The sequence below is a fragment of the Microbacterium sp. APC 3901 genome (assembly GCF_030407765.1).
Classification (GTDB): domain Bacteria; phylum Actinomycetota; class Actinomycetes; order Actinomycetales; family Microbacteriaceae; genus Microbacterium.
The window spans coordinates 1-56,567 of the sequence record NZ_JASDCU010000020.1 but is presented as its reverse complement, the minus strand read 5'-3'; the positions used below and the strand labels follow the sequence as shown (position 1 = coordinate 56,567).

At 65.4% G+C, this 56,567-nt stretch carries 53 protein-coding genes, 1 tRNA gene and 1 pseudogene; 21 read left to right on the top strand and 34 right to left on the bottom strand.

Annotated elements, in window-relative coordinates; genetic code table 11:
• The first annotated feature begins 229 nt into the window (after window positions 1-229).
• Window positions 230-490 carry a 30S ribosomal protein S20 gene (gene rpsT, locus QMA07_RS15880; protein WP_042537672.1) on the top strand — a complete coding sequence of 87 codons (261 nt, stop codon included), beginning with the start codon at window positions 230-232 and terminating at the stop codon, window positions 488-490.
• A 167-nt stretch (window positions 491-657) separates the two neighbouring features.
• Here rpsT and holA read toward each other — a convergent pair whose 3' ends face one another.
• Both holA and QMA07_RS15870 read right to left on the bottom strand, forming a co-directional pair.
• On the bottom strand, window positions 658-1,695 hold the full coding sequence (holA, locus tag QMA07_RS15875; protein WP_290163642.1) for a DNA polymerase III subunit delta: 1,038 nt from the start codon (window positions 1,693-1,695) through the stop codon (window positions 658-660).
• Between the two features lie 40 nt (window positions 1,696-1,735).
• Window positions 1,736-3,325, bottom strand: a complete 1,590-nt coding sequence (locus QMA07_RS15870; RefSeq protein ID WP_290163650.1) for a ComEC/Rec2 family competence protein — start codon at window positions 3,323-3,325, stop codon at window positions 1,736-1,738.
• Window positions 3,326-3,499: 174 nt separating this feature from the next.
• Here QMA07_RS15870 and QMA07_RS15865 point away from each other — a divergent pair.
• The 3 genes and pseudogenes from QMA07_RS15865 (at window position 3,500) to QMA07_RS15855 (ending at window position 7,951) form a co-directional block, all read left to right on the top strand.
• Window positions 3,500-5,314 (top strand): annotated as a pseudogene (locus QMA07_RS15865) (DUF6119 family protein).
• Window positions 5,315-5,656: 342 nt separating this feature from the next.
• On the top strand, window positions 5,657-6,847 hold the full coding sequence (locus QMA07_RS15860; protein WP_290163639.1) for a hypothetical protein: 1,191 nt from the start codon (window positions 5,657-5,659) through the stop codon (window positions 6,845-6,847).
• Between the two features lie 357 nt (window positions 6,848-7,204).
• On the top strand, window positions 7,205-7,951 hold the full coding sequence (locus tag QMA07_RS15855; RefSeq protein WP_290163637.1) for an HNH endonuclease: 747 nt from the start codon (window positions 7,205-7,207) through the stop codon (window positions 7,949-7,951).
• Here the strand turns inward: QMA07_RS15855 and dcm are convergent.
• From dcm to QMA07_RS15825, 6 genes are all read right to left on the bottom strand, one after another.
• Complete coding sequence (gene dcm / locus QMA07_RS15850) at window positions 7,948-9,261, bottom strand: DNA (cytosine-5-)-methyltransferase (protein WP_290163635.1); 1,314 nt, start codon at window positions 9,259-9,261, stop codon at window positions 7,948-7,950. The two genes, QMA07_RS15855 and dcm, sit on opposite strands and share 4 nt — an antisense overlap.
• Window positions 9,262-9,411: 150 nt before the next feature.
• On the bottom strand, window positions 9,412-10,353 hold the full coding sequence (locus QMA07_RS15845; protein WP_290163632.1) for a NaeI family type II restriction endonuclease: 942 nt from the start codon (window positions 10,351-10,353) through the stop codon (window positions 9,412-9,414).
• A 125-nt stretch (window positions 10,354-10,478) separates the two neighbouring features.
• A complete protein-coding gene (locus QMA07_RS15840; protein WP_290163629.1) occupies window positions 10,479-10,697 on the bottom strand; it encodes a helix-turn-helix transcriptional regulator in 219 nt (72 codons plus the stop codon).
• Window positions 10,698-11,053: 356 nt separating this feature from the next.
• Entirely contained in the window at window positions 11,054-11,818 is a 765-nt protein-coding gene (locus QMA07_RS15835) for a HEPN domain-containing protein (RefSeq protein WP_290163626.1), read from the bottom strand.
• A 24-nt stretch (window positions 11,819-11,842) separates the two neighbouring features.
• Entirely contained in the window at window positions 11,843-13,036 is a 1,194-nt protein-coding gene (locus QMA07_RS15830) for a DUF262 domain-containing protein (protein ID WP_290163623.1), read from the bottom strand.
• A 94-nt stretch (window positions 13,037-13,130) separates the two neighbouring features.
• The gene (locus tag QMA07_RS15825; RefSeq protein WP_290163621.1) at window positions 13,131-13,442 is read right to left on the bottom strand and encodes a hypothetical protein; all 312 of its coding nucleotides are present in this window, start codon (window positions 13,440-13,442) and stop codon (window positions 13,131-13,133) included.
• 68 nt (window positions 13,443-13,510) lie between these two features.
• Here QMA07_RS15825 and QMA07_RS15820 point away from each other — a divergent pair, with 68 nt between their 5' ends.
• The 5 genes from QMA07_RS15820 (at window position 13,511) to QMA07_RS15800 (ending at window position 18,932) form a co-directional block, all read left to right on the top strand.
• On the top strand, window positions 13,511-13,774 hold the full coding sequence (locus QMA07_RS15820; protein ID WP_290163618.1) for a hypothetical protein: 264 nt from the start codon (window positions 13,511-13,513) through the stop codon (window positions 13,772-13,774).
• 26 nt (window positions 13,775-13,800) lie between these two features.
• Window positions 13,801-14,004: a hypothetical protein gene (locus tag QMA07_RS15815; RefSeq protein ID WP_290163615.1), complete on the top strand. Its 204-nt coding sequence runs from the start codon at window positions 13,801-13,803 to the stop codon at window positions 14,002-14,004.
• A complete protein-coding gene (locus tag QMA07_RS15810; RefSeq protein WP_290163613.1) occupies window positions 14,001-14,297 on the top strand; it encodes a hypothetical protein in 297 nt (98 codons plus the stop codon). Before QMA07_RS15815 ends, QMA07_RS15810 begins: the two co-directional genes overlap by 4 nt.
• A gap of 317 nt (window positions 14,298-14,614) precedes the next feature.
• Window positions 14,615-17,725, top strand: coding sequence for a hypothetical protein (locus QMA07_RS15805; protein WP_290163610.1), 3,111 nt, complete (start codon window positions 14,615-14,617; stop codon window positions 17,723-17,725).
• 523 nt (window positions 17,726-18,248) lie between these two features.
• A complete protein-coding gene (locus tag QMA07_RS15800) occupies window positions 18,249-18,932 on the top strand; it encodes a zinc ribbon domain-containing protein (protein WP_290163608.1) in 684 nt (227 codons plus the stop codon).
• Window positions 18,933-19,172: 240 nt separating this feature from the next.
• On the opposite strand, the gene QMA07_RS15795 is transcribed toward QMA07_RS15800, so the two are convergent.
• Window positions 19,173-19,922 carry a ComEC/Rec2 family competence protein gene (locus QMA07_RS15795; RefSeq protein WP_290163606.1) on the bottom strand — a complete coding sequence of 250 codons (750 nt, stop codon included), beginning with the start codon at window positions 19,920-19,922 and terminating at the stop codon, window positions 19,173-19,175.
• 222 nt (window positions 19,923-20,144) lie between these two features.
• On the opposite strand from QMA07_RS15795, the gene QMA07_RS15790 reads away from it, so the two are divergent.
• The 3 genes from QMA07_RS15790 (at window position 20,145) to QMA07_RS15780 (ending at window position 23,493) form a co-directional block, all read left to right on the top strand.
• Entirely contained in the window at window positions 20,145-20,600 is a 456-nt protein-coding gene (locus QMA07_RS15790; RefSeq protein ID WP_290163604.1) for a DUF805 domain-containing protein, read from the top strand.
• A 66-nt stretch (window positions 20,601-20,666) separates the two neighbouring features.
• Entirely contained in the window at window positions 20,667-22,223 is a 1,557-nt protein-coding gene (locus QMA07_RS15785) for a cryptochrome/photolyase family protein (RefSeq protein WP_290163602.1), read from the top strand.
• Entirely contained in the window at window positions 22,216-23,493 is a 1,278-nt protein-coding gene (locus QMA07_RS15780; RefSeq protein WP_290163600.1) for an FAD-dependent oxidoreductase, read from the top strand. Before QMA07_RS15785 ends, QMA07_RS15780 begins: the two co-directional genes overlap by 8 nt.
• Window positions 23,494-23,624: 131 nt before the next feature.
• On the opposite strand, the gene QMA07_RS15775 is transcribed toward QMA07_RS15780, so the two are convergent.
• Entirely contained in the window at window positions 23,625-24,266 is a 642-nt protein-coding gene (locus QMA07_RS15775; protein WP_290163598.1) for a hypothetical protein, read from the bottom strand.
• 93 nt (window positions 24,267-24,359) lie between these two features.
• Between QMA07_RS15775 and QMA07_RS15770 the strand changes: the two genes are divergently transcribed.
• Entirely contained in the window at window positions 24,360-24,971 is a 612-nt protein-coding gene (locus QMA07_RS15770; protein WP_290163595.1) for a helix-turn-helix domain-containing protein, read from the top strand.
• Between the two features lie 230 nt (window positions 24,972-25,201).
• Here QMA07_RS15770 and QMA07_RS15765 read toward each other — a convergent pair whose 3' ends face one another.
• The 3 genes from QMA07_RS15765 to QMA07_RS15755 all read right to left on the bottom strand — a co-directional run bounded on the left by QMA07_RS15765 (window position 25,202) and on the right by QMA07_RS15755 (window position 29,864).
• On the bottom strand, window positions 25,202-25,801 hold the full coding sequence (locus QMA07_RS15765) for a ComEA family DNA-binding protein (RefSeq protein WP_290163593.1): 600 nt from the start codon (window positions 25,799-25,801) through the stop codon (window positions 25,202-25,204).
• 115 nt (window positions 25,802-25,916) lie between these two features.
• Entirely contained in the window at window positions 25,917-28,493 is a 2,577-nt protein-coding gene (gene leuS, locus QMA07_RS15760; RefSeq protein ID WP_290163648.1) for a leucine--tRNA ligase, read from the bottom strand.
• A gap of 33 nt (window positions 28,494-28,526) precedes the next feature.
• Entirely contained in the window at window positions 28,527-29,864 is a 1,338-nt protein-coding gene (locus tag QMA07_RS15755) for an anthranilate synthase component I family protein (protein WP_290163591.1), read from the bottom strand.
• A gap of 41 nt (window positions 29,865-29,905) precedes the next feature.
• Between QMA07_RS15755 and QMA07_RS15750 the strand changes: the two genes are divergently transcribed.
• The 3 genes from QMA07_RS15750 to QMA07_RS15740 are packed head-to-tail and all read left to right on the top strand — an operon-like array spanning window position 29,906 to window position 32,484.
• Entirely contained in the window at window positions 29,906-30,577 is a 672-nt protein-coding gene (locus QMA07_RS15750) for a DedA family protein (protein WP_140037349.1), read from the top strand.
• Window positions 30,578-30,581: 4 nt separating this feature from the next.
• Window positions 30,582-31,607: a phosphatase domain-containing protein gene (locus tag QMA07_RS15745; protein WP_290163588.1), complete on the top strand. Its 1,026-nt coding sequence runs from the start codon at window positions 30,582-30,584 to the stop codon at window positions 31,605-31,607.
• 1 nt (window position 31,608) lies between these two features.
• Window positions 31,609-32,484 (top strand): 3-methyladenine DNA glycosylase, encoded by an 876-nt coding sequence (locus tag QMA07_RS15740; RefSeq protein ID WP_290163585.1) that lies wholly within the window; start codon window positions 31,609-31,611, stop codon window positions 32,482-32,484.
• Between the two features lie 4 nt (window positions 32,485-32,488).
• On the opposite strand, the gene QMA07_RS15735 is transcribed toward QMA07_RS15740, so the two are convergent.
• From QMA07_RS15735 to QMA07_RS15720, 4 genes are all read right to left on the bottom strand, one after another.
• Complete coding sequence (locus QMA07_RS15735; protein ID WP_290163582.1) at window positions 32,489-33,688, bottom strand: glycoside hydrolase family 3 N-terminal domain-containing protein; 1,200 nt, start codon at window positions 33,686-33,688, stop codon at window positions 32,489-32,491.
• Between the two features lie 4 nt (window positions 33,689-33,692).
• Complete coding sequence (locus tag QMA07_RS15730; RefSeq protein ID WP_290163579.1) at window positions 33,693-34,349, bottom strand: SDR family oxidoreductase; 657 nt, start codon at window positions 34,347-34,349, stop codon at window positions 33,693-33,695.
• Between the two features lie 73 nt (window positions 34,350-34,422).
• Entirely contained in the window at window positions 34,423-35,487 is a 1,065-nt protein-coding gene (locus tag QMA07_RS15725; RefSeq protein WP_290163576.1) for an NAD(P)-binding domain-containing protein, read from the bottom strand.
• Between the two features lie 42 nt (window positions 35,488-35,529).
• Window positions 35,530-35,970 (bottom strand): GNAT family N-acetyltransferase, encoded by a 441-nt coding sequence (locus QMA07_RS15720; RefSeq protein WP_356763367.1) that lies wholly within the window; start codon window positions 35,968-35,970, stop codon window positions 35,530-35,532.
• Window positions 35,971-36,078: 108 nt separating this feature from the next.
• Here QMA07_RS15720 and QMA07_RS15715 point away from each other — a divergent pair.
• The 3 genes from QMA07_RS15715 (at window position 36,079) to QMA07_RS15705 (ending at window position 37,785) form a co-directional block, all read left to right on the top strand.
• Window positions 36,079-36,151, top strand: a tRNA-Ala gene (locus tag QMA07_RS15715).
• Window positions 36,152-36,364: 213 nt separating this feature from the next.
• Window positions 36,365-37,480: an AI-2E family transporter gene (locus QMA07_RS15710; protein WP_290163644.1), complete on the top strand. Its 1,116-nt coding sequence runs from the start codon at window positions 36,365-36,367 to the stop codon at window positions 37,478-37,480.
• Between the two features lie 122 nt (window positions 37,481-37,602).
• On the top strand, window positions 37,603-37,785 hold the full coding sequence (locus QMA07_RS15705) for a hypothetical protein (protein WP_290163574.1): 183 nt from the start codon (window positions 37,603-37,605) through the stop codon (window positions 37,783-37,785).
• Window positions 37,786-37,847: 62 nt separating this feature from the next.
• On the opposite strand, the gene QMA07_RS15700 is transcribed toward QMA07_RS15705, so the two are convergent.
• From QMA07_RS15700 to rplU, 11 genes are all read right to left on the bottom strand, one after another.
• Complete coding sequence (locus QMA07_RS15700) at window positions 37,848-38,132, bottom strand: hypothetical protein (RefSeq protein WP_290163573.1); 285 nt, start codon at window positions 38,130-38,132, stop codon at window positions 37,848-37,850.
• A gap of 100 nt (window positions 38,133-38,232) precedes the next feature.
• On the bottom strand, window positions 38,233-38,922 hold the full coding sequence (locus QMA07_RS15695) for an SDR family oxidoreductase (RefSeq protein WP_290163571.1): 690 nt from the start codon (window positions 38,920-38,922) through the stop codon (window positions 38,233-38,235).
• Window position 38,923: 1 nt separating this feature from the next.
• Window positions 38,924-39,307, bottom strand: a complete 384-nt coding sequence (gene rsfS, locus QMA07_RS15690; RefSeq protein WP_290163569.1) for a ribosome silencing factor — start codon at window positions 39,305-39,307, stop codon at window positions 38,924-38,926.
• Window positions 39,307-40,446, bottom strand: a complete 1,140-nt coding sequence (locus tag QMA07_RS15685; RefSeq protein ID WP_290163566.1) for a hypothetical protein — start codon at window positions 40,444-40,446, stop codon at window positions 39,307-39,309. The genes rsfS and QMA07_RS15685 overlap by 1 nt, the downstream gene beginning before the upstream one ends.
• Window positions 40,443-41,045: a nicotinate-nucleotide adenylyltransferase gene (gene nadD, locus QMA07_RS15680; protein ID WP_053096575.1), complete on the bottom strand. Its 603-nt coding sequence runs from the start codon at window positions 41,043-41,045 to the stop codon at window positions 40,443-40,445. Before nadD ends, QMA07_RS15685 begins: the two co-directional genes overlap by 4 nt.
• A 6-nt stretch (window positions 41,046-41,051) precedes the next feature.
• Window positions 41,052-41,276, bottom strand: a complete 225-nt coding sequence (locus QMA07_RS15675) for a hypothetical protein (protein WP_290163561.1) — start codon at window positions 41,274-41,276, stop codon at window positions 41,052-41,054.
• 66 nt (window positions 41,277-41,342) lie between these two features.
• Window positions 41,343-42,596: a glutamate-5-semialdehyde dehydrogenase gene (locus QMA07_RS15670; RefSeq protein WP_290163558.1), complete on the bottom strand. Its 1,254-nt coding sequence runs from the start codon at window positions 42,594-42,596 to the stop codon at window positions 41,343-41,345.
• 9 nt (window positions 42,597-42,605) lie between these two features.
• Window positions 42,606-43,391 carry a glutamate 5-kinase gene (gene proB / locus QMA07_RS15665; RefSeq protein ID WP_290163555.1) on the bottom strand — a complete coding sequence of 262 codons (786 nt, stop codon included), beginning with the start codon at window positions 43,389-43,391 and terminating at the stop codon, window positions 42,606-42,608.
• The gene (gene obgE / locus QMA07_RS15660) at window positions 43,388-44,890 is read right to left on the bottom strand and encodes a GTPase ObgE (protein ID WP_290163552.1); all 1,503 of its coding nucleotides are present in this window, start codon (window positions 44,888-44,890) and stop codon (window positions 43,388-43,390) included. The genes proB and obgE overlap by 4 nt, the downstream gene beginning before the upstream one ends.
• 140 nt (window positions 44,891-45,030) lie before the next feature.
• Entirely contained in the window at window positions 45,031-45,288 is a 258-nt protein-coding gene (gene rpmA / locus QMA07_RS15655) for a 50S ribosomal protein L27 (RefSeq protein ID WP_028501603.1), read from the bottom strand.
• Window positions 45,289-45,306: 18 nt separating this feature from the next.
• Window positions 45,307-45,615, bottom strand: coding sequence for a 50S ribosomal protein L21 (rplU, locus tag QMA07_RS15650; RefSeq protein ID WP_072591411.1), 309 nt, complete (start codon window positions 45,613-45,615; stop codon window positions 45,307-45,309).
• Between the two features lie 211 nt (window positions 45,616-45,826).
• On the opposite strand from rplU, the gene QMA07_RS15645 reads away from it, so the two are divergent.
• Window positions 45,827-46,093 carry a DUF4031 domain-containing protein gene (locus QMA07_RS15645; protein WP_290163544.1) on the top strand — a complete coding sequence of 89 codons (267 nt, stop codon included), beginning with the start codon at window positions 45,827-45,829 and terminating at the stop codon, window positions 46,091-46,093.
• Here the strand turns inward: QMA07_RS15645 and QMA07_RS15640 are convergent.
• Window positions 46,058-48,595, bottom strand: coding sequence for an Rne/Rng family ribonuclease (locus QMA07_RS15640; protein ID WP_290163543.1), 2,538 nt, complete (start codon window positions 48,593-48,595; stop codon window positions 46,058-46,060). The two genes, QMA07_RS15645 and QMA07_RS15640, sit on opposite strands and share 36 nt — an antisense overlap.
• A 281-nt stretch (window positions 48,596-48,876) precedes the next feature.
• On the opposite strand from QMA07_RS15640, the gene QMA07_RS15635 reads away from it, so the two are divergent.
• Window positions 48,877-49,494 carry a vitamin K epoxide reductase family protein gene (locus tag QMA07_RS15635; RefSeq protein ID WP_290163542.1) on the top strand — a complete coding sequence of 206 codons (618 nt, stop codon included), beginning with the start codon at window positions 48,877-48,879 and terminating at the stop codon, window positions 49,492-49,494.
• Between the two features lie 75 nt (window positions 49,495-49,569).
• Here the strand turns inward: QMA07_RS15635 and ndk are convergent, their stop codons facing one another.
• The 5 genes from ndk to QMA07_RS15610 all read right to left on the bottom strand — a co-directional run bounded on the left by ndk (window position 49,570) and on the right by QMA07_RS15610 (window position 56,313).
• On the bottom strand, window positions 49,570-49,986 hold the full coding sequence (gene ndk, locus QMA07_RS15630; RefSeq protein ID WP_290163541.1) for a nucleoside-diphosphate kinase: 417 nt from the start codon (window positions 49,984-49,986) through the stop codon (window positions 49,570-49,572).
• 1 nt (window position 49,987) lies between these two features.
• Window positions 49,988-50,401 (bottom strand): DUF4233 domain-containing protein, encoded by a 414-nt coding sequence (locus QMA07_RS15625; RefSeq protein WP_290163540.1) that lies wholly within the window; start codon window positions 50,399-50,401, stop codon window positions 49,988-49,990.
• Window positions 50,398-51,750, bottom strand: a complete 1,353-nt coding sequence (locus tag QMA07_RS15620; protein WP_290163539.1) for a folylpolyglutamate synthase/dihydrofolate synthase family protein — start codon at window positions 51,748-51,750, stop codon at window positions 50,398-50,400. The genes QMA07_RS15625 and QMA07_RS15620 overlap by 4 nt, the downstream gene beginning before the upstream one ends.
• Window positions 51,747-55,112, bottom strand: a complete 3,366-nt coding sequence (ileS, locus tag QMA07_RS15615; RefSeq protein WP_290163538.1) for an isoleucine--tRNA ligase — start codon at window positions 55,110-55,112, stop codon at window positions 51,747-51,749. Before ileS ends, QMA07_RS15620 begins: the two co-directional genes overlap by 4 nt.
• Before the next feature lie 361 nt (window positions 55,113-55,473).
• Window positions 55,474-56,313, bottom strand: coding sequence for a DUF559 domain-containing protein (locus QMA07_RS15610; protein WP_290163537.1), 840 nt, complete (start codon window positions 56,311-56,313; stop codon window positions 55,474-55,476).
• Between the last annotated feature and the right edge of the window lie 254 nt (window positions 56,314-56,567).

Genomic DNA, 56,567 nt, shown 5'->3' with positions numbered 1-56,567 from the left:
TTGACGTCGATGTCTCGACGCGGGTGTCGGGATACTGATGATTGTGCACCCGCATGCACCGATGCCGCATCCGGAAGGGGGCGCATCGCCGACGTTTAGGGTGAACCGGTCTGATGCTGGTAGAGTTGGTTCTTGGCTTGCGTGTGGGTTCTTCCCTCACGACCGCCGAGTGGAAGCCCTCTTCTTCTGCCGGCATCTCCTAACAACTCCGTACAGAAAGCGTCCACACGTGGCAAACATCAAGTCGCAGATCAAGCGCAACAAGACCAACGACAAGGCTCACGAGCGCAACAAGGCCGTGAAGAGCGAGCTGAAGACGCACATCCGCGCGACGCGCGCTGCTGTCATCTCCGGCGACAAGGCTGCAGCCGAGAAGGCTCTGAAGGCCGCCTCCCGCAAGCTCGACAAGGCCGTCAGCAAGGGTGTCATCCACCAGAACCAGGCTGCGAACCGCAAGTCCTCCATCGCCAAGCAGGTCTCCGCTCTCTGAGCCGATTCCACGCCTGACGGTGTGACAAGAGCCCGTCCCGTTCGCGGGGCGGGCTCTTTCGCGTGAGCTCGATGCGTACGGCGGCACGGGGGCACGCATGACGGCACTCGTGCGACGTCCCGAGGAGCGTGGGTGTCAGTGACGGTGCCGCGCGAACGCGGTGACGCTCACTCGCCGAACGGCTGACGGGTGGCGATGACCGTGAGCATGCGCTCGAGCGCGAAGATCGGGTCGCGCGCCGCACCTTTGACCTCGGCATCAGCCCGGGCCGTCGCCTGGATGGCCATGCCGAGTGACCGCTCGTTCCACCCGGCGAGGTCGCGCCGCGCGCGGTCGACCTGCCAGTCCTTCATGCCGAGCCGCTGGGCGAGCTGACGGCTGGGTTCTCGGTTGCCGGCGACACGCGCCATCGTGCGCAGCTTCATCGCGAAGGCGGCGACCATCGGCACCGGATCGGCCCCGGAGGCGAGCGCATGCCGCAGCGCGACCAGGGCCTCGCCGTAGCGGCCGGCGATCGCCGTGTCGGCGACGACGAAGGCCGACACCTCGACGCGCCCACCGTAGTACTTCGTGACGACGTCTTCGGTGATGTCGCCCTCGACGTCGACGATCAGCTGCTGACATGCCGCCGCGAGCTCGGTGAGATCATCGGCGAACGCCGAGACCAGGGCGCGCAGCGCAGGAGGTGCGATCCGCTTCTTGGCGGCCTTGAACTCCCCTGCGGCGAAGTCGACACGATCGCCGTCGCGCTTGATCGCCGGGCACGGGATCTCGATGCCGTCGCCGGTGCCCGCGCGCACGGCGTCGAGCAGCTTCTTGCCTCGCACGCTGGCTCCGGTGTGCCGGAGGATGACCGTCGCTCCTTCCTGGGGATGATCCAGGTATGAGACAGCCTCCTGCAGGAAGGCGTCTGAGCACTTCTCGACACCCGACACACGCACGAGACGGGGCTCGCCGAACAGCGACGGCGACGTCAGCGAGAGCAGGGTGCCGGGCGCGTAATCGTCAGCGCGGACATCGGTCACCTCGAGCGCCGGGTCTTCGGTGCGGAGGTAATCACGGACTCCGGCGATCGCTCGCTCTGCGCAGACCTCTTCGGGGCCGAACACGAGCACGACGGGAGCCGGTCGTGGCTCACGCCAGGAGACCTGTGCGACCTTGGCTGCCTTCGCTCCGCCGCGGGAGGGGGTACGAGAAGCAGCCATGCTTCCAGACTACCGGGGGCCGCAGACGTCGCCCTCGTCGTCAGGGCGGCTGTCTCTCCGTCCAGAGCTGCAGCTCATCCCCATCCAGACCGACGAGGAGTCTGCCCTGCTGATCGGTCCGCAGCACCCGAGCACCGGTCGCCTCGAGCGACGAGAGGGTCTCCACTCGAGGATGCCCGTAGTCGTTGTCGACGCCGGCGCTGAACAGGGCGATCACGGGGCGCAGATCCTGATACAGCGGGAAGTCCTGATCACCGCTGCCGTGATGCGCCACCTTGACCACGGCGTAGTCGCCTCTGAGAGGTGCGGTGCGCACCAGCATCCGCTGCGCCTCGGCCGACAGGTCGCCGAGGAAGAGCGCCCGCGGCACCCCACCGCCGTGGACCTCGACAACCACGCTCTGGTCGTTGCCCGGCGGGAACACCTCTGAACCACGCTGAGGCCAGAGCACCTGCCACGACGCAGCGCCCAGTTCGCCCTGCATCCCCGCCCCGGCGAGCGTGATCGTCGCACCTCCGTCGGCGAAGCGCCGCAGCATCCGCTCGTCGCCACTCTCTCCCGGCGGACCGTGTAGCACCTCGCCGACTCGGCCCTGCACGGCCTCGACGCCGCCCACATGATCGAGGTCGAAGTGGGTGAGAACGAGCAGGTCGATGTGCTCGACGCCGAGACTGCGCAGACAGGCGGCCAAGGGCTCGGGCTCCGGGCCTGTGTCGATCAGCGCGATCCGGTTGTCGGCCCTGACGAGCAGCGCATCTCCTTGGCCGACATCGCAGGCGGCGATCGACCAGCCATCCGGGCTGGTCGCGCTCGCGAGCGGCCCGGTGAGAGCCACATGGGCGCCGCCCAGGGCGAGAACAACTGCGAGAACGGATGCGGACGCAGCTCTGACGATCGGAAGTGTGCGGAATCCGTCAGCCAGGATCACCCCGGCCGCCGCACTCACGACGCCGACGAGCGCCGCGCTTGCGACTCCGGGAACCACCGCGACCTGAGCGAACGGAAGTCGGGCGGTGATGCCTGCCGTGTGAGCGATCCAGGCGGCCGGCAACCAGGCGGAGGCCGCCAAGAGGTCGGCGAGCAGTGGCACCGGTGCGGCGAGGCATGCGAGGAGACCGATGACCGTGGCGAGGGGTGCTGCGGGCGCGGCCAGCAGGTTGGCCGCCAGGCCGACGAGCGACTGCTGCTCGGCGAACAGAGCGATGACAGGACCGCACACCAGCTGCGCCGCCGTCGGCACCGCGATCGCCAGAGCGAGAGGCTGCGGCATCCACCGTGCGATCCCACGGGTCAGCGACGGCGAGAGCATGATCAACGCTCCCGAGGCTGCGACCGACAGCGCGAACCCCGCGGTGGAGGCGAGCCACGGGTCGGCTATGAGGATGCCGCTCGCGCTGAGCGCCAGCATTCCGGCCCCGGCGCTCGGCCGACCGAGCAGCAGTGACAGCATCGCGACGCCGGCCATGACTGCAGCTCTGATCACACTGGGTTCCGGCGTCACGAGGACGACGAATCCCGCGAGGGCGACGGCGGCCGCCACGACCCTGGTCACACGGCCGGCCCCGCACAGCGCGGCCAGCCAGAAGACGGCGCCGACGACGATGGCGCAGTTCGCCCCGGAGAAAGTTATTTCTCGGGGTGGGTAGTGGATCTCCTGCGTTTGCGCTGGTCAGGAGCTAAATGTTGCGCCCAGGCCTGCGTGCGGGAGCGTCACGCATGCTCGGCAACCCGTCGAGTGATCAGCTTACCAACTCTTATCGCGGTTCTTTCTGACGACTTATCCAGTGATCTATCCGAGTACCTTATGAATAGTTGCCGGATGCCAAAGTTGGTTTATGAGGTGGGTATCCGGTGCTTCTCGACTGATGGGTCTCAGGCCAATCGCACTCTGAGCGACCTCCTACTGGCCGCCTTGGCAACGAGTCACGTAAGGGTCTCGAATAGCGCGCCGTCGGCCTTGCCGACACCACCCGTGCTACCCATAGGTATGGTGCAGAATGTTGCGACGAAGCGCACGACGCTCTACAGGATGCTCGATGGATGCACGCTGGAGACTGCGTTGACCGAGTCTCGGCGAGAATCCGACGACAACTTCGATGTCGCGGATCTTGAGCTTGAGGGTCGGCCAGCGCGGCTGGTTTCAGGATCGATCACGACAAGTGCCAAGTGGTCTTCAGATTTGAAGCTCCTTACTGGGCAGACGGTGCGGCTCACGAACCGCTCCCCCGGGGCTGCCCTCCTCATCCAAGACGCCGGCGATGTGATCTGGGCGTTCACTTGGGGCACCGGGTTCCACTTCCTGGACTCGGAGCAGATCGACTTCGGTTTCGGCTCCGGAATCGTCGCGCGGTCTGCACTCCCCTCCGAAGTGAAGTCTCTGACGAAGACGATCTTGGACCACCGTGCCCGCGTCGATCGCAGCTCCATGCCCAACGGCAGCACGATTCGGGATCTGGGAGTTGATGGCTACGGAGAGGTCGTGAGCAGGATCGAAGCGAAGGCAAGGATCAGCGACCTCAGCGTCGGCGACAAAGTGATCCAACTGAGCGCGGCCGACTCCCTCAAGGCCCCTCTTGCGAAGTCAGTAGAGCATCTGCTCGCAGACCTCGAAGTCCTCGATGAGTTGTCCCGCCAGTCCGTTCTCCCAGGGTTGGAGAGTCTTGAGCAGCTCGTCGCGCTCAAGTCAAAAGACAGCCGCGTGCCTGCGCTTGATGAAAAGCTCGTCGATGCACTCCACTCGGCCTCGACCAACCGACTGGGTGTGTCATGGCCCCATGAGCGCCTTGATGCTTATGGACCGGTGATGAGCGTTAAGGTCAACGGCTTGGGCGATCGGAAACGCCGGATCTTCGAGCAAGCGCCCGACATCAGTGATGTCATTGAGTGGCTCGCGGACGTGCCGCGCGAAGCGGTTCTTGACCGCCTGAAGGCTGTGAAAATCGAGCTTCACAGCGAAGCGGATCCGCAAGGGCACACGCTCGTGTCGGCTTCGGTGCCGTTGCGCCGGTAGCTGGCCTTCGAAGTGGAGGAAGAGGGCCAGCGATTCTGCTTGCACGACGGCAACTGGTACCGGATGGACGACAGGTACCTCGCCCGAATAGACGAGCGTGTCCGTGACATCTTGGCTGAGCCGGCATCGTTGACACTGCCACCATGGGGCGACGAGTACGAAGACGCTTACAACAAGCACGCCGCTAAAGCCTTGTCTGGCTACTGCCTCGATCGGAAGCTCATTACGACGCCTCTTCATTCGCGAGGCGGGATCGAACCATGCGACGTGTTCGTCGCGCCAGGCACCTTGATCCATGTGAAGCGAGGTCGCCAGTCTGCCGATCTCAGTCATCTTCTAGCACAGGGCCTCGTCTCGACTGATGCACTGGCGCGCGACGAGAACGCCCGCACTGCGTGGAAGAAGAGGATCTCGGAAGAGAGCGACGGGATAATTCAGGACGCTGAGCTGAAGGAAGTGATCCTGGCGATCGGCAGTGCTCGCCCCATCACCGCAGACACCCTGTTCACGTTCACCAAGGTGAACCTCGTGAAGCAGTTCGACGCGCTCCGTTACCTTGGCGTTCAAGCACACGTGGCGACGATCAGTCCGCCGTCACAGGAGCTTTGATCAAGGCGGTTGCTAGGCTGTAGCGACTGCGGAATCAACGGTAGTTTGGGCCGCTTCTCGGTAGAGAGCCCCGAGCGCTACGGTTCTGGCCAGATGGGTAGCTGGCCACGGCATTATTGAAGCTATGCCAGACGGAGCCATTACTGCGCGTCGTGACCACGCCGCGGTACGGTTGAGTCGACGTACCAAGCCCGCCCACGGAGCGCCTATCTCCTATAGTCGTCGCATGGACAACAACGAGCGGGATGGGCGTGCCGGCACTCGAGTCGCGGGCGGGCGCAAGCGGGTCATCCGATGAGCCTCCGAAACGCTGGACTTTCTACATCGACGTTGAATCAACATTTGCTTGAAGCCGAGATGACCCAATGGGGCGTCGGACACGGCGGCTTTCACACGGTGGAAATTCGTCAGAACCTCGTGGACGCGAGATCCTACCGTTACATATACGATTGCGGCAGTAAAGCCCTGGTGAAATCTCTCAATCCTCGAATCGAATCTTACGTTCAATCACTGAAGGATGCCGGTGCATACCAGGTCGACACGCTGTACTTATCGCACTTCGACTTTGACCATGTCAACGGGCTAAAGAAGCTCTCGAGTGAGCTCAATTCCAACATACAGATCGTCAAGATAGTGGTACCGTTCCTCACGATCGAGCAGCAGTTTGCTATCCTCGCCTCTCAGGATTCTAGGTACTCAGCCTTATATGTCAACTTAGTGCTGAATCCCGAAGGCACACTGACGAGGCTTTTCCCTGGAGCCGAAGTTGAGTTCCTATTCCCTAGCGAAGAGGTCGGCTTTCCCGATGAAGGCCACCTCTCGCCGAACACGCCGGGGAGCGAGGGAGTGCCCACGGGTCCTTATCCGTCAGGCATCGTCGAACCATTATGGGAGGTTATTGCGTACGCTCAGCCAGGCGTGCCAGCCACTGCCAGAGAGTTTTGGCGACAGGTTCAATCCGAACTTGAAAAACAAATGACTCTGAATGTCGACACGGTTAAGGAATTGATCGAAAATCACAGAAAGAAGCTTCGCGAGATAGCCGTTAGAGTTTTGGGCGCAGACGGTAGTAACGCGTCTTCAATTGTTCTCTACAGCGCCCCCTCACGCGGCCGCAACGTAAGTTGTTTCATCAAGTTCCGACACCGAAGGATCGGCTGGGAAGAGCTTCCTTTGAATGCGGCCGAGTGGTGGGGACGCAATTCTAAAAAGTTTGGAGGGTGGCTTTCTACCGGGGACGCTCGACTCAAGGGAAGCGGCAACGTCCGTGCTCTAGAACGAGGACTCGGAAAGCAACGCTGCAAGCGAGTGACAGTCATCGCGGCACCACACCATGGCTCTGAGAATAATTCAGACAGCTACCTATGGAAATCGTTCGCTAACGCCACAGTGGTTACCGTTCACGCAGCGGATAACACCTCCCACCACCCACACAAGAAGGTGCTTGATGAACTCAAGCTTCAAGACCGGAAACCGTTCGTTCTAAACGATAAGTATCGAGACATTGTGATGTGCTGCCGTGTCTACTCGTAAGCACGGATTCCGACTACGGCGGACGACGAGTTCAACGAGCCAGGTGGCGGTATGATCAGGCGAACATCAGCCCGGAAGGCATGGACATGACGAGCGGCAGAGAGAGGCGTCGAGGCCATCTATCGCTGGTCCGTAGTTCGAGTGAACCTGACCCAGAAACCTCGATCGCAGTCTTTGCGCCGGTCAGGACCCGGGATGCCCGCGCACTCGAGCGCGCGGGCGATGAGGTGTTCGAGATCCGTCAGATACACGGAGAGGTTGTCGAGGCCCGGTTCTCTGATGATGAGTGGCTGCTCTGCGATTCAGACGAGCTGATCCCATCGGCTGACCGAGGACCAAGCAGTGGAGAGTGATCGTGTGACTGATGGCCCGCCTGCTAAACGACGTAGTCCAGCATGGTCCCGTGAAGAGATCATCCTGGTCACCGATGTCGTAGCTGCCAATGACTGGCGGGAGCTTCGGACAGAGGACGCAGAGGTGGCGGAGCTCTCCACGCAGCTGCGTGAACTCCCCATTCACCCTGAATCATCGCGCACAGCTGACTTCCGGAGCCCAGGAAGCGTCTCCCGCAAGACCGGCGACATCATGACCGCGCATTCGTCGTACAAGGGCAAGCCGACCAAGGGTGGAAAGTTAACCCGCGAAGTAGTGCGCGAGTTCGAGAATGATACTGGGAGGTTAGCCGCTCAGGCGGCGACAGTCCGCGGCCAGACCACCAGACGCAAGGTCGCGTCCCCGAGCAGCATCGTTGATCCCGACCTTGGCGTGCCTGTGGCCGAGGGTCGAGTTCTTGAAAGAGTCCATCTCGCCCGTGAGCGAGACAGCAGCATCCGGGACGCGAAGATCCGCTCGGTCGCAGCGGCCGGTGAGGCTATTGCATGCGAAGCATGTGGCTTTGACTTCGAAGCCACCTACGGCCAGCGCGGCCTCGGGTACATAGAGGTCCACCACCGCGTACCGCTGCACGTCTCAGGACCGACGGAGACTTTGCTGGACGATCTGGCATTGCTCTGCTCGAACTGTCACCGGATGATCCATCGTGCGACGCCGTGGCTCACTGTCGAGGAACTCACGACGATGGTGGCCGACCGCAGCAGGACCTAGCTGATCCGAGCCCTGCGCTTGTCTTCGGCGTAAGCGGCATGGCGATGGTGGTCGTCTTGCCCGCGGAAGGCGCGCCAGTCACCCAGGCGATACGAAGGCCTGCCCCCGCGGGTCTTGATTTCGATCTCGAAGTCGCGTCCGATGAAGTCAATCCTTCGCTCGATCTCAAGATCAGGCAGTGCACCGCCAAGCGCCTTACGCAGTCCAGCGACGGAGACAAAGTCCCCATGCTCCCGCATGGCTCGATACACCTCGTCATGAAAACGGCCACCCATGCCATGGTCGCTAGCTGGCTCCCCCTCCTTGCGGAGTGCGGCCGCGATCGACTCCCCAATGGCGTGGGCCACGGGCGGCGGGAATGCATTTCCAATCTGGCGGTAAATTGCAGTCTTCCGGCCCTTGCTGGTGCCAAAGTCCCACTCGTAGCCCGGCTTCCCCCAGCCTTGGATTCGGGCCACCATCTCGTTCGTCAGTTTCGGAACGAATTCGCACGGTGTCTCTGCGCTCGGCGCGTCATTAGCGACACCAAGGCCGTCGACACCGAGCTTCGCCCACTCGCGCTTCGCGCGCGTAGGTCCAAGATCCGGCCCCCCGTGCTTCTTGGAGCCGCCGACCACCGTGGGGGCAACGCGGTTCGCGCGCTTCGCCCATCCAGCTGCTCCAGCCCAGCCATTCGCGGCCATGAGCGTCTCTAGTGCGTCCCCCACAGTCTCCACAACAGGGCTCGGTTCGGGCCACCTGAAGTACGGAGCAAACTCCTCGCGCAGGGCTACAAGAATGAAGCGAGGCCTGAGCTGGGGAACGCCGAAGTCCTTGGCTTCCAGCAGCCGCCAGTCTGCCCGGTACCCAAGTTCTGCGAACCGGTCGAGGACTGCCTGCCTGTAGCCAGCGAATCGAGGCATGGACAGACCTCGAACGTTCTCGAGCAGCACTGCGTCGGGCCTCATCTTGCCCGCGGCCTCAACTGCCCAAGCGAACAAGTCGCGCTCATCAGAGGACCCCAGCTGCTTGCCAGCTATCGAGAACGGCGGGCACGGGACGCCACCGGCCAGAAGTGAAACGCCTTGGTGGTCCGCGGGCCTCCAGACCGCCTCGTCCGCAACGTCGCCCACGACTACTACCGGCTCCGGCTGGTTTTCCGCTGTCGCGAGCCGGGTGAGGTTGCGCTTCAGAGTGGCTGCTGCATCGAGGTCGAGCTCGACCGCCAGGGTGTGCCGGAAGCCGGCGCGGTGCAGCCCAAGGCTCTGGCCACCTGCGCCGGCACAGATCTCGACCATGGTCAGCGCGGAAGGGTTCAAGTTCTCATCCATGTTGACCCCATTCTCGCAGGGGCCGCAGACAAGTGAGGCATGAAGGACCTCAACGCGCTGCCAAGAGCGGCGAACACCACCAGGAAGTGCACACACCCACGGTTCTCCGCCGCACGCCGGTCCTGCGCGATCATCAGGATCGCGCACGAACTACTCAGTAGCCCTGCCCTTCTTGTCCTTGACGACTGGGGCTGGCGTCGCGATCAAGTCTTCGGGAAGAGCACGTCGCCAGCGCCGGTCGCCGATGACAGCCCCAGCCTCGCCATCAGCCGGCACCACCTTGACCGAAACGTACTCGTCACGCTGCGGCACGGGGACGCCAAGTTCCCTAGCGATGTCATTGTGGTAGACCCCGGACAGAATTACGTACCCCTCTGGGGCAAGCATCGTCCGTGCACCCCCGCTTCCACCGCGCACTCGGCGTTGGGCATCGAGCTGCTTGCTGACTGTGGCCACGCTGTTGCGGTGGACGATCATCCCTTCTGCCGCGCGGAAGAGTCGTGCAGTCTTCTCCGTGCCGTAAGGGCTGTCAAAGATGTGGTCAACGATCGGCGGGGCGAGTTGGAGCAAGATGTTCGGAGGTAGCTCGGCATCCCGCCACAACCAGTGGATGGATGAACGACCGAACTCGTTGAGGGAGCTCTTCTTGTCTCTGTTCTCTGACTCGCGCCTGGCATCTGAGGTCACTCGTATAAGACCGAGCGACCAGACTGAGCGCTCGTCGTTTCCAGTCGCCACAAGGGCAAGCTCATCGAAGACCTCTGGAGGCAGCATCCAGCCGCCGAGCTTTTGGCTCCACTTCGCGTCTACTTGGTGGCCGGCGATTCGATAATCCGTCTCGTCTCCACCCTCGAACTCGAACTCGCGCTGGGCGTTGATCTCGAACAAGGTGCCGAAGTGTGTCTTCTCGGTCTTCATGAGCTGGTCCCAGCGATACCGACCAGTCTGCTGACCGTTGTAAAGCATGTCGTACGTCTGCCGGATGACTCTGCCCCACATGGTCCCATCAGGATCAAGACGTTTAATCTCGGCCGCCACGTCCTCAAGTGCAGGATCCGGTTTGCTACTGAAAATCTCAAGTAGTTGACTCATATATCCCAAATTTCCTTGACTCGAGGCCCGAGACCACCGGTCTGGGAATGAATGGACGCAATGCTTCGCCTGAAACAATTACGGAGTGCGGCGAAGCGACTGCTTACCAATACCCCATCCCAGACCTACTTGCAAATCCCCAGCAGCGACCGAGCATCCACGCCCAGCTGCTCCGCAAGCGCATCCACCGAGTCCAGCGTCAAGTTCCGCTCGCCGCGCTCGACGCCGGCGAGGTAGCGGGGTGTCACCCCAAGCTGCTCGGCCAGCGCCTCCTGTGTCAACCCGCGGGCGCGACGTATCTCGCGCACCCGCGCACCGAGGATTGACTTGAGGGAATTCGCCACACATCAAGGCTTCCGACAGGAAGCCATCAGTTCCAGGTACTTATCGCTTCCTATTGTCGTTCGGCACCGAACAGCCACGTCCCGAAGCTCTGCTCGCAAACCAGGGAAAGTCCATCGATGTGAGCACGAGATGACCACCGCGATCGCCGCCCACTGAGTCGACCGCGCCTGGTCACTCTCGTGCAGTGGGTTGGCGACCAGCGGAAGAACTAGTTCAAGAGCTCGATAACACCCTCGGCCCATGCGCCACGACCATTAGTTTGCGCAGCATTGCGTTGGCTTCGCCATCGGAAGCCTGGCTATCCGCATGTCTACGCTATCGGTGCCCTCATCGCTAGTCGCCGACACACGGCTACTTATCGTGGGATACGAGCGAGTTCAACGAGAGTGCTCGACAAAGCTCGCAAGAACGCAGTCGAGGTAAGGACCTGGTCTGGATCGGGAAAAGTTGTATTACTCGTTGGGTGAGCAATCCCGTTACGATCTTGCATCATCTTCTCGAGACGTTGCTGCGCTTGCTTCGTGCAGTCACCATCCGATGCTGTCCCAATAATCAACTTCATGCTTGCTTGTTTCCCAATTTCGGGCCAGATTGAATTTATATTCACCCGCTTGAATATGTCAGAGAGCACCTTCTGGCCCATATTGGCATCGGTAATGGTGAGAACAGAAGACTCAATAATCACCGTTGACGCTTCCTCAGGTGCTCGCAAGGAGTCACTAAGTGCAATCAGTAATTGAGCTGCAGTAGCCGGAGTGTGGTTGAACTTATGGGGAGTCTTGACTATCTCGATCGTGCGGGCCAGAAGCTCTGTGCGCATGCCATCCGGTAAGGACTCATACTTGTCTGCTGACGACGCGAGCTCATCCCCGATGGCAGCGACAAGCTCGCGTACGAAAAATTCGAATCTCCCGCAAATATATAGCAGGATCGACCCCGCAAGAACCGGGAGATCAGTACGAACGTCGGCCGCAGATTCGTGAAGGCTCTTAGCCGCCTTCCACGACGGACGTTCTTCCTCTATTTCCGCTGGGATCCGCTCGGCTGCAAACTCTCGAAAATCCTTGATCAGCTGTAAAAGGTGCTCCGCACGATCAAGATCCGAATGAAAGCTGTACACCATAGAAGTATCTATGACCACGTTCTAACCTTCAGCCGAGAGGATTCGTGAGGCTAATTCGACTCGTTCATGAACTGCACCGATCGTATTCCCCCGCCCAACCAGGATCTCGTAAGATTTCGGGTCAGCTAGGGCGTCCGACAAAGCCGCTTTTATGGCGTTTCTGTTCCAAATTGAGTCTTGAAATGACTTTCGACTACCGGCAATCATCAGAGCATCATAAAGTGGCCGACTGAGACGACCATCATTCTTCAGCCTGAAGACAGCGGGACCGAAGATGTCTCGGAGACTATCAAGCGTGGTTGTGAACAACTGTTCCAATTGGGTGATCTTTTCGTCACTCAATGAAGCATTTTTTTTCATGAAATGGTCGAGAATAAGCCGGAGCGATCCCTTTCTGTCGTGATCAACAGCATCCCGCAGGGCAAAGAAACGCAACACTAGTTCGGCATCGGCAAGAGTGGAGAATAGCGCATTTTTAAGCAATGCTTCAGACGGATCCTCTTCCTCCCCCTGAACGTACGGCGGAATACCCCAAGTATCAGTGAACGAATCAGACCTTGCTAGTCGAATCAGCATCGCATTGATGGTGCCTGGATACAGAGCGTTGCGCAATTCCTGTGGATTCAAACGTATTCCGCCGGTATTAAGACGATCAAACAAGACACGACGAACATCGAGGTCGTCACTTCCGGAGTTTTGACTCTCGGCGAGAAGCACTACCGCGGGAAGGCTGCGCCGGAGCAGACCTTTTTGGATCACTGGCGGAAGATCAAGGAATCGACATCGATTCAGTTCTGGCCAGTACTCAAGTCCGGAGAGTGCGTAATCATTGGATAGAAAAGAGCTAATCGCGTCGAGCCGCTGCCTACCATCTATGACCTCGTACTCGTTATAGTCCTTCTCAAACAAGAAAATCGGCGGTACTGGGATGTTTAGAAGGAGAGATTCAATGAGAAGAGACTTCTTTTTTCTTGGCCAACGAAGTCTTCTCTGGTACGTCGGAGATATGTCAATAAGTTCCCGACCAGGCCGAAGTGCATGCTGGAGGTAGTCAAGTTGGTAGTCCTTCGCCTCCCGGACTACCCGAAGCTGACTCTGGGCGTACTTCAACGCGGGGTCCGTTACAACCTCGGCCGACTCCTCAGGAGCGTCATCCTCCTGCTCGAACCATTCGTCAACCTCTGTGCCGTCAACAGTGCTCCCAGAATCAGTCATGTCATGAATCTACTGTCATCTTTCAGCATTCGGCCAGCGGATGCTCGACACAGAGCCAACGTTGCCGCTGACTTTCACCTCTGTTGAGCATCACTCACCCCACCAGCTCCACCGCGTTACCCCAGACCCAGCAGCGGTAGGTCTTCTCGGCGATGACGAACTCGATACCGACGGCGGTTTCGGTGCTTCGTACCAGCAGGGCGTTGACCCGCGCATGCTGAGGTCCGAACCTGACCCAGGCTCTGACACGCTGCGGCCTCGGGTAGACAGTCAGCGGTTGCTTGTCCAGGTCGAGCTCCCGGTCGCTCAGAGTTTGCAATGGGCCGGCAGTCTTGGCGTAGCGCTCGAGCTGGCGCTCTTCAGCACGCAGGTCGTAGTGCTCTGCCAATCTCTTGCTTGTCCCCATGCCGGCTCCTCTCTCCGGCCTACATAGAGGGTAGCAAGACTCGAACAAGTGTTCTATTCTCTTAACCCATGGACACTATCTCTGTCGAACACCAGATGACCCTGTGGATGGTCAACGACGTGCCCGCGCGGATGGTCTACGCAGACAAGCGCTGGCTGATCACTGACACACCGACGCGCCTAAGGCATTCGGTATGGACGGCTCCAGCGGAGTCGAGTCTCGGGCTATACGGCTGGCGGTTCCAGGGCACCGATGACAATGGCCTGTCGCTGATCTTCGACGTCTACAAGGCCGAGGACGGCTGGCATGTGCACAAGGCGTACGACTACTGAGGCCAGATAGCTCGTAGAGTCGGTGCATGGAGTACGACGAGCTCGACGGCCCGGAGGGCGTCCCCGTCCGCGTGCCCACCAGCGATGACTACCGCACATGCTCCGAGTGTGGCGGCGACTGCTATCCGGACCCCAGCATCACCGTCGAGGGGCAGGGTGCTCGCATTGCGTTCGTCTGCTCCGAGCACGGCGTGCAGAGCGTCGTTGATCCATTTGAGGAGCAGCGATGATCGGTGAGCTGTTCACGATCAACAGAGACAACATCGTTCGTGCAGCGATTGCAGAAGTCACGAAAGACCTGGCGTCGGATGCGCCCGTGGAGGCCACCGCACGTCCACATGAGAACGGGATCGATGCATCGATCCTGGTCACCAGCAGCGACGGCGACGCATACGAGATCGTCGTTAGGGAAAGCACGATAGCTGACTGCCTTCAAGACGAAGACAGCCGGGCCGTTGCCCAGGACCTGGTGGACCAGCTGGCCGCTGAGATCAGGCATTTCGTTGATGAGGTGCTGGAGTAGCTATATCAGCCGGCCATGGAACAACAAGTGGGCCCGGCTTGACTACTCGTTAAGAACACATCCCGTGACCACGGTTTGTCGCGGAGATGGGAGTGATTTCTCATGTCCGAAACGACATCGGCAATATTTCGGCAGATAGCTCGTCGAATCACCGAGGCCCATGACAGCTCGGTTCATCTCCTCGCTTCGTCTGAGAGGATCAAGCCGTGAGCCTTACGAGCGAGTTAAAAGATGCGGGATCACCGATACGGGCGTATCTTGACGGGGTCTCCCCCAGCTTGGCCCTCACTCGTGGCAACACTCAAGCTTCGCGCTCGATGGCTGCCACGTTGGGAATGGTCGAGCTCACTACGAGCGAACTGATTACGCCGCTGCCGTTGGGCGTCGATGCCACGCGGTCCGGGACGGCATTCGACATCCGTACCCGCATCGCACTGGGCGGCTTCGACGTGGGGACGTCAGCATCAGCAGCCGGGGTTGCCGAGCTACCGCACTACATAGACAAGATGGACAACGGGGTGCACCGGGCCAGGATCCTGACCGAAGCATTCCAGGTCGCTGAAGAGTTGCTCGCTTCGCCGTCGGATGAAGCCGACCTTGACCGAGCCTCGATTCTGTTGGCACACTGCGAGCAGATTTATCGTGCCGGCCCGATGGCATTAGACGGGGATTTCGGCATCGCGTGCGACGACGCAGACGACGGCCTCTCGTTCGCTGCCGCACTTGACCCACGGGCACTCACGGATATTCGCTCGTTGCTCGTGGCAAACACAAGACAGATCAACTCGTGGCGCGATCAGATTGCCGAAGGAGAGCGTTTCGAGCCGAACCCCTGGTTTAGCGGCGGAATGCTGCTCGGCGGCGCTGACGGAGACTGGCTCATCGGCGATACCTTGATCGACTGCAAGGTGTACGCGGAGCTGAGCACCCCTACACTGCGCGGTTTTCTGCGCCAGCTGCTCGGCTACGTCATGCTCGATCTCGACGACGCACTGTCCGTCCGCAGCGTTGGCGTGTGGCTCCCCCGGCAGGGGTTGATGCCGACCTGGAGCCTCGAGCACCTGCTCGGCGGAGACCCGGATGAGTTGCTGCCGACGTTGCGCGAAGGCTTTGTGAACGCGACCAGGCGGAACCAGGTGGCGGTGCACGTGCCGGTCTCAGAACACCGGAAGCTGCAGCTTCTCGCGGACAATCGCAACACCCCTCATGCGATGCTGCTGGCTTTAGCACTCGGCGATGATGCCGGCCTCCGGTTCTTCGTCGGACGCAACGTCTCAACGCCAGAGAACACTCTTCACACGCTGGCAGCTGACCGCTACGCGCGGGTGCGTAGTGGTGTCGCGATGAACCCTATGACGCCGGTCGAGATGCTGGAGGCCTTCGCTCAGGACACGAGCTTGATGGTGCGCCGTGCCGCTGCAGCGAATCTTGGTACGCCACGGCACCGGAATCAAACGTCGATTGCCAGCATTGAAGGGGGGCAGCCAGTGGAGGCCGCAGCAATCGGCACCTCTGCAGCCACGCAGGATCTGGTGCTCCTTGACTCACCGCTTTCAGCTGTGCCGGCCGCGCGTGCTGTGGAGATTCGGCAGGATCGCGATCCGGACGCTGAGGATTACGGACTGCTGGATCAGTTGATCCATCTTCTTCTCGGTGGATCTCTTGGATGGGATGACGGTCTCCCCATTCCACGGGCAAGCCGCGATTGGGCATACATGACAGAACGAAGGAGAGATCTTCCCGAGCGGTTGAAAGCCGGATTGCCAGATGAATTGAAGAGCACGCTGATGCAGGAAGACCAGCCATCGCACATCCGGCGAATCATCGCGCACAGCCTGCCCATTGCAAATCCGGACGTCCGCGAGAAACTCTTCGCCGACGGCGACGCTGAGATCCGCTGGTCTGCTCTCCAACGATCCGCATCCTTCCCCGACGATTCCATGGGCGATTTCCTGAGCGAACTGGCCAGCTCGAGAACTGCTCGTTTGGCATTTCGCACGCAAGGTATTCCGAACCATAATCGTTGGCGCACGCCTAACGAGTACAACGTGCAGATGTTGAGGACCATCGCGACGCATCCGTCGACGCCCCCGGCTGAACTCAAGTTACTGATCCAGGAGAAGTCCCCGGAAGTAATGACAGCTCTGGCAGAGAATCCGCAGCTCGACGAAGAAGCGGCGCATCTCTTAGCGGAGAAGATCCTGTTGATGAGATCCGCCGAATCGCGGGAATGGTTTGCCGCATCAGAGCTCGTATCCGACGCCGTGCTGGATCGTCTCGCCCAGGACCGTTCGGTTGACGTTCGTCTTGCAGTGGCTGAGAACAACACTGCCCCGACCACGGCGCTTCAGCTGCTCGCCGAAGACAAGGCTTTCGAGGTTCGTGTGGCGGTGCTCGCCAACGAGAGCACACCCGGGGACCTCGCGACCGCCGTTGCGACGTCGTTGCTAACCACGGCCGCGGACATTGAGCTTCATGAAGTACTACGAGCAGGCACGAGACGAGGAGGCCTTGGGCTTCCCCCGGCTCTCTTCGAAGATGCATTGGATCGACTGTCCAAGAGCCGTGTGCAGGACCCAAATCTCCGCCTGGTCGCCGCCGGGAACTGGCGGACCAGTAGCAAGACACTGGCCCGCCTGGCCAAGAGCGGGGACAACGAGGTTCGCCGAACTGTAGCGGAAAACTCGCACACATCAGCGGGAGTCCTGGAGCTGCTGGCACAGGATGATGAGGCCGAGGTCCGCAAGAGCGCTGCGCGTAACCCAAACCTTCCGGAAGACGCGCTCAACGCACTGTTCCTCGACCCGGACCTTGATGTCCGCATCGCTGCCTTCCGCAATCCGGTCGCCGATACCGCTGAGGACACGGAGCCGGCACAAGCCGCGGCCGAGGTGGAGCTCGCTCCGGAATCGACTCCTCTCACGGTGGCCGATCTGCACGAGATGGCGGCCAACAAGCGCGCCGAGGTTCGTGTGCAAGTCGCATACAGCCCAAAGGCGACGCCCGACATTCTTGCGTTCCTGGGAGGTGAGCGCCGAAGTAAGCAGGTCAGGCGGGCCGTAGCCGCGAACCCCAATACACCGCCATCCGTCTTGCGATCACTAGCCAATGAGAACGACGCCGAGACACGGCAAGCGGTTGCGTTCAACGGCGCGACATCGATCGAGGTTCTGGCGGACCTCGCAGGTCGCAGTCGCGATATGGCGCTTCTGGTGGCGTTGAACCCTGATGTCCCGAGTCAGATTCTTGATGCTCTGGTTGAGGACCGCGACCCGTTGATCAAGTTCGTCGCTGAAGCGATGCTGCTTGAGAAAGCATCAATCGATCAGGGGGTGAGAGCGGTATCGACAACCGTCAACGACGATGAGGAGATTCATCCGACCTCCCGCCTGTTGGGCGGAGGCGATTCACCACAGAATCTCGAATAGCCACTCATCACTTCCAGGAACTTATCACTTCCACTAAGGTGAACGTGAATAGTTCGAGGCGAGAGGCAGCGACCTGATGCAGATGCCCCGCCCCGTTGAGCACCCTCAAGGTGCGTCCACCGCGACCGAGCAAATCACTGTCCAGTTAGATCGGCTAAGCGGAGCGGCGCTCAACGTTCTGCGATCAGGCGGCACCAGCGAAACAGACGCGGTGCGCGCGGCGATCACTGATGCAGCCGAGAGGCTTCCGACTCCAGCTCTACACAAGCGCCCCACCCTCATCGCAGACGCCGAGTACGCCGAGCGGCTCGCAGCCCTTGCAGCCAGCGCTCCCCCGCTGACCGAGTACCAGCGATATGTGCTCACGGCGGCGCTTGTCGATGGTGATTCTGCGTGGCTCAGCGAGGAGCAATGGCTGGCGATGCGAAGCGCTGGTCATACAGACTTCCGCGACGCTCGAGACTCGGAGAATTGTGCTTCGGTTTCGCAAGACGTCGAGCCACCCATAAGCCAGACTTGATGCGTGAGCAATGATGTGGGCGCTGCTACAGGCAAGCGGGGGCGACCGCCCCGCTACCTACTCAGCTCGATCGCGGTGTGCGGCGTCTGTGGCGCTCGCACCAGGGTCGGCTCCCAAAACGCTAGCTCGCAGTCCGCCCAGGGCAAAGAGCTGCCCCATCGATACCGTGTCTACGAGTGCGCTGGCTCCCCCGGCGCGACTGGGTTCCACGTATCGATACGCCAGGAGTATCTCGACGAGATCGTGACGGACGCAGTGCTGGCCCGGGTCGCCGACATGGACTTCCAGACACCCCGCGCGCTGGCTGAGGACGAAGACGGTACGGAGCGTCGAGCACTGCGCCTTGAGATCAAGGCGGACTACATCTGGCTTGAGAAAGTGCATGAAGCGGCCGAACAACGCGCTCAACCCGAGCTTCTCGAGGCTCAGGAGAAGATCGTGTTCCCGAAGATCGAAGCAGCTTTGGACCGGATCGACATCCTGGAGAATCTCGACCCCCTCGTGCGCCGGCTCAGAAGAGCACAGTCTGCACTGAGCATCTGGACGAGCATGTCAGTCGGCCAGCAGAGGCATGTTGTCAGCACGCTGGTGATCCCTCGGATCGATCCCGTCGGCGCTGACGCACGCGGCCAGCGTGGCCCAAATGCCGATCGAGTCAAGCTCATCTGGCGAACCCACGCGGAGTAAATACGCAGGTCAGTGTGACAATCGGCGGCAGGCTGCTCAGGCTCCCATCTGGCAACGTTGCTGCGACCCATATGGCGACATTTGCACGAGGGCACCCATGTCGGATTCCAACGTTGGTTCAAAACCCTCTATTTTGGGACGAAAACGCGCTCTGAACTTTTAAAGGTGGGTGAAATCGGCTATTGTAAGGTGGGTCGCGAAATCAGGTTTGACCTGGGATTATGCGTCATGTGACGATAATCAGGGACTTGGCGATCGGTGCCGAAAGTCCAGACCGGAGACGGCCGTCAAATGACTCAGCCCGCTGGTGCGCATGTCGTCGTTCAGCTCGGTCGACACTGCGCGGGTGTCGCCGACCGCGAGGCCAGGGAGCAGGCCGGCTCCCGGTTCGGGAAGGCGTGTGGACCGCTCGATGAAGGCGCTCCGGGCATCGGCCGCCACCGCGAACGCGCCCGACGCCGCAACCTCGACCGACGCGGTGCTCGCGAACACCATGAGCGCCGCCCTCTCCCCCGGATCCGTCGCCGCTGCCTCGCCCGTCACCCTGATCGTCGCACCGAGATCGAACCCGTTAGCCGGGTCGATCCCGACCCGCACCGGCGCCGATGCCGACCGCACCGACCCCGGAGAGCCGATGCCCGTGAGCTGCACCTCCATCCACAGCCGCCCGTCCCGACCCACCGATGCCGACGACGCGACCTCCCCCGTCGCCTCGACCACGCGCCCGTCCCACGACGCCGCACTATCGCGACCGGGCATCGCGACCATGACAGTGATCGACACCGCCGCCACAGCTGCGAGCACGACGAGCACCACGCCCGCCGCCGATGCTTGGACGACAGAGCGCCGCAGCATCGCCGCCAGCACCACGGCCGCCCCGACGACCCCGGCGAGCACGCACCACCCCGCCGTGTTGGGCGCGAACACGCCGAGCAGCGCGACCACCCATACCGCCCCGGCGATGGGAAGAAGACGCAGATCGCGCCTCACCCGCACACGCCGTCACGGATGATGACGGAGGGCCGGGATCGAACGCCGATGCCGTACACGAGTGCATGCATCAGACGAACCTAAGGGTGACCGCAGCCACCTCTCGGACTCAGACCCACCGCCGGTGGACATGCATCAGCGGTCTCGTGATGTGCAGAGACAGAGAGCGCCGTCGTGACCCCGCACCGTGCGCCGACATACGTTCATGGATAGGTTCCTGGTATGACGACGACACAGATCGCCCTCAGTGATCCTCTCTACGGGGCCTCGTTCCCGCAAGCCGTCTCGCGTTTCTTCCGCAAGTACGCGACGTTCAGCGGTCGGGCCAGCCGGAGCGAGTACTGGTGGTGGGTGCTGGCGAACGTACTCGCCGCCGTGGCCTTCAATCTCGTCGGATCACTGACCGACCCACAGTGGACGACTCGCCCCATCGACGTGTTCTCGCCGTTCGCGTCCGGCGGTGCGTTCCCGCTGGCGAGCCCGGTCGGCGCGGCGTTCCTCATCTACGCAACCGCAATCCTCATCCCCGCACTTGCCCTGACATGGCGGAGACTCCATGACACTGATCGCAGCGGCGCGTGGTTCTTCATCGTCTTCGTCCCGATTGTCGGCGCCATCGCGCTCCTCGTATTCACCCTGCTGAGCGCACGCCCCGCCGGTGCTCGCTTCGACGAGTAGGACGACGTCAGCGACGAAGCGGCATCACCAGCGCCCGTCCACGGGATCCCGTCGTACGCTGGTGCCATGGAGCGGACGCTGCGCACTCTCGTGATCGTGCTCGGCGACCAGCTCGACCTCGAGGCCAGCGCGTTCGACGGATTCGATCCGCTTCGCGATGCGGTGTGGATGGCCGAGGTCGCCGAAGAATCCACTCATGTCTGGAGCAGCAAACCGAGGACCGCCCTGTTCCTGTCGGCCATGCGCCATTGTGCCACCGAGATGCGCGCCGCCGGACGCACGGTCCACTACACGTCGCTCGATGACGCGGACAACCGCGGCACGCTCGCCGATCAGCTCACCGCCGACCTCGCGAGGCTCGCCCCGACATCGCTTCTGATGACCGCCCCTGGCGACTGGCGGGTGCTCGAGTCCTTGCGACAAGTGGCAGCACATGCCGACATCCCTCTCGAGATCCGCGAGGACCGCCACTTCTTCTGCACAGTGCGGGAGTTCGCCGCTCACATGAACGAGCGCAGCACACTGCGGATGGAGTACTTCTACCGAGAGCAACGTCAGCGATTCGGGATCCTCATGACGGCGGATGGGAAGCCCGAAGGTGGTGCGTGGAACTTCGACGCCGACAACCGCAAGGCTTTTCCCGCACAGGGGCCCGGGCTGGTGCCACCGAGAGCCATGTTCGAACCGGATGAGGTGACTCGAGACGTTCTCGCGCTCGTCGCCGAACGCTTCGCCGACCACCCCGGTCGCCTCGATACGTTCGCGTGGCCCGTCACCCGCTCGCAGGCGCTCGAAGCACTTGCGCTGTTCATCGAGGAGCGCCTGCCTCAGTTCGGAGACTCGCAAGACGCCATGTGGCCGGGTGAGCCCTGGCTGTGGCACGCGCATCTGTCTGCCGCCATGAACCTGAAGCTCCTCGACCCGCGTGAGGTGGTCGCCGCGGCAGAGGCCGCCTACCGCGACGGGCATGCACCGCTGACATCCACCGAGGGTTTCGTCCGCCAGATTCTCGGGTGGCGAGAGTACGTCCGCGGAATCTATTGGACCCAGATGCCGGGATATGCCGATCGCAACGCATTGGACGCGCACGAGCCGCTCCCGGACTGGTACTGGACGGGCGACACGTCGATGGCGTGCATGGCCGACGCGATCGGTGCCACGCTGGAGAACGGTTATGCCCACCACATCCAGCGGCTGATGGTGACGGGCCTGTACGCCCTGCTTCTCGGTATCGAGCCGGCGCAAGTGCACGCCTGGTACCTGGCGGTCTATGTCGACGCCGTCGAGTGGGTCGAGCTGCCCAACACCCTGGGCATGAGCCAGTTCGCCGACGGTGGCCTGATGGGGAGCAAGCCCTATGCGGCATCCGGTGCGTACATCGCACGCATGAGCCCGCACTGTCGCACCTGCCGATTCGACCCGAAGAAACGAGTCGGAGCAGATGCCTGCCCGATCACCACTCTCTATTGGGACTTTCTGATGCGCCACGAAAAGACTCTCGCCGCGAACCCGCGCATGGCCCTGCAAGTGCGCAATGTCGATCGGATCGACGACGAGGAACGCGCGGCGATCGGCCGACGCGCGGCGGCGATCCGCCGCGGAGAGGTTGTTGCGAATGCATGACGTGATCGTGATCGGCGCCGGACTCGCGGGTCTCCGCTGCGCCGGGTTACTCGCCGCACATGGGCTCGACGTCGTCGTCCTCGAGGCCGCGGATGCCGTCGGAGGACGTCAGCGCACCGACATCGTCGACGGCTTCCGGCTGGATCGCGGCTTCCAGGTGCTCAACCCGGCCTACCCGGCACTCCGCCGCAGCGTCGATCTCGACGCGCTCGCGCTGGGGAGCTTCCCGGTCGGTGTGCGTGTGCGCACGCGGGATGGGATGGCCGAACTGCGGCATCCCCTGCGGCACCCGCTGTCGATCGGCGCGTCGCTGAGCAGCGGTCTGGTGAGCGGTCGGGATGCCGTAGCGCTCGCGCGCTGGGCCGCGCCGGCTCTGGTGCGTCCGCTCTCGCGTCTCGCCCGGAACGATGTCAGCATGCGCGAAGGCTGGGATGCCGCGGGGCTCCGCGGCCCGCTCCGCACCGCCGTCCTCGAGCCGTTCCTCGCCGGGGTCCTGGCGGAGAGGCGCGGCGAGACGTCGAACGCCTTCGCCCGGCTGCTCGTGCGGTACTTCGCTCTCGGCCGCCCCGGCCTGCCCGCGCAAGGGATCGCTGCGGTCCCGGAGCAGCTCGCCGCGCACGCACGCGCGGCGGGCGCTGACATCCGTCTCGGTGCCGGCGCGGAACGGATTTCGGCGCACGGAGACGGCATCCGGGTGGACCTGACCGACGGCGACTCCGTCCGCGCAGCTCGCGTGGTCGTCGCGGTCGGCCCCGGCGATGTCGCCGGTCTCACCGGGCTGCCCCTGCCGGTGACGAACGGCCTGCAGACATGGTGGTTCGCCGCCGCGGAACCACCGACCAGGTCCGCGTTGCTCACCGTCGACGGACGCGACAGCCGCGGCCCCGTCGTGAACACCGTCGTGATGACGCACACCGTGCCCTCGTATGCCCCGGCCGGCCGGCATCTCATCGCCGCGACATGTCTGCTGCCGCGCGACGGTGAACCCGCCGAAGAGAACGAAGTCCGACGCCACCTGGGCGAGATCTGGGATGCAGACATCAGCGCGTGGGAGGTGCTACGGCGCGACGACATCGAAGACGCACTCCCGGCCCAACCGGCGCCCCTCGGTGCACCACGATCGCCGCGCTACGCCGAGCGGATGTACGTCGTCGGCGACCATCGAGACACCGCGTCCATTCAAGGAGCCATCGCATCCGGCGAACGTGCCGCGCGCGCGATCCTCGCTGATTCGGGATCTTCGAGGATCGACGCACCGATCAGCCTCTGAAGTCGTTCGCGCCCGCAGAGCGCAGCGTGCTCCTTCGTCGGGCAGTTCGCCTCCGTCGCTGTCGTACGTTGTCTTTCTCTCGGCGGCGCATCGGAGAGCGGGTCATCACGGTGCTTCCTTTCGCGGGTGTGTCAGCTGGCGAGTTCATCGATCCAGCTCGATCGCATCCGCAGGGCCCGCTCCGTGCTGCCGACGACAGCCACGAGCCCGATGAGCAGATTCACGTGGAGTGGGAGCCGGATGGGCGACGTGAAGGTGCCGATCGAATCCGCGATCGGGGGAATCTGCGAGAGTGCCTCGATGATCTGGGGCACCTCGACGGAGAGGCCGACGACGACGAACAGAACGGAGAAGAGGCCGATCACTCGGCTCACGCCGGGATGCCGCTGGTGCAGGCGGGCGCGACGCCCTTCGGCCGATCGCGGATCTGGTGACAGCTGCTGTTCCTTACCGTCTGCTCGCACGTAGTGGCATCGCTTGAGCCCGAAGCCGGTGATCGCCACCTCGATGTGGCCGCCTGGCACCGCGAAGCGGGTGGGCATCTTCGCGTAGGACCGCAGCGCTCCGTCGACGTAGAGGCGGGCGCGAACCTCGCCGTCAGTCGCATCGCCCGCGTGGCGGACGTCGACGGAATAGATCGACGTCCTGCCGTCTTCCGATGTCAACGTGATCGAGCGCAACGACCGACTGAACATCTGCCACCAGCGATAGCGTCGCAGCGGCTCGCCGGATCCTGCATGGACGCGACGGTTGCGCCAGTTCGCGATTCCCATTCTTAGATCCGCCCTTCCGATTAGTACAGCGTGATAGTGACGAGGGGCTAAGCTAGCACACTGTGATAGACAGGTGTCACACGGAGGGCGAACATGGACGTCGAATCGAAGGAACCGGGAACCCGCTCGAAGATTCTCATCGCCGCGGCGACGATGCTCGGAGAGAACCCCACCGCGCGGTTGAGCGTGAGGGCTGTGGCCGCCCGCGCCCAGGTGAGCACCGGCTCCCTGCGCCACTTCTTCCCCACCCAGCAGGAGCTCATAGAGACGGTGATCGCGTCGATGTACGACCTGGAGATTCCCGACGATCCGATCAATGATCACTCCCTGACCCCGGAACAGCGCCTCATCGCGTGCCTGCAGCTGCTCCTCTTCCACGTGGGGGTGGGCGACCGCGCCCGCCAGCAATGGGCCGCCCTCTACGAGGCGTATGTGGCCACGGTCCCCTCCGAGGATGAGGCCGCTACCTATCTCGCCCTCGATCGCATGGGTCGCCACCGCATCGAGCAGTGGCTGAGCGCTCTGGTCGAGGAAGGCGCGATCCCTGCGGGAGGGATCGAGGCGCGAGCCCGGTTTCTCTCGACAGTGACGACCGGGATCATGACAGAACGCGCACTGCCTTCCGAGACGGTGCGCATCGACTCCGAGAATGAGACTCTGCGTCTCGCAGTCCGCGCGGTCACAGGCGGATGGACCGCCGCATGAGTTCCCTGCTCCACGCAGGCTGCGGTGCAGGTCGCTCCGCCGCCCTTCATCGCCCTTGTCATCGACCGGCGGATCGCGAACGATGAGATGACCGCCCGGGCACGACGGCGGCGCTGGTCCGCTCGACATGCACTCGCCTCGGTGACCTGCTGGAGGATGCCGATAGCCCGCGGGGGACAGCTCATCCCCCTGCCCGAGCGCAGGTGTCATCGGACAGAGACGGTCTTGCCTCACACCCTCACACCGTGACGGATGCCGGCGAGCAGCTTTTCCCCGATGCCCGGCACGGCGAGAAGGTCGTCGACCGAGGCGAATCGCCCGTTCTCCTCCCGCCAGGTGATGATGCGCTGCGCGAGCGCAGGCCCGATCCGCGGGAGGCTCTCGAGAGCTGCCTGATCCGCCGTATTGAGATCGAGTCGGTCATCGCCCGGAGTCGTCGCTCCGGCCTCTGCGGCCGCTGCCCCGATCACCGGAACGATGATCTGCTCACCATCCGAGAGCACCCGGGCGAGGTTGATGGCGGTCAGGTCTGCATCGTCCGTCGTTCCGCCGGCAGCAGCCACCGCATCGACCAGCCGCGAATCGAGGTCGAGGACGTAGAGCCCGGGACTCGCCACGGCTCCGAGCACATGGACGTACAACTCGCCCGACGTGCCTGCGACTCTGCCGTCACCTGTCGGCAGCGGCACTGATTCCGTGGGTGCCGCCTGACCCCGCATCAGCCCGAGCCCGACGGCGGCGGAGAGCACGACCAGCGCCAGCACGATGGCCGCTCCCACACCCAGTCTCAGCCGGCGTGGGGCTGTCGACGCAGGCGGGGACTCGGGCATCCGACAACGCTATGCGGCCCGCCGAGAGCACTAAGACGTCCGGCCGCCCCACGGGGAGAATCCCTGTGGGGCGACCGGATGTGCAGAGCAGCTGGATCGCCGGCGTAGTCGACGCTCAGCCCTTGACGACGATGCTGACGATCTTCGGAGCGCGGACGACGACCTTGACGATCTCGCGGTCGCCGATCGAGCGGATGACGCGCTCGTCGGCGCGGGCCAGTGCCTCGAGCTCGACCTCGCCGATGCGCGCCGGGACCTCGAGCTGAGCGCGGACCTTGCCGCCCACCTGCACGACGGCGGTCACCGTGTCTTCGACGAGCAGAGCCGGATCGGCTGATCGCCACGTCACGAGTCCGACGGAGGGCTCGTGACCGAGGATCTCCCACATCTCCTCCGCGGTGTGGGGGGCGATCAGGTCGAGCATCACCGCGACCGTCTCGGCGGCCTCGCGGACCGCCGGATCAGCCGCACCGGGAGCGCCGTCGATGGTCTTTCGAGCGACGTTCACCAACTCCATGAGACGAGCGACGAGGACGTTGAACTTCGTCTGTTCGACGAGGGACGGAGCATCGGCGAGAAGCTTGTGCGTGGCACGGCGCAGCGTGGCATCGCCACCGGCGAACACGACGTCGACGGGGGAAGACACCTCGCGGGCGACCCGCAGTGCGCGCGCCAGGAACTTCTGGGCACCCGTGGTCGAGACATCTGCCCAGTCCTTGTCGTCTTCCACCGGGCCGGCGAAGGCGAGGCCGACACGCAGGGCGTCGGCACCGTAGGCGTCGAGCTCCTCCTCGAACAGCACGAGGTTTCCCTTGCTCTTCGACATCTTCGCGCCGTCGAGCAGGACCATGCCCTGGTTGATCAGGTTGGAGAACGGCTCGGTGAAATCGATGAGCCCCATGTCGAACAGCACCTTGGTGATGAAGCGCGCATAGAGCAGGTGCAGGATCGCGTGCTCGACGCCGCCGATGTACGAATCGACCGGCGACCAACGTGCGGCCTGAGCAGGGTCGAACGCCACTGTGTCGCTGTTCGGCGAGAGGAAGCGCAGGAAGTACCACGAGCTGTCGACGAACGTGTCCATCGTGTCGGGGTCGCGCAGCACCGGGTCGCCGCTGGCGGCATCGACCGTGCGCACCCAGCTCTCCGCCGCACCGAGCGGGGACGATCCCTTGGGCTTCAGGTCGAGCCCCTCGACGCTGGGCAGCTGCACGGGCAGCTGGTCCTCGGGCACCGGGATGATCCGACCGTCCTCGGCGTGCAGCATCGGGATCGGCGTACCCCAGAAGCGCTGACGGGAGATCAGCCAGTCGCGAAGTCGATAGTTCTTCGCAGCGCGACCGGTGCCGGAGGCCTCGAGCTGCTCGATCGCGCGGGCGATCGCGTTGCGCTTCGACAGCCCGTTGAGGGGGCCGGAGTTGATCATCCGTCCCTCGCCGGTCAGAGCGATACCCGTGGATGCGGGGTTCTGCTCATCGAGTGCTGCGCCGGTGTCGATCGGCACGCCCTCATCGTCGACCTCAATGACGGGCATGGCGCCGGTGATCGGCGCCGTCGTGTCGACGACGACCTTGACCGGCAGGTCGAAGGCGCGCGCGAAGTCGAGGTCGCGCTGATCGTGCGCGGGCACGGCCATCACTGCTCCGTGGCCGTAGTCGGCCAGCACGTAGTCCGCGGCCCAGACAGGCAGCTTCTCGCCGCTGACCGGGTTGATCGCATACCGCTCGAGGAAGACGCCGGTCTTCGGTCGATCCGTCGCCTGACGGTCGACATCGGTGGTCTTCTGCACATCGGCCAGATACTTCTGGAAGCGCTCGCGCACCTCGGCAGGAGCATCCGCTGCCAGCTCAGACGCCAGGTCGGAATCGGGAGCCACCACGAAGAAGGTCGCCCCGTGCAGCGTGTCCGGACGCGTCGAGAACACCGTTACCGGCTCGTCGCGTCCCTCGATGCGGAAGTCGACGTCCGCGCCGATCGAGCGGCCGATCCAGTTGCGCTGCATCTGCAGCACCTTGTGCGGCCAGAAGCCCTCGAGCTGGTTCAGGTCATCGAGCAGTCGGTCGGCGTAGTCCGTGATCTTGAAGTACCACTGGGTCAGCTTCTTCTTCACGACCTCCGCGCCGCAGCGGTCGCAGCGCCCGTCGACGACCTGCTCGTTCGCGAGCACCGTCTGATCGTTGGGGCACCAGTTCACGGCGCTCTTCTTGCGATAGGCCAGGCCGCGCTCGTGCAGCTTCAGGAACAGCCACTGGTTCCAGCGGTAGTACTCGGGGTCGGACGTGTGCAGTACTCGCGACCAGTCGAAGGAGACGCCGTAGTTCTGGAACGCCTGCTTCTGCTGCGCGATGTTCTGGTAGGTCCACTCCCGGGGGTCGGCACCCTGACGGATCGCGGCGTTCTCGGCGGGCAGCCCGAACGAGTCCCAGCCGATCGGGTTGAGCACGTTGTGCCCGCGGTGACGCCAGAAGCGAGCCACGATGTCGGAGTAGAGGTAGTTCTCGGCGTGCCCCATGTGCAGGTCGCCGGAGGGGTACGGGAACATCGCCAGCACGTAGCGGCGAGGCCGCTTGTCGTCGTCGCCGCCGGTGAGGAACGTCTCGTTCTCCGCCCAGTACTTCTGCCACTTGGCCTGGATAGCGTGCGCCGAGGAGGTCTCCTCGTCGACGGGAGAGGTGGACAGGTTCTCAGACAACGAACGCACGACCAATCTGAAGGGAAAAGGGGATCAGTTCAGGATATCGGAAGCCCAGGCCGCGGGCACTTCCGCACCGAGCGCCGCAAGAGGTGCATGCGCCTTCGTCGCGACCTCCGCGACCTCGGAAGCGGCCATCGATCGCCAGGTGATTCCCCCGCCCGCCCCGACGACCGCTTCCGCACCGTCGATCACGATGCTGCGGATGACCATCGCGAGGTCGAGCGACCCTTCTTCTCCGATGTATCCGAAGCATCCGGAGTAGATCCCGCGGGGCCCGCCCTCCAACGCGTGCAGGCGTGTCATCGCCGAGAGCTTCGGGGCACCGGTCATGCTGCCCGCGGGGAATGCGGCATCGAAGAGCGCGCCGGCCGTCGTGCCGGGAGACGCCGTGCCGCTGACCGTGCTGACGAGCTGGTGCACCGCCGGATAGGTCTCCACCGCCCACAGCGCGTCGACGCGGATCGACCCGGGTTCGCAGACCCGCGACAAGTCGTTGCGCATCAGATCGACGATCATGACGTTCTCGGCGCGCTCCTTCGCATCGGCGGCGAGCTCGGAGGCGAGTACGGCGTCGTGCGCGGCATCAGCGCCTCGCGGTCGCGTCCCCTTGATCGGGCGTGTGCGGATGACTCCGCCTCCTGCGTGGAGGAACTGCTCAGGGCTCGCGCTGAGCAGAGAACGGCCACCGATGCGGATGAACCCGCCATGATGCGCCGGCGTGGCCGAGCGGAGTCGTCGATACACGGCGACGCCGTCATGCACCCCGGGAACGGTGAAGCGCGTGGTGAGGCAGAGCTGGTAGGCGATCCCGGCACGGATCAGCTCACGGCAGCGCTCGATGAGTGCGGCATACTCGGTCGGCGTGTGCCGCGCCTCGACGCGCCTCGTCGCGGCCTCTGTCAGGGCCGGTCCGTCATCCGGCATCGTCGTCGCCGCGACACGGGTGACGAGAGCCTCCCAATCGTCGAGGTCTGCCTCGGCCGCCGCCACCCAGACGGCGCCGGTCGCGTGGTCGAACGCGGCCAGTCGAGAGATCCGCAACCAGGCTCCGCCCGGCACCTCGGCCGCATCCGCCGCCGGAACTCCCGCGGCTCGGGCGCCACTCTCGTAGTCGTACCAGCCGACCCATCCGCCCCGCAGCGGCGGAACCCCGTCCGTGGCAGCACCCACCGAACCTCCGGCTGCGTCGAGTCGAACCTCGCCGGGGAACGAGGACGGAACGCCGGTTCCGATGAAACTCCATCCCTCGGGCGCATCGGCCCCCGCGTCGAGCCAGAACAGATCGGAGTGCTCCCGTTCGAGCGCGAGGAAGAGCGCTTCGGGCGCCACCCGGTCGAGGATGACGCGGGTGCTCAGAGGTTCGGGCACGTTCTCAGCCTAGGCCGCGAGGAGTCCCGTATTCTCAAGGGGTGGACGACTTCGTGCCGTGGCTGATCGACTTCATGCGGTCCATCGATCCGGTCGCCCGCACGCTCGTCGCCGGGCTCGCTGTGATGCTCGAGACCAGCGTGCTGATCGGCCTCGTCTTCCCGGGCGACACCGTCGTGCTCGTCGCATCGATCGGCATCACCAGCCTCCCCCAGGCAGTGGCCATGGTCGTCTCCGTCGTGCTCGGCGCGTTGATCGGCGAGAGCATCGGCTTCTGGCTCGGGCGGTGGATCGGTCCGCACATCCGCGCCTCATGGGTCGGTCGTCGGGTCGGCGAGGAGAACTGGGTGCGCGCCGAGCGGTACCTCGCCCGCCGCGGGGGCATCGCCATCTTCCTCTCGCGCTTCCTGCCCGTGCTGCACTCTCTCGTGCCTCTGACCGTGGGCATGAGCCATTACTCGTACCGCCGGTTCCTCGCGTGGACGGCGCCCGCCTGCCTGCTGTGGGCGACGGCCTACGTGAGCATCACCTCGCTCGCCGCGGGCAGCTTCGACGAACTCGCCGACCGTGTGCACTACGCGGGATACATCTTCGTCGGCATCATCGCCCTCTTCCTCATCGCCGTGTTCGTCGGCAAGAAGGTGATCTCTCGCCTCGAGTCTCGTCATCTCGACATCTCCGACGCGAAGGACTCGACCGACGTGAAAGACTGAAGCAATGGCTTCGTCACCCCCGGCGCCCCGGATCCACTGGTTCGCGCGCCTCGAACACCGCCTCCATGTGTGGCGCGAGGGACGAGCGCGCCGTCGCGGTCGCACCGCGACCATCCTCCCGTTCCCCGGTTACGGGGGCCCCGGGTGGGTGCGGGTCGTCGGACGCGTGCTCATCGTCCCGCCTGCGCGGAGCACGAAAGACGGTGAGCCGGCGAGCGTCCGCGGCTGGCGGAGCTTCGTCGGCATCCCGGTGAGCTTCGCGAAGGTCGCCGTGCATATCGGCGACTCGACGCACTACGTCGTCGCCGACCGAGGAGGTGTGATCGACTCGGTCGTGAACACCGATCTCGAGCCTGGGTGGCAGACGTTCACGTTCTCCGTCGAGGGCCAGGAACCGGTCGAGACGACCGCGTTCATCGTGGCGGAGTCGACGCACTTCGGCGTGGTCTCCGACGTCGACGACACCGTGATGGTGACCGCTCTCCCCCGCCCGTTCATCGCCGCCTGGAACTCGTTCGTCGTCGACGAGCACGCGCGCATCCCCGTGCCGGGCATGGCCGTGCTTCTCGATCAGGTTCTCCGCGAGTACCCCGGCGCGCCGATGGTCTACCTGTCGACCGGCGCCTGGAACGTCGCTCCCACACTCCGGCGTTTCCTCGGGCGACACCTCTTTCCGGCCGGCTCCATGCTCCTCACCGACTGGGGCCCCACGCACGACCGCTGGTTCCGCAGCGGACGAGAGCACAAGCTCACCAACCTGCGTCGCCTGGCGACCGAGTTCCCGCACGTGAAGTGGCTGCTGATCGGTGACGACGGTCAGCACGACGAGTCGATCTACTCCGAGTTCATGGACGAGCACCCGAGCTCCGTCGCCGGCGTGGCCATCCGTCGGCTGCTGCCGGCCGAAGCGGTTCTCGCCGGTGGACGCGCGGGGCACGAGCCGCATGCCGAAGGCGTCGCGCCCTGGGTCAGCGCTGAGGACGGCGCGGGACTCCGCGACCTGCTCGGCAAAGCCGGCATCCTACGCTGACATGTCCACGTCGCTTCCGCGGACGGACTGGCTGGAGCGCGAGCGAGCGCACCAGGCGCGCGCCGACGCGCTCACGGCCGAGCACAGGGAGCGAGCCGCCCGAGGTGAGAAGCACCCGGTGTGGGACTTCCTCTTCACCTACTACAGCTACAAGCCCGCGCAGCTGCGTCGATGGCACCCGGGTGCCGGAGTCGAGCTGGAGCAGGCCCCCGACCGCCTGACATGGCGCTGGTACTCCCCCGGCCGGACCGAAGACGGTGCGGTTCCGGATGCCGCCGTGTTCGCGCACGAGAAAGCAGACCTCGCCGGTCTCATCGAGCGGATGCTGCGCCGCACCGCCTCGCGCCCCGGTCAGTTCGGATGCTTCGGACTGCACGAGTGGGCGATGGTCTACCGAGCCGATGAGCACAGGCACCCGGTGCCCCTGCGTCTCGGGCAGGCAGGCACAGACCTGGTCGTCGAGAATCATGACCTCCGGTGCACGCATTTCGATGCCTTCCGGTTCTTCACCCCCGACGCAGTGCCTCGCAACCGCACAGAGCTGACGCGTGACGACCAGCCTCTGTTCGAGCAGCCCGGCTGTCTGCACGCCGGCATGGACCTGTACAAGTGGGCGGTCAAACTCGGTCCCCTGGTGCCGGGTGAACTGCTGCTCGACGCGTTCGAGCTCGCCAGGGACATCCGCCTTCTCGACATGCAGGCCGCTCCCTACGATCTGGCACCGTGGGGCATCGTGCCCGTGCCGATCGAGACTGCCGAGGGCAAAGCGGAGTATGTGCGACAGCAACGCGTCTTCGCAGAGCGAGGCACTCGACTTCGCGGCGAGCTCCTGCACGCGTGGCTCGGCTCGGTTCAGCCCGCCGCTGTCGCGAGCTGACCCGTCAGTCCACCCGCTCGCACTCCGCGCACAGCGCCCAGTCCGTCGTCGCCGACGTCGACTGCAGGCGCAGCGACATCACACGTGTCGCCGCCTCGGCGAGGCGATCGGCGGGGACCGTCCCCGCTTCGACCGCCGCCTCGACCCCCCGCGCGATCTGGCCGGCGGTGTCGGGCGTCGAGCCGGCGATCATGAGCACGAGATCACTTCCGGCCGCGACCGCCGACACCGCGTTGCGCACCGGGTCGGCGTACTCCGGAACCCCCGAGGACTGCAGCATCCCGAGGTCGTCGGTCACGATCACCCCGTCGAAGCCCAGTTCCTCGCGGGCGATCTCGTGCCAGCGCGCCGAGAGAGACGCGGGAGCCGGATCCACTGCGGTGTAGGCCAGATGACCGAACATGAGCAGTGAAGCACCGGCTTCCACACCGGCGACGAACGGCACCGCATCGGTCGTACGCCATTCGTCGATGGTCTCGCCGGTCGCCGGTATCGCCTGGTGCGAGTCGCCCGGAGCCGCTCCGTGACCGGGGAAGTGCTTCAGCGTCGACGCGACGACCTGCTCCTGCGCCGTCGTGGCCGCCATGACTCGCTCTGCCGCCGATTGAGGATCGCTTCCGAGCGCCCGGCCGTAGATGAACGACGATGAGTCGGGTGTGACGTCTGCGACCGTGCCGAAGTTCACGCTGATCCCGGCCCGCGCGACCAGAGCGGCCCTGGCCGAGAAGGCCGCCGCCGAGTCGGCGGCCGGCTGTGACTTGAGGCTGGTCGACGCGGGGAACTCGTCGCTGTCGAGGCGCGACACGATCCCTCCCTCCTGGTCGATCGCGATGAGCGGAGGCAGTGCAGGATCGGGCACGAGCGCGTCGGTCAGAGTCTGCAGCTCGTCATCCGTCGCCGGGATGTTCGCACCCATCACGATGAATCCGCCGAGGCCTTGCTGCATGTACGCGCGGAGGGCTGCGGCATCCGTCGTGGGGATGTGCCCCATCACTATGCTCGCCGCCTGTTCGGCCGTCGTCATGTCGGAGACGAGGTCCGCAGCGTGCTCGTCGGTTCCGGAGGAGCGGACGTCCGACCGTGCGTCACCGGCTCGCGCAGAGCCGTGCACTGAGCTGTGCGCGGCCGCGGAGGCCGGTGGGGACGCCAGCGCGAGAGCGACGATCACCGCCGCCCCGACGGCCTCGACTCGACGCCGCAGCATGAGGTCAGGCGCTGAGGGCGTCGGCGATCGGCACCGCGGTGTCGTCCGTGCCGTTTCCGAATCTGATGGTGCGGCCGAAGGTCGACGGGTTGCCGACGGCCTCGGCGATCACGGCTGCCACGTCGGCCCGGGAGACCTCTCCCTTGCCCTCGGGGTCGAGGAAGATACGCCCGGTGGGCTCGTCGAACGTGAGCGTGCCGGGGCCGAGGATCGTGCCGTCGAGGTCGGTGGATCGCAGGTGCTCGTCTGCCGCCCACTTCGCATCGGCATACGCGAAGAACCCGTCGCTCTCGGGCACTCCGTGATCGGCCTTCGAACCGAGCCAGGAGACCATGACGTAGCGCTTCACACCGGCGATCTCTGCGGCGTCCATGGTGCGGATCGCGGCGTCGCGGTCGACGGCGTAGGTGCGCTCAGGGGACCCGCCGCCGGCCCCGGCCGACCAGACCACGGCGTCGTGTCCGCGGATGATCTCCGCGAGAGCGTCGGTGTCCAGGGTCTCGACGTCCGCGACGAGCGCGTGCGCCCCCGTGGCTTCGACCTCTGAGACGTGGTCGGGATTGCGGATGACCGAGGTCACCTCGTCGCCGCGGGCGACGAGGAGCGGAGCGAGGAGAAGGGCGATGCGGCCGTGGCCGCCGAACACGATGATGCGCGACATGTCTTCACCCTACGCGCCTGCGCCGACGTCGGCTCGGGGATGGTCTCAGCAAGGGCCCGTGGTCGCATCCGCTCTACGACGTACGCAGTGGTTCCCTCGCCAGCGCGTGTTGCACGCCCTTCGCGGCCGAGCGCCCCGCCCTGTTCGCACCGATCGTGCTCGCCGACGGACCATAGCCGACGAGTTGGATCCGCGGATCCTGCACCGCGGTCGTGCCGCGACCTCGGCGGTCGAGCTGGATCCCACCGGCCGCGCTGCGCAGATGCAGCGGGGCGAGGTGCGCGATCGCGGGGCGGAACCCGGTCGCCCACAGGATCACGTCGACGCGCTCGAACGAGCCGTCGGCCCAGCGGACGCCGTCCGGCTCGATGCGAGAGAACATCGGGCGGCGGGCGGCGAATGCCCCGAGACGCTCGGCCTCGCGCTCCTGGGGTCGCAGCATGAGCCCCGTCACGCTCACGACGCTCTCCGGGGGCAGTCCCTGCGCGACGCGCTGCTCTACCAGAGCGACGGCCGCCGCCCCGGCCTCGGGGGTGAAGTCGTCGTTGCGCCACACGGGTTCGCGGCGCGTCACCCAGAGGGTGTCCGTGAGCGGCGCGAGAGCTCCGAGGAACTGGACGGCCGACGCACCACCGCCGACGACGAGCACTCGCTTGCCCGCGAAGTGCTCGGGTCCCGGATAGTCGACCGTGTGCAGCTGCTCGCCGAGGAACGTCTCCATGCCCGGGTAGTGCGGCAGGAACGGATGCGTCCACGTGCCGGTGGCGTTGACGAGGGTACGAGTGCGCCATTGCCGCTCTCCCGCGTGGACCACCAGGATCCCTTCGTCGTCGACGACGCGGTCGACACGGACAGGGCGGATCACGGGGAGATCATGAGCATGCTCGTAGGCGGCGAAGTATGCCGGCACGGCCGTATTGGCCCGCTGGCCGTCACGCGGAGGAGGCGACTCCCCCGGCAGCTCGGCCACTCCGTGCACGTCGCGCATGGTCAACGCATCCCAGCGGTGCCGCCATGCGCCCCCTGGCTCGGAGTCCGAGTCGAGCACGACGTGCGAGATCCCCAGGCGGGTCAGGTGGAAGGAGGCCGACAGACCGGCCTGACCGGCGCCGATCACCACACTGTCCAGGATGCTCACGAAGGTGACAACACCCGCGATCGGGCCGTTGTTCCGCCGGGCTCAGAGCGCGATCTGGTAGTGGGTGTATCCGGTGTGCGTCGCCACACTGTCGTACAGAGCGCGGGCCGTCATGTTGGTCTCCTGAGTCAGCCAGTAGACCTTCTGGCATCCATGCTCCGCGGCCCACTCCCGCACGTGCGCGATCAACCGCCTGCCTGCTCCGGAGCCGCGCGACTCGGCGTCGACGTACAGGTCTTCGAGGTAGCAGTAGGCGGATCTGCTCCACGTCGCCGGGTGGGTCAGCCAGTGCACGATGCCGATCGCGCGTCCGTCGTCGTCACGGGCGACGGCGCCGTGGAGCTCGCGGTCCTCGACGAGCCGCCGGAAAGTCCCAGCGGTGATCTCGTCCGAGAGCTGGGTGCCGTAGAACGTCAGATATCCACGCCACAGCCCCGACCATTCGTCGAAGTCGGCACGTGTGATCGGGGCGATCGTCGTCATGCGGTCGAGCCTAATGCGACGCGCCCGGGAGGCCGTCGTCGATTGGTGTTGCGCGCGATCCGTGTAGTACTCTGTTCAAGTTGCTTCGAGCAGTGAGGAAGCAGTTCTGGGCCTGTGGCGCAGCTGGTAGCGCACCTGCATGGCATGCAGGGGGTCGGGGGTTCGAGTCCCCCCAGGTCCACATACCGAGGGCCCCGCGAGAGATCGCGGGGCCTTCTTCGCGTATACGGCGGCTGGCCTCGGCCATCTGTCACAGGTGGGCGCACGGCGGAGCGCCAGGGGCTTGCCATCACCTGCTTTGCCGGATAGAAAGGCCAGGCCGTCCTCGTCAGAGCGACGGTCTTCGACGAGGTGGAGGATGCACGTGCTGGGACTGTTCCGACGACCGGAGACCATGTCAGCCCCGCGAGCAGACGGCGCACGGCCGATCGCAAGGCCAGGCCTCTGGTCGCGCGGCTTCGGACTCGCCGCCACTCGGAGCCTGCAGACGCTGTCGGTGCTCGCCCTGGTCGCCATCGGCGTCCTGGTGATCACGCAGCTCTCGCTGGTCTTCATCCCGGTGACGATCGCCCTGATCCTCGCCTCGGCCATCCACCCGCTCGTCGCTTTCATGCGCCGCCGCGGGGTGCCGTCGATCCTCGCGACGTGGATCGCATTGATCGGAATCCTCGCGATTCTCGGTGGAATCGTCTGGGTGATCGTGCTCACGGTCCGCTCGCAGTGGGACGACCTGATCGACTCGGCCACCGACGGCATCACGCAGGTGACGGCGTGGCTCGACACCCTGCCGTTCGACTTCGCCTCGTTCGACCTCGATGAGGTGTGGGCCGGGCTGGGAGACTTCCTGACCAGCGCCTCGTTCGGACGCGGAGCCCTGGCAGGGGTGTCGGCGACCGCGAGCTTCTTCACCGGACTCGCCCTGATGATCGTGGTGCTGTTCTTCTTCCTCAAGGACGGACCGCGCATCTGGGAGTTCCTGCTGCGTCCCTTCACCGGGGCCAGCTACGAGCGCGCCCGCCGCATCGGCGACAAGACGGTCGACGTGTTCGGCGGCTACATCCGCGGCACCTCGATCGTCGCAGCGGCCGACGCCCTCGGCATCGGCATCGGTCTGGCGATCCTGCAGATCCCTCTCGCCCTGCCCCTTGCCGTGATCGTCTTCCTCACGGCCTTCATCCCGCTCGTCGGCGCGACCGCGGCAGGAATCCTGGCGGCGCTCGTGGCACTCGTCACACACGGACCGGTGGCCGCGCTCATCGTGGTCGGCATCGTCGTGCTCGTGAACCAGCTCGAGGGCAATTTCCTGCAACCGGTCGTGATGGCTCGCTCGCTCAAGCTGCACGCCCTCGTGATCCTGCTCGCCCTGACCACGGGAACCATCCTCGGGGGGATCGTGGGCGCCGTGCTCTCGGTGCCCATCGCCGCAGTCGCCTGGGGCATCATCACCGTGTGGGACGGTCCGCACACTCCCGCGAAGCCGTTCCGCAAGAAGCGCCCCGAGACGGTCTGAGTCCGCCTGTGGAGGTCGGAAGCGGCGCCCGGTACTCCCCCCGGACCGCATCCGTCAACCCGCTCGCCTGAGCCGATGGGCCGCCCTAGCGTGGCGCTCACATCTCACGAGAGGAGTCAACGATGACCAACAACCCGATACCACCGCTCGTTCCGCGCCCGGACGACGACCCCGAGATCGACGGCGTCCCCCACCGCGAGGTCGACGGAGAGCCGGTGCTCGACACGGATGCCGACGCCGACCAGGTCGACGGTGCCGCTGCCGACCGTTTGGCCGCAGAGCATCCGGTGGACGAAGACTCCTGAGTCCCCGCCCCGGCGCAGAAGTGCGCGGCAGGTCCCTCCCCGGGTCCTGCCGCGCACGAGGTTCAGGCCGAGTAGAGCGGAGGAAGGTGCGGGATCGCGATGGGCCTCGTCGCCCGGCTCGAATCCTGCACCCGCGTCACCTCCTGAAGAACTTCGGCGGCGGTGGCGTATCGCACGGCCAGAGGCAGATCGCGAAGCCACACGACCTCGACCTCGGTGTCGGCGTATTCGTAGATGCAGGCCACCACGTGACGAGCATCATGCGACTCGTACCGCCGGTCGTTGATCACCCATTCCGATGGCGTGACGCGATGCAGCACGTACCTAGGGTCTGGATCTCCGGACATGTGATTCCCTCCAAGGCTCTCTCCCCACTGCACATCATCCACGTCGCCGCCCCGAGTCCACAGGGGCTTGACAGGTGCGAGAGAGACTGCAGGAACCGAATCAGCCGCGCGGGCGGATCGTCAGGTCGGTGAGAGCGGCATCGTCCGGCAGGTCGAGTGCCGTGAGGATCGTCGTCGCGACGGAGTCCGCCGTGATGAAGCGCTCCGGGTCGTAGTCACGCCCCTCCTGCTGGTGCACTCGCTCCTGCATGGGGGTCGCCGTGCGCCCGGGGTAGATCGAGGTCACCCGCACCCCGTGCTCGGCCTCCTCGGCCCGCAGAGAGTCCGCGAGCGCCTTGAGCCCGTGCTTCGACGCGGCGTATGCCGACCAGCCGGCGTGCGCGTGCAGCCCCGCCCCGGAGTTGACGAACACCACGCGAGCGCCGGAGACACGCAGCACCGGCAGCAGCAGGCGTGTCAGCTCTGCAGGACCCACGAGGTTCACGGCGAGCTGACGCTCCCACAGGTTCGCCGGAAGGTCGGCTACCGGCCCGAGGTCGACGACACCCGCTGCATGAATCAACGAGTCGATGCGCTCGGGGAGCGCCTGCTTCGACAGGGCCCATGAGAGCCTGCCAGGCTGCGCAAGATCGCCGACGACCGCCGACGCGCCCGGAAGCGCCGCGGTGATCTCCTTGGCGCGCCCCGCATCACGGGCCAGCACGACGACCTGATCACCCCGGTCGAGCAGACGGCGCGCGACGACGGAGCCGATGCCGGATCCGGCACCGGTGATCAGGTGGACGCTCACATCAGTCTCGGTCCGCGGCAGCGGCGTCTGCGAGCTCGAAGGGCACCACAGGGCAGTCCTTCCACAGGCGCTCGAGGCCGTAGTAGACCCGCTCCTCCTGGTGGAAGACGTGCACGATCAGGTCGCCGAAGTCGAGGAGCACCCAGCGGGCCTCCGCACGACCCTCACGGCGGACCCGCTTGTGGCCGGCTTCGATGAGCTTGTCCTCGATCTCATCGGCAATGGCGGCGACGTTGCGCTCGCTGTTTCCGGTGACGAGCAGGAAGATGTCGACGAGCGGCAGAGGCTCGGAGACGTTGAGGGCGACGAGATCTTCACCGCCCTTCGAGACGGCGGCGTCTGCCGCGAGCTGGAGCATCTCTTCGGCGTTTTCAGGTGACTGCATCAGAACACATTCGAGTTGAAGGCGACGATCAGGGAAACGCCCAGCGCGAGCGCAAGACCACCCGCCACGATCGCGAGGATGAGCATGAGTTTGTTGCCCTTTTCGGGGGCGGGTGGGCGGATGACCTCACCGGCGGGCTTGATGGTGCTGACGGCCGCGCTGGCGGCGATCGGCGTGGGCGACGATGCCGGAGGCAGCTCGCCGTCGATCAGCACGGCGTCCACGTCCTTGCCGTCCGTGGTGCCGTGCGCGTGGCCCTGCGAACCGAGCCCCTTGGGCAGTTCGTAGGAGCCGGTCACGAGGATCTCCCCCGTGGAGGCGACCGGGCCCGACAGCGACCCGTCTCCCGGGGACGGGTTGAAGATGAGCGTGTTCGGAGCGAGATGCTGCGATCCGGTCGAGTCGCCGACGGTCAGCAGCTCGTCGAACGAGGGAGAGAAGGGCTTGCGGTTCTCTCCGCCGTCGCTGAGCAGTTCCTGGCCGAAGGCGGAGTTCACCGTGGGGCGCTCCCCGTCGGCGATGTCGACGTCATCGGAATCTGTCACATCGGCCAGGACGTCGTCGTGCGCGTCCGCCGGTTCCGCGTCGATGCCGAGCTCGGCCACGGCGGCAGACGTGTCGGTCGCCGCGGGCGGGGTCACATCATCGTCATCCGAGGCTTCGAGAGGCGTCGAGGCGCTGACGGGAGCGGGGAGGCCCTCTTCGCCGGTGTCGTCATCGTCGTCGTCGGCAGACGCAGCGGATGACGGAGCGGATGACGGAGCCTCGCCCTGCACCTCGGACTCGGGTGCAGGAGGCAGAGCGTCTTCGACCTCTTCGGCAGCGGCTTCATCCGGAGCGTCGGCCTCATCGACAGGAACGGATCCTGTCGCGGAGCGCTCGCGCTCGCGAACCTGTCGACGCGTCAGCCGCGTGCTCCTCTGGGAGGTCTCCCCCTCCGTCTCGCCTGTGGTTGACCCTGCCTGCGGGGCGGGGTCGACCTCGGTCGGCTCGGGCGCCTCGGGCTTCGGCGGAGAAGGGACCGCAGCCGCGGCCGCTGCCTCCTCCGCGGAGATGACCGGTGTGGAACCCGTCAGTCGGATCTCACGCAGCTGCTTTCGCGTCAGCGGACCGTGACCCTGCTGATCCGATGTACTCATGCCTTGCTCCGATACAGATGATGCTTCGCGATGTATTGAACGACTCCGTCGGGGACGAGGTACCAGACCGGCTCGTCGTCACGGACCCGCGCACGGCAGGCCGTCGACGAGATGGACAGCGCCGGCACCTCCAGTTGGCTGACATTGTCGCTGGGGAGGCCGTCAGTGCTCAGAACGTGTCCTGGACGCGAGACCGCGACGAAGTGGGCCAACTCCCACAGTTCATCATGGTCCCTCCAACTGAGAATTTGCGCCACGGCGTCGGCTCCGGTGATGAAGAACAGCTCCGCGTCGGGGCGCTTCTCCTTCAGGTCGCGGAGGGTGTCGATCGTGTAGGTCGGCCCTTCACGATCGATGTCCACCCTGCTCACCGTGAACTGCGGATTGGATGCGGTGGCGATCACCGTCATCAGGTAGCGGTGCTCGCTGGGGGTGACATCCGACTTCTGCCACGGGTGTCCGGTGGGGACGAAGACGACCTCGTCGAGATCGAAGGAGTGAGCGACCTCGCTCGCGGCGACCAGGTGGCCGTGGTGGATGGGGTCGAAGGTACCGCCCATCACACCGATGCGCGCCGGACGCGAGGTCGTGTCGTTCATGCGGGCCTAGTGGCCGTGCCCCGCCTCGTGGCCGTCCTTGCCGTGCTTCGCAGCCCAGGCGTCGGCCTTGGCGGAGTGACGGTTGGCCACGTTCTTGTACGACAGCGTGACCAGGCCGAGGAAGGCGAAGACGATGATGGCGATGACGCCGAAGATCAGCGTCTCCTGCTGCACATTGCCGTGGTGCTCGGTTTCGGCAGCGACCATCGCGATCTGTGCGACGAGGTTCATCCTGACTCCGTTTCGTGGCTGGCGGGCATGGCTCACGGAGAGCCACAGCGCCCCCTAGTCTAGCCCTCAGCCGCGCGTCTGCCCTGCCCCACGCGCCAGCCATTTCGTGCTGGTCAGCTCGGAAAGCCCCATCGGTCCCCGCGCGTGCAGCTTCTGCGTCGAGATGCCGACCTCGGCGCCGAACCCGAACTCGCCTCCGTCCGTGAACCGGGTCGAGGTGTTCACCATCACGACCGCCGAGTCCACCTCCGCCAGGAACCGCTCCGCATTGCGCGAGTCTGTGGTGATGATCGACTCCGTGTGGCCGGTGCTGTAACGACGGATGTGGTCGAGTGCATCGTCGAGCGTGTCGACGACCTTGATCGCGATGTCGAGGCTGAGATACTCGGTCGCCCAGTCCTCCTCCGTCGCCGGGATCACGTTCGAGACGAGCCCCGCGACCAGGTCGTCACCGTGAATCGCCACGCCTTCGCTCTGCAGCGCGCTGGCGACGAGGGGAACCAGCCGCGGTGCGGCCTGGCGGAGGACGAGCACCGTCTCGACGGCGTTGCAGACGCTGGGGCGCTGCACCTTCGCGTTCACGACGATGTCCTGAGCCCAGTCGTCAGGAGCAGTCTCGTCGAGCACGATGTGCACATTGCCCGCGCCGGTCTCGATCACCGGGACGGTCGCCTCGGTCACGACGGTCTCGATCAGCCCCGCGCTGCCCCGCGGCACGAGCACGTCGATGAATCCACGGCCGTGCATCAGAGCGGTGGCACCGTCGCGGCCGAAATCGTCGACCGTCTGCACCGCTTCCGACGTCACGCCCGCACCCTGCAGCGCCTCGCGCATGATCTCCACGAGCACCGTGTTCGACTCGCGTGCGGCGCTGCCGCCGCGCAGGACCACGGAGTTGCCTGAGCGCAGCGCGAGCGCGGCGATGTCGACGGTGACGTTCGGACGAGCCTCGTAGATCGCGCCGACAACGCCGAAGGGCACCCGCACCTGCTCGAGCGCCACGCCGTTCGGCATCCGGTGTCCTCCGACGACGCGACCGACCGGGTCGGGGAGTCCCGCCACCTGGCGGACCGCTGCGGCGAGAGCCGCGACGCGCTTCTCGTCGAGGCGAAGCCTGTCGATGAGCGATTCGCCGATGCCGTCGGACCGACCTCGTTCGACGTCGCGACCGTTGGCCTCGATGATCTCAGCGGCGCTGGACTCGAGGGCCACCGCGATGGCCTCGAGAGCGCGCGCCTTGTCGTCGCTGGTCAGCCTGGCCGTGGCGCGGGACGCCTCTTTGGCGAGCTCCAGGCGTACCTGGGGGGTCTGGTCGGTCATCCGCCCAGTCTAAGAGAGCGCGGGTTCGAACCAGGTCCCTATGTCAGCCCCGGCGAGGGCCTTGTCGACCAGGTCGGCGCTCGTCACGAGCACTCCGATCCCGGACGCGGCGGCCAGGCGTGCGGCTGAGACCTTGGTCGCCGCTCCCCCGGTGCCGACGCTGTTGACGACGGTCGATCCGAACTCGAGCCCCGACAGATCGGCGTCCGGGGCGACGACGTCGATGGGCTCGGCCGTCGGGTCGGACGGCGGCTTGGTGTACAGCGACTCGATGTCGCTGAGCAGGACCAGAGCGTCGGCCTCGATCAGCTGCGCCACGAGAGCCCCGAGTCGGTCGTTGTCTCCGAAGCGGATCTCCTGCGTCGCGACCGTGTCGTTCTCGTTCACGATCGGTAGGATGCGCAGTCCGAGAAGTCGCTCCATGGCCCGTCGGGCATTGCTCCGCGACGTCGGGTTCTCGAGGTCGCCCGTCGTGAGGAGCACCTGCCCTGCGACGATGTCGAAGGGACGAAGCGACTCCTGATAGCGGTAGACCAGGATGTTCTGCCCGACAGCGGCCGCAGCCTGCTGTGTGGCCAGGTCTGTCGGTCGAGCGTCGAGACGCAGGAACGGAATGCCTGTGGCGATCGCTCCTGACGAGACCAGGATGACCTCCGCGCCGCGTGCGTGCGCCGCTGCCAGCGCCTCGACCAGCACGGGGATGCGCCACGACGACTCGCCGCTGATCGACGAGGAGCCGACCTTGACGACGATCCGAGAGGCTGTGGCGAGATCCGCCCTCGAGCGAGCGGTCACTCGCCGTCCTCGCGGTAGGCCGCGAGCCGCTGAGCCTCGACCTCGGCGCGAGCCTCGGCCTTGGCATCCATGCGCTCGTAGTAGTTCTCACGACGCTCGGAGGTGGTGCGACGGGCGTTGGGCGCCAGGCGCGGATCGGTTCCGCGCGGCGCCGTCATGAGCTCGGCCGCAGACGTCATGGTCGGCTCCCAGTCGAAGACGATGCTCTCGCCCTCGCCGATCACCACTGTGGACCCCTGCACCGCACCGAGGCGGAAGAGTTCGTCTTCGACGCCCAGCTTCTCGAGGCGGTCGGCGAGGTAGCCCACGGCCTCTTCGTTCTGGAAGTCGGTCTGCTGAACCCAGCGCACCGGCTTCTCGCCCAGGATGCGGTAGATGTTTCCGTAGCTGCCGCCCTCGACACGGATCTCGAAGCCCTTCTTGGGGCCCCGGGGACGAAGCACGACGCGCTCACGCGGAACCTCGATCGCGGCGAGCTCTGCGCGGTGCTTGTCGACGATGTCGCCGAGCGCGTAGGTCAGCGGACGCAGTCCCTCGTGCGAGATGGTGGAGATGTCGAAGACACGGAATCCGCGGGCCTCGAGATCAGGGCGCACGAGGTCGGCGAGATCACGGGCCTCCGGCACATCGATCTTGTTCAGGGCGATGAGCTGAGGACGCTCGAGCAGAGGAGTCTGCCCCTCAGGGACCTCGTACGCGGCCAGCTCGCCGAGGATGACGTCGAGGTCGGAGATCGGATCGCGACCGGGCTCGAGCGTCGCGCAATCGAGCACGTGCAGCAGAGCGGTGCAGCGCTCGACGTGACGGAGGAACTCCAGTCCGAGTCCACGCCCCTCGCTCGCCCCTTCGATGAGTCCGGGCACATCGGCGACGGTGTAGCGCGACTCCCCCGCCTGCACGACACCCAGGTTCGGATGGAGCGTGGTGAATGGGTAGTCGGCGATCTTGGGCCGGGCGGCCGAGATCGCACCGATCAGGCTGGACTTGCCCGCAGAGGGATAGCCGACGAGAGCCACGTCTGCGACTGTCTTGAGCTCGAGGACGACATCGCCCTCGTCGCCCGGGGTGCCCAGGAGGGCGAAACCGGGCGCTTTGCGCTTCGGCGTCGCCAGTGCGGCGTTGCCGAGTCCGCCGTGCCCGCCCTTGGCGACGACGAATCGCTCACCGGGCTCGATCATGTCGATCAGGACCTCGCCGGCCGCGTTCCTGACCACGGTGCCGACGGGAACGGGAAGCTCGAGGTCTTCACCCATGAACCCTGCACGGTGGTCGCCCATGCCGGGCCCGCCGTTGCCGGAGCTGCGGTGAGGCGAGTGGTGGTACGAGAGGAGCGTGCCCGTCTGCGTGTCAGCGATGAGCACGATGTCGCCGCCGTCACCGCCGTTGCCGCCGTCGGGACCGCCGAGCGGCTTGAACTTCTCGCGGTGCACCGAGACACAGCCGTTGCCGCCCTTGCCCGCACGCAGGTGAAGCGTCACGGTGTCGACGAAACTGACCATGTCTCTCTCCTCAATAAAGAACTCGGCCGGAACCGAGAATTGGACCGTTGATTCGGCGGGAACCGCGAATCCGGCCTGAAACGCAAATTCGGGACGGGCCGAAGCCCGCCCCGAATCGCATGACTACTGTCGTGCTGTGATCACTCAGCAGCGGCGACGATGTTGACGACCTTGCGGCCGCCCTTCGCGCCGAACTGCACCGCACCGGCGGCCAGAGCGAACAGCGTGTCGTCGCCACCACGGCCGACGTTCACGCCGGGGTGGAAGTGCGTGCCGCGCTGGCGGACGATGATCTCGCCGGCGAGAACCTGCTGTCCACCGAAGCGCTTGACGCCAAGTCGCTGAGCGTTGGAGTCACGACCGTTACGGGTGGAGCTTGCGCCCTTTTTATGTGCCATGTCCTGGTCTCCTCGGTCTTACTTGATGCCGGTGATCTTGACGCGCGTGAGCTCCTGACGGTGGCCCTGGCGCTTCTTGTAGCCGGTCTTGTTCTTGTACTTCTGGATGATGATCTTCGGGCCGCGGAGGTTGCCGATGACCTCTGCCGTGACCTTGACCTTCGCCAGCGAATCAGCGTCGGTGGTCACCGAGGCGCCGTCGACGAGCAGCACTGCGGCCAGCTCGATCTTCTCGCCCTGGGCAGCCTTGACACGGTCGAGCTGAACGATCGTGCCGACCTCGACCTTCTCCTGCCGCCCACCGGCGCGCACTACTGCGTAAACCACTTCATACCTGTTTCGTTGGGGAGCTCACGGCTCCGATATCTCACGGGAAGACTGTTGCTTGCATGCGACGCTGGGCGACGGGCACGAACGCAAGACTCTCCGCTTCGACCGTCGAGGACGACGCGGCATACGCACCAAGGGACTACTTTACCGGATGTCGGACACTGTGGCAAAACGCGCCGCCCGGTGTGTCCGGTCATAGGCTGAAGGGATGACCGTTCTCGTCGATGACCCCGTCTGGCCCGCGCACGGGCGCCTGTGGGCTCACCTCGTCAGCGACGACAGCCTGCAGGAACTGCACGCATTCGCGCGGTCGCACGACGTGCCTGCGCGCGCCTTCGACCTCGACCACTACGACGTCCCGGAAGAGCTCATCCCCCGGCTCCTCGCCGCCGGCGCACAGCATGTCGGCGGCAAGGAGCTGGTCAGACGATTGATCGCCTCAGGACTGCGGATCCCCGCCCGCGACCGACGCTGACGGCTCCGAGTTCACGGAGATCGGCGTGCCGGTGAGTGCGGCGGTCGAGACACGGCGACGACCGCGGCCCTGGCCCGGAGCCTTCGGCTCGGGAAGCGCATCGAGCACCGAATCGAGCAGCGCCTCAGCCGGAGACTTGGGCGATTTGCGGTCGGATCCGCGCTTCTTGCGGGGCTTCTTGGCACGCTCCTGCGCGGCAGGGGCATCCGTCGTCTCCGCTGCGGGAGCGACGACCTCCGTCGCCTCGTCTGCGTTCGGAGCGCGCGTCGAGGCGGCGATCTGCGCGAGCGCGGACTTCGCTCCCTCGGGGATGCTGTGGGTCGTCACCGCGGTGGGAGCCGAGCTCTGCGACTGGCCGTTGCCGCCGCGCTGGCGACGGTTGGACTGCGAGTTGCCGTTGCTGTTGCCGTTGCCGTTGCTGCTCGAGCGGTGCTTCACGACCGGGTCGTGGTGCACGATGACGCCACGGCCGGCGCACACGTCGCACGCCTCGCTGAACGTCTCGAGCAGGCCGAGTCCGAGCTTCTTGCGGGTCATCTGCACGAGGCCCAGAGAGGTGACCTCGGCGACCTGGTGCTTCGTCCGGTCACGACTCAGGCACTCGATCAGTCGGCGCAGCACGAGGTCTCGGTTGGATTCGAGCACCATGTCGATGAAGTCGACCACGATGATGCCGCCGATGTCGCGCAGACGCAGCTGGCGGACGATCTCCTCCGCGGCCTCGAGGTTGTTCTTGGTGACGGTCTCCTCGAGGTTTCCGCCCGAGCCGACGAACTTGCCGGTGTTGACGTCGACGACGGTCATGGCCTCGGTGCGGTCGATGACCAGCGAGCCACCGGACGGCAGCCAGACCTTGCGGTCGAGCGCCTTCTCGATCTGCTCCGTGATCCGGAACGCGTCGAAGGGATCGCTCTCGTCCTCATACGACTCGACACGCTCGAGCAGGTCGGGCGCGACGCTCTCGAGGTAGGCGCGGATCGTGCGCTGAGCATCCTCGCCCTGGATGAGCATCTTGGTGAAGTCTTCATTGAAGACGTCACGGACGATCTTGACGAGGAGGTCGGGCTCGGCGTGCAGCAGCGCCGGTGCCTGCTGGCTCTCGACCTGCTTGCGGATGTGCTCCCACTGGCTGGTCAGCCGCTGGACGTCACGCGTGAGCTGGTCTTCGGTGGCACCTTCGGCGGCCGTGCGGACGATCACGCCGGAGGACTCGGGGAGCACCTCCTTGAGGATGCGCTTCAGGCGCGTGCGCTCGTTGTCGGGCAGCTTGCGGCTGATGCCGTTCATCGATCCGCCGGGCACGTACACGAGGTAGCGACCCGGGAGCGAGATCTGGCTGGTCAGACGAGCACCCTTGTGGCCGATCGGATCCTTGGTGACCTGCACCAGGACGCGGTCGCCCGCCTTGAGGGCGAGCTCGATGCGACGCGGCTGATTGCCGGTCTCGACGCCGTCCCAGTCGACCTCGCCGGAGTAGAGCACGGCGTTCCGGCCTCGGCCGATGTCGACGAAGGCGGCCTCCATGCTCGGCAGCACGTTCTGCACGCGACCGAGGTAGACGTTGCCGATCAGCGAGGCGTCCTGGTTGCGCGCGACGTAGTGCTCCACGAGCACCCCGTCTTCGAGGACGCCGATCTGCGTCCGGCCGTTCTTGGAACGGACGACCATCTTGCGGTCGACCGACTCACGACGCGCGAGGAACTCTGCCTCGGTGACGACCGGACGCCGGCGACCGGCATCCCGTCCATCGCGACGACGCTGCTTCTTCGCCTCGAGGCGCGTGGACCCCTTGATCGCCTTGGGCTCGGTGATGTACTCGACGACGCGCTGGCGGGGCTCACGAGGCTCGCGCTGCTCGCGAGGCTCGCGCTGATCACGGGGCTCGACATCGTCAGAGCCACCACGACGGCGGCGGCCTCGGCGGCCTGCCGGCTCCTCCGGCTCTCGCTCGGCGATTCGGTCGAACACGCGCTCACGACCCGGACGAGCAGGAAGGGGCAGCACCTCGGGTGCGTAGAAGTGCAGCTGCGTCGAGACCTGCGAGACGAACACCTCGGGCAGCAGCCCGAGCGACACGGCGGTGACGGGCTTGACATCCTCCGGCTTGTCCGGAGCAGGCTCGGCGACGGTCTCCTCGGAAGGGGCCTCGACGGCAGCCTCAGCGGCCGGAGCATCGGATGCAGGAACGTCGGCTACGACAGCATCCTCAGATGGAGCGGCGTCAGCGGGAGCGGCGGGGGCATCCTCGGCGGCAGCGTCCGCAGCAGAAGTCTCCTCGGCAGGCGTGTCAGTGGAACCCTCCTCGGCAGGAGCTTCCGCCGCGGGGTCCTCCGCAGAAGTCGACCCCGTCTGGGGGATCTCAGCGGTCGAACCCGCACCGTCCTCCGGAGCGTCGGACGTGGCGTCGGCCTCCGGAGCGTCGGCGACTACTTCTGCGGGTGCGTCAGCATCCGCAGAGAAGTCGAGGGTAGGGGCGTCGTGGTCATTGTTGTCATCGGCCATCTCTGGCTTGCTCCTCGCGCGGACACTTCGTGTTCCGCTAACTCTCATGCGGCACCCGCAGGTGCCGCGAACTCATTCGGTGTGCGACCGGCCCATGGCTCTGATCACGAGGGGCATACGGCCCCGAAGTCTGCGTCGATGCCCACTGCGACGGGGTCGAGCGATGCATCACAGGCCATTATCGCACCAAGTGCGCCGGTTCGCGGCATCGTCGGGACTCCGAGTCGTTTTCTCCGGCGCGCTCACGCCCGATCCATAGCGATCGCTGAGAGAATCCACACATGAGCGAGCAGCGCACCCGCCCCGTCGTCTATGCCGTGTGGTTGATCATCGCGAGCGTCATCGGCTGGTTCGCCGCCTTCCAGCTCACGGTCGAGAAGTTCGTGCTTCTCGAGAACCCGACCGATGCCCTGGCCTGCGATGTGAGCCCGTTCATCCAGTGCAGCAAGAACCTGGGCTCGTGGCAGGGTGAGATCTTCGGCTTCCCCAACCCGCTGCTCGGGCTGACAGGGTGGATGGCTCCGCTGGTCATCGGCGTCGCGATCCTCGCCGGAGCCCGCTTTCCCCGATGGTTCTGGGCGGCGTTCGGCGCCGGCATCGCGTTCGCGTTCGGGCTCGTGTGCTGGCTGATCGGCCAGAGCCTGTATGCATCGAACCTCGGCGTGCTGTGCCCGTGGTGCATGGTGACCTGGGCTGTCACGATTCCGACGTTCTTCGCCACGATGCTGCACCTCACACGCAACGGCACGTTCACGAAGAATGAGAAGACCCGAGAGCGTGCGGACAAGCTCATGGTCTGGGTACCGCTGGCGACCATCCTCGCCTACGCCGTCATCATCGTGATGGCTCAGCTGCAGGGTCTCGACTTCCTCGGCGAGATGGCACGCATCATCTTCTGATCCGACAGGCCGTCGATCTGACGACGAAGCCCGCCGCACGATCTCGTGCGGCGGGCTTCGTCGTGAGCGGATCGTTCAGTCGAACCAGATGCCGAGCTCGCGGGCGGCCGACTCGGGGCTGTCCGAGCCGTGCACGAGGTTCTGCTGCACCTTGAGGCCCCAGTCGCGACCGAAGTCGCCACGGATCGTACCGGGCGCTGCCGTGGTGGGATCCGTCGTGCCGGCGAGCGACCGGAAGCCCTCGATGACGCGGTTGCCTGCGAGGCGGATCGCCACGGACGGGCCCGAGAGCATGAACTCGAGGAGCGGCTCGTAGAACGGCTTGCCCTCGTGCTCGGCATAGTGCTCGGCGAGCAGGTCGCGGTCGGGCTCGACCAGGCGGATGTCGACGAGGGAATATCCCTTCGCTTCGATGCGCGCCAGGATCGCGCCGGTGAGGCCGCGGGCGACACCGTCGGGCTTGACGAGGACGAGGGTTTCTTCGGTGGCCATGTCATTCACTCTCTGTCTGAGTCTGAGTCGCGGGCCCGTCAGGACGTCGTGCGTCCAATCGGGCCCCCATGATCGTCGCATATCCCCACATGCCGCCGAAAACGACGACGACGAGCAGGATCGCGGGCACCAGGATAGCTGCCAGCGCGATGACGACCTGCAGGATCCACCCTGCGGTGATCGCCCAGGGCTTCGTGATCATCCCCGCGACGGCGATGCAGGCGAGTCCCACGACGGCCCCGCCGACGATGCCCCACCACTGCGGTATGCCGGCGGGCAGCGTCTTCAGGCCGAAGACCGTGAGGCCCGCGAGGAAGACGACGATCGATTCGAATCCGAGCACGACCGGCGCGAGTTTCTGCACCAGAGTGCGCGGCGGACGCGGCGGACGGGCGGGCGCCGATGCGGTGGTCATGCGCGCCACCCCGACTTCCAGTCCTCTTCTTCGGCGAGAGCGATCGCCTCTCCCGCGAGCACGACCGACCCGGCGATCACGACGGCTCGGCGATCCGAGGACGCCGCCCACTCCCGTGCGGCATCAGCTGCCTCGGCGAGGGTCGGATGCACGGTCGCGCGCTGTCCGGTCGCCTCGACGAGGTCGGCGATGGTGTCCGCATCGCTCGCGCGGTCGGACTCCGGCGCCGTGGCGAACACATGCGCCGCTGCGGGTGCGAGCTTCGCGACGATGCCGGCAGCGTCCTTGTCGGCGAGCACACCCAGTACGACGCCCCACTCGTCGAAGTCGAAGCTGTCGTCCATCGCCTGCACGAGAGCCGTGGCGCCGTGCGGGTTGTGCGCGGCATCCACGATCACCGTCGGAGCGATCCCCAGCAGCTGAAGGCGTCCGGGCGAGGTCGCCCCCTGGAGCCCCTCCGAGATGATGTCGGCGGCGATGGGCTGCTCAGCGCCTCCGATGAGCGATTCCACGGCGGCGACCGCGAGGGCCGCATTGTGCCCCTGGTGCGCTCCGTACTGCGGCAGGTACTCCTCGACGTAGGCGCCGGCGAGTCCGCGGATGGTCAGCAGCTGTCCGCCGACGGCGAGCTTCTGGTCGGCGAGTCCGAACTCCTCGCCCTCGAAAGCGATCGTGGCGTTCTTCTCCGCTGCGACGCGACGCAGCACCTCGGCAGCCTCGGCAGGTTGCTGCGCCGAGACGACGGCAGCGCCCTCCTTGATAATCCCCGCCTTGACCTTCGCGATCGCCGCGATCGTGCCGCCGAGACGATCTGCGTGGTCGATGTCGATGGGCGCGAAGACCGCCACATCGCCGTCTGCCGTGTTGGTCGAGTCCCACTCGCCGCCCATGCCCACTTCGAGGACGAGCACGTCCACCGGAGCATCGGCCACGGCCACGAAGGCGAGCACCGTGAGCAGCTCGAAGAACGTGAGCGGTTCTTCGCCCGCGGCCTCGAGCTCGGCATCGACGATCTCGACGAAGGGCTCGATCTCGTTCCAGGCGTCGACGACGGCTGCATCGTCGATCGGCTCGCCATCGATCACGATGCGCTCAGTGAAGCGCTCGAGGTGCGGGCTGGTGAAGAGGCCGGTGCGCAGACCGTGGGCGCGCAGCAGCGTCTCGATCATCCGGGCGGTCGACGTCTTCCCGTTCGTGCCGGTGATGTGCACGACGCGGTAGGTGCGCTGCGGGTCGTCGAGGTAGGCGAGGATGCGCGCGGTGCGCTCCTTGCGCGGCTGCACCCAGCGCTCACCCGCACGGCTCAGCAGCTTGTCGTAGACCGCGTCGGCCTTGTCGCGGGCGCTCACGCGACGGGCTCCTTGACCGTGACGTCGATCGTGACGATGATCGGACGCTTGTCGGCGCCCAGCGCTGTCGCCCCGCTGCGGAAGACGCCGTCCCCCGGGTTGGTGACGTCCTGCACGAGAGTGCCCATGTCGTCGGTGGCCTGCACCGCGAACGCCACCGCGAGGGTCTCCCCGGCGATCAGCTCCGCATGCGCCTGCAGCGCCTCGGCGTCGGCCGGGCTCACGTTGAGCGCGAGCACGATGCGGTCGCTCACATCGAGGTCGGCGTTCTTGCGGGCCTCCTGCACGACGCGGATCGCGTCGCGCGCGAGTCCCTCGGCCTCGAGCTCGGGGGTCGTCTGCGTGTCGAGAAGCACGAACCCACCTGACGGCACGATCGCGAGCGCCTCCCCCTCGGGGCGGCCGGTGGTCTCGAGCACGAGGTCGTACTCGCTGGGCTCCAGCGCGATGCCTCCGGCAGTCACGACGCCGTCGGTCTCGGACCAGTCGCCGTTCCTCGCGCCCTGGATGGCCTTCTGCACGTCCTTGCCCAGACGCGGGCCTGCTGCGCGGGCGTTGACGCTCAGGCGGTGATCGATTCCGTAGTCGGCGGCCGTGGTCTCGGTCGCCTCGACGAGCTCGACCGACTTGACGTTGAGTTCCTCACGCAGGATGTCCTCGAACTGGCCGAGCGTCCCTGCCAGCGGCGAGACGACAGTCAGGCGAGCGAGGGGCAGCCGCACGCGCAGCTTCTCCTTCTTGCGCAGCGCGTTGCCGACGCTCGACAGCTCGCGGACGGCATCCATGGCATCACGGATCTCGTCGGCCGCGGGGAACGCCGTGTCGTCTGGCCAGTCCTGCAGGTGCACGCTGCGTCCGCCGGTCAGGCCCTGCCACACGCGCTCGCTGATCAGCGGCACAAGAGGAGCGGCCACCCGCGTCAGGGTTTCGAGCACGGTGTAGAGCGTGTCGAAGGCATCGGCGTTCGACCCCTCCCAGAACCGGTCGCGCGAGCGGCGGATGTACCAGTTGGTGAGCACCTCGGCGAAGTCGCGCAGACGGGCGGATGCCGTCGTCGAATCGAGTCCCTCGAGGTCCGCCCGCACGTCGCGCACGAGATCGCCGAGCCGGGCCAGGATGTACCGGTCGAGAACGTCGGTCGAATCGGTGCGCCAGGTCGCCTCGTAGCCCCCCGGCTTCGCCGCATTGGCGTACGTCGCGAAGAAGTACCACGAGTTCCACAGCGGGAGCAGGAACTCACGGACGCCGGAACGGATGCCCTCCTCCGTGACCGCGAGGTTGCCACCCCGCAGCACCGAACTCGACATGAGGAACCAGCGCATCGCGTCGGAGCCGTCACGGTCGAGCACCTCGGACACATCCGGGTAGTTGCGCAGCGACTTCGACATCTTGTATCCGTCGTTGCCCAGCACGATTCCGTGGCAGCTGACTCCGGTGAAGGCCGGACGATCGAAGAGTGCGGTCGACAGCACGTGCATGACGTAGAACCAGCCACGCGTCTGCCCGATGTACTCGACGATGAAGTCGGCGGGAGCGTGCGTGTCGAACCACTCCTGGTTCTCGAACGGGTAGTGCACCTGCGCGTAGGGCATCGACCCCGAGTCGAACCACACGTCGAACACGTCCTCGATGCGGCGCATCGTGCTCTCGCCGGTCGGGTCGTCGGGGTTCGGACGCGTGAGGTCGTCGATGTACGGGCGGTGCAGGTCGATCTCGCCCTCGGGGTTGCGCGGCAGCGTGCCGAAGTCGCGCTCCATCTCCTCGAGAGAGCCGTATGCGTCCACACGCGGGTACTCGGGGTCGTCGCTCTTCCAGATCGGGATCGGCGAGCCCCAGTAGCGGTTGCGGCTGATCGACCAGTCGCGCGCGCCCTCGAGCCACTTGCCGAACTGGCCGTGCTTGACGTTCTCGGGCACCCAGGTGATCTGCTCGTTGTTCGCGAGCAGGTCGTCCTTGATGTCCGTGACGCGGATGAACCAGCTCGACACGGCCTTGTAGATCAGAGGGTTCCGGCAGCGCCAGCAGTGCGGGTACGAGTGCACGTAGCTCTGCTCGCGCAGCAGTCGACCTTCACCGCGGAGCAGGCGGATGAGCGGAGTGTTCGCGTCCATCCACAGCTGGCCCGCGACGTCGGTGACGTTCGACAGGAAGCGTCCGCCGTCGTCGAGCGACAGGATCGTCGGGATGCCGGCGGCACCGGCGACCCGCTGGTCGTCCTCACCGTAGGCCGGAGCCTGGTGCACGATGCCGGTGCCGTCGCTGACCGTGACGTAGTCGTCGACGAGGATGCGCCAGGCGTTCTCCGTGCCGTAGGCCTCGGTGTCGGCGTAGTAGTCGAAGAGCCGGTCGTACGTGACGTCCTGCAGGTCGGCACCGCGCACCGTCGCGTCGACTGCGGCGAGCGCGTCGTCGAGGTTCTCGTAGCCGAGGTCCTTGACGTAGCCGCCGAGAAGTTCGCGGGCCAGGAGGTAGCGGTGGGAGGACGCCTCGACAGCCGCATCCGTCGTCCCCGCGATCTGATGCACGTCGGCCGCGCCTCCGGGACCTGCGGGGAGCACGACGTACTCGATGTCGGGTCCCACGGCGAGGGCGAGGTTGGTGGGAAGCGTCCAGGGCGTGGTCGTCCAGGCCAGTGCCCGCACGGCGGTGAGTCCCAGGGCCTCCGCCTTGGCGCCGGTCAGCGGGAACGTGACGGTGACGGACGGGTCCTGACGGTTCTGGTAGACGTCGTCGTCCATGCGCAGCTCGTGCGCCGACAGCGGGGTCTCGTCGCGCCAGCAGTACGGCAGCACGCGGTATCCCTCATAGGCGAGGCCCTTGTCGAAGAGGGTCTTGAACGCCCAGAGCACGCTCTCCATGTAGCCGAGGTCGAGCGTCTTGTAACCGCGCTCGAAGTCGACCCAACGAGCCTGACGCGTGACGTAGTCCTGCCACTCGTGCGTGTACTTGAGCACCGAATCCTTCGCCTTCGCGTTGAAGACGTCGATGCCCATCTCTTCGATCTGGCTCTTCTCGGTGATGCCGAGCTGCTTCATGGCCTCGAGCTCGGCCGGCAGACCGTGCGTGTCCCAGCCGAAGACCCGGTCGACCTTCTTGCCGATCATCGTCTGGAAGCGTGGGAACACATCCTTGGCGTACCCGGTGAGCAGGTGCCCGTAGTGCGGCAGGCCGTTGGCGAACGGCGGGCCGTCGTAGAACACCCACTCGTCATCGCCCTCACGCTGCTCGATCGAGGCGCGGAAGGTCTGGTCGGTCTCCCAGAAGTCGAGCACTTCGCGCTCGATCTGTGGGAACCGAGGGCTCGGGGCGACGGAGGCAGCCTGGTCGGCGGCGGGGCCGAAGGAGGAACGCGGGTAGGTCATGTCGTCTCGCAGGAGTCGTGGCGGATGCTGCTGCGAGGACGATCCGTCCGGAATCTCATCCCGGGGGACCGCGGTACCACCTCGCGTGCCGCGCCTCTCGGCGGAGCCACTCTCACTGCGGCTGTGACGGGCCTGCCCCGCTCGGTTCTACTTGCCCCCGCATGCACTGGGCCTGCCGAAGTGTTCTTCCGAGAGCTCCCCGGTGATGTCCGGATCGATGCTCGTGCCTCCATTGTACGCGCGGCAGACCGGTGCTCGCCCGCGACGTCCGTGAGCGCCTCCGAAGTCCGAGTGCGCTTCCGAAGTCCGCTTCCGGAGAATTCAGACTTGCGAAGCGCACACGGACTTGCCTCGCGCACGGTCAGACAGCGCGATGAAGCCCCTGGGCGACTGCGCGCATGATCAGGTCCTGCGCGGCGGGCCAGTCGAACATGACCTGTGTATACGACAGACGCATCACGTGGTACCCCATGAGCCTCAGCTCGGCGTCATGCCGGATGTCTTCGGAGCGCTGCGCACCGACATGGTGTGACCCGTCGATCTGGATCACGAGTCGATCGCCGATCAATCCGTCGACGCGGTGGCCCGCGATCCAGATCTGCACCCGGATGGCGATGCCCAGCCACCGCAGGCGAACGCGGAGATAGGTCTCCAGTCCCGCATCCGCGAAGGGGGCGGCGTGGTCGAGGATCGTCCTAGCGGCCGGCTTCCACGAGTACCCCCGTAGCGCCTCGAGGGTGACCAGCGATCGGTTCAACGCTGACTCCCACGTCGCCAGCGCATGCTCGAACGGCTCGCACTCCGCCACGTACGCGAGCACATTCTCGATCGGGTCAACGAGCGCATCCGGATGCCGGGGGACGATCGGCTTCCCCCTATGCACCCGTGCCTCGAACGGAATCCGCACGGCCGCATTATGGGGAACCGCGAAGTGCGGCGCGCCTGTGGAGTCGTGCACCCAGAGGCCGAGGAGCCCCGCCTGCGTACGGCAGGTCAGAACCACGCCGAGCCGAGCAGCAGTCACCACCGTCTTCTCGGCATCCTTCGTCGCGAGCCAACCGCGCCGGGGTCGAGTGATGAGGCCGTCACGCACCGCCTTGTCGACGACCCTGCGTGAGAAGCCGCTCTCAGTAACGACCACGCTGCGCACCACACCACCGCGACCGGCGAGCAGACGGATCAGCGCGTCGACGGTTCTCATCCGCTCAGTCTCGGCATCGACGCTGCCGTCAGGGACGCTCGTGCACATCGTGCGCGGGATCGGTGGACACTGGGAAGGGACGCTGGCCTGTGCAGGAACAATGCGCTGTACCGTGACTGAGTCCGCGTGCGACTGCGAAGTCGGTTCTCGGGGATTTCGGACCTCGGAAGCGCACATCGACTTCGGAGGCGCACACAAGCAAGCAGCGGGCGGCTGTCGCACCCACCGCCTACCCTCGAAACATGGTCCGCTCC

Excerpts from the sequence above, each read along its gene's own strand:
- QMA07_RS15735 (WP_290163582.1), bottom strand. The coding sequence starts at position 33,688 with ATGCTGCGGCGTCGAGTCGAGGCCGTCGGGGCGGCGGTGATCGTCGCT.
- QMA07_RS15830 (WP_290163623.1), bottom strand. The coding sequence starts at position 13,036 with ATGACTGATTCTGGGAGCACTGTTGACGGCACAGAGGTTGACGAATGG.
- QMA07_RS15610 (WP_290163537.1), bottom strand. The coding sequence starts at position 56,313 with ATGAGAACCGTCGACGCGCTGATCCGTCTGCTCGCCGGTCGCGGTGGT.
- QMA07_RS15765 (WP_290163593.1), bottom strand. The coding sequence starts at position 25,801 with ATGCCCGAGTCCCCGCCTGCGTCGACAGCCCCACGCCGGCTGAGACTG.
- QMA07_RS15625 (WP_290163540.1), bottom strand. The coding sequence starts at position 50,401 with ATGACCACCGCATCGGCGCCCGCCCGTCCGCCGCGTCCGCCGCGCACT.
- QMA07_RS15815 (WP_290163615.1), top strand. The coding sequence starts at position 13,801 with ATGGAGTACGACGAGCTCGACGGCCCGGAGGGCGTCCCCGTCCGCGTG.
- QMA07_RS15675 (WP_290163561.1), bottom strand. The coding sequence starts at position 41,276 with ATGAACCTCGTCGCACAGATCGCGATGGTCGCTGCCGAAACCGAGCAC.
- QMA07_RS15775 (WP_290163598.1), bottom strand. The coding sequence starts at position 24,266 with ATGGGAATCGCGAACTGGCGCAACCGTCGCGTCCATGCAGGATCCGGC.
- QMA07_RS15770 (WP_290163595.1), top strand. The coding sequence starts at position 24,360 with ATGGACGTCGAATCGAAGGAACCGGGAACCCGCTCGAAGATTCTCATC.
- rpmA (WP_028501603.1), bottom strand. The coding sequence starts at position 45,288 with ATGGCACATAAAAAGGGCGCAAGCTCCACCCGTAACGGTCGTGACTCC.
- QMA07_RS15810 (WP_290163613.1), top strand. The coding sequence starts at position 14,001 with ATGATCGGTGAGCTGTTCACGATCAACAGAGACAACATCGTTCGTGCA.
- QMA07_RS15805 (WP_290163610.1), top strand. The coding sequence starts at position 14,615 with ATGGCTGCCACGTTGGGAATGGTCGAGCTCACTACGAGCGAACTGATT.
- QMA07_RS15640 (WP_290163543.1), bottom strand. The coding sequence starts at position 48,595 with ATGGCCGATGACAACAATGACCACGACGCCCCTACCCTCGACTTCTCT.
- rsfS (WP_290163569.1), bottom strand. The coding sequence starts at position 39,307 with ATGCAGTCACCTGAAAACGCCGAAGAGATGCTCCAGCTCGCGGCAGAC.
- QMA07_RS15670 (WP_290163558.1), bottom strand. The coding sequence starts at position 42,596 with ATGACCGACCAGACCCCCCAGGTACGCCTGGAGCTCGCCAAAGAGGCG.
- dcm (WP_290163635.1), bottom strand. The coding sequence starts at position 9,261 with ATGGATGAGAACTTGAACCCTTCCGCGCTGACCATGGTCGAGATCTGT.
- QMA07_RS15700 (WP_290163573.1), bottom strand. The coding sequence starts at position 38,132 with ATGTCCGGAGATCCAGACCCTAGGTACGTGCTGCATCGCGTCACGCCA.
- QMA07_RS15685 (WP_290163566.1), bottom strand. The coding sequence starts at position 40,446 with ATGAGTACATCGGATCAGCAGGGTCACGGTCCGCTGACGCGAAAGCAG.
- QMA07_RS15820 (WP_290163618.1), top strand. The coding sequence starts at position 13,511 with ATGGACACTATCTCTGTCGAACACCAGATGACCCTGTGGATGGTCAAC.
- ndk (WP_290163541.1), bottom strand. The coding sequence starts at position 49,986 with ATGGCCACCGAAGAAACCCTCGTCCTCGTCAAGCCCGACGGTGTCGCC.
- nadD (WP_053096575.1), bottom strand. The coding sequence starts at position 41,045 with ATGAACGACACGACCTCGCGTCCGGCGCGCATCGGTGTGATGGGCGGT.
- QMA07_RS15720 (WP_356763367.1), bottom strand. The coding sequence starts at position 35,970 with ATGACGACGATCGCCCCGATCACACGTGCCGACTTCGACGAATGGTCG.
- obgE (WP_290163552.1), bottom strand. The coding sequence starts at position 44,890 with ATGGTCAGTTTCGTCGACACCGTGACGCTTCACCTGCGTGCGGGCAAG.
- QMA07_RS15825 (WP_290163621.1), bottom strand. The coding sequence starts at position 13,442 with ATGGGGACAAGCAAGAGATTGGCAGAGCACTACGACCTGCGTGCTGAA.
- QMA07_RS15710 (WP_290163644.1), top strand. The coding sequence starts at position 36,365 with ATGTCAGCCCCGCGAGCAGACGGCGCACGGCCGATCGCAAGGCCAGGC.
- QMA07_RS15645 (WP_290163544.1), top strand. The coding sequence starts at position 45,827 with ATGACCGTTCTCGTCGATGACCCCGTCTGGCCCGCGCACGGGCGCCTG.
- QMA07_RS15780 (WP_290163600.1), top strand. The coding sequence starts at position 22,216 with ATGCATGACGTGATCGTGATCGGCGCCGGACTCGCGGGTCTCCGCTGC.
- holA (WP_290163642.1), bottom strand. The coding sequence starts at position 1,695 with ATGGCTGCTTCTCGTACCCCCTCCCGCGGCGGAGCGAAGGCAGCCAAG.
- QMA07_RS15745 (WP_290163588.1), top strand. The coding sequence starts at position 30,582 with ATGGCTTCGTCACCCCCGGCGCCCCGGATCCACTGGTTCGCGCGCCTC.
- QMA07_RS15785 (WP_290163602.1), top strand. The coding sequence starts at position 20,667 with ATGGAGCGGACGCTGCGCACTCTCGTGATCGTGCTCGGCGACCAGCTC.
- QMA07_RS15740 (WP_290163585.1), top strand. The coding sequence starts at position 31,609 with ATGTCCACGTCGCTTCCGCGGACGGACTGGCTGGAGCGCGAGCGAGCG.
- QMA07_RS15730 (WP_290163579.1), bottom strand. The coding sequence starts at position 34,349 with ATGTCGCGCATCATCGTGTTCGGCGGCCACGGCCGCATCGCCCTTCTC.
- ileS (WP_290163538.1), bottom strand. The coding sequence starts at position 55,112 with ATGACCTACCCGCGTTCCTCCTTCGGCCCCGCCGCCGACCAGGCTGCC.
- QMA07_RS15635 (WP_290163542.1), top strand. The coding sequence starts at position 48,877 with ATGAGCGAGCAGCGCACCCGCCCCGTCGTCTATGCCGTGTGGTTGATC.
- QMA07_RS15705 (WP_290163574.1), top strand. The coding sequence starts at position 37,603 with ATGACCAACAACCCGATACCACCGCTCGTTCCGCGCCCGGACGACGAC.
- QMA07_RS15790 (WP_290163604.1), top strand. The coding sequence starts at position 20,145 with ATGACGACGACACAGATCGCCCTCAGTGATCCTCTCTACGGGGCCTCG.
- QMA07_RS15845 (WP_290163632.1), bottom strand. The coding sequence starts at position 10,353 with ATGAGTCAACTACTTGAGATTTTCAGTAGCAAACCGGATCCTGCACTT.